The following is a 56202-nucleotide window of genomic DNA, read 5'->3' as shown; positions in this document are numbered from 1 at the left end:
CGTGGTGCGCAAGGGTGTGCGCTGGATCTCCCCGTACCCAAAAGATGATCTTTATCGCCCCGGCGTGCCCGGCGCTCTCGACCTGCCGGCGATCGTCGCCGCGGCGGCGAGCCTGCGAGCCGTGCTCGGCGAGGCGAAAGCCGAGGCCGGGCGGCAGTCGGCGCTGGTCGACCGGATCCGGGAGCGGGTCGCGGCGACCGTGCCCGACGTCGAGGTGGTGGGCGATCCGGTCGGCCGGCTGCCCCACCTGGTGACCTTCTCCTGCCTGTACGTCGACGGCGAAGCCCTGCTCCACGCGCTCGACCGGCACGGTTTCGCGGTCTCGTCCGGTTCCTCGTGCACCGCGTCGACCCTGCGCCCGAGTCACGTGCTGGAGGCGATGGGCGTGCTCACCCACGGAAACGTGCGGGTGTCGCTGCACCGCGGCACGACCGACGATGACGTCGACCGTTTCCTGGCCGTGCTGCCGGGCCTGGTCGCCGGCATCCGGAAGGAAGCGGGAATGTGATCGAGATCAACTGCCTCGGCCAGCGCTGCCCACTGCCGGTGATCGCGCTGGCCAAGCGGATCCGCACCGCCGACAACGGCGAGGTGCTGCGGGTGCTCGCCGACGACCCGGCGGCGGCCAACGACATCCCGGCCTGGTGCCGCATGAAATCGCAGGAGTTCCTCGGCTCGCCGGCCCCGAACGCGTTCGAGGTCCGCAAGCTCAGCTGAGGTAACGAACCACGGGCTCGACCGGCTCCTTGGCCAGGAACGTGTCGACCACCAGGCGGGGCCCGAGGTAGGGCTCGTATTCGGCCTGGCGCTCGAGCACCCGCACCCAGTCGGGGATGCCGTCGTGGTCGCGGGCCCCTGGGCCACTTTGATCGCGAGACGCGTATCGCGCCTCGACCCGCCGCCGGTGCTCGTTGTCGTCACCGCAGACCACCTCGACCACCCGCAGCGGCACGTCCATCCGCTCGGCCAGGTCGACCCAGAGCTGGCGGGCCGCCTTCACCGGGTTGACCGCGTCGATGATCACGTGGTGGCCGATCTGGAGCTGGATCTCGGCCAGGGCGGCCACCACGCCGTACGCCGCGTAGCCGGGACGGGCCTCGCTGACCTCGTAACGCCGCAGCGTGAAGTCGACCGTGTCGACGGCGAGCACCGCCGCGGGCAGCTCGGCGGCCACCCGTGCGGCGAGCGTGCTCTTGCCGACCCCGGGCAACCCGGCGAAGACAGCGAGGACCATATGTATCCCTTGGTCAGGCCGGCAGGTAGGTCTTGATCTCGGCGGCCGCGTCCTCGCCGTACGAGTCGGCGAAGCGCTTGCCGAACTCGTCGCCGCGAACGTCGTACTCCTGCGGGCCGGTCGTCTCGAGCACCAGCGCGGCCACCAGCGAGCCGACCTGGGCCGCCCGCTCGAGGCCGAGGCCCCAGCTGATGGCGGCGAAGAAGCCGGCCCGGAAACCGTCGCCGACACCGGTCGGGTCCTCCGGTACGACGTCCTTGGCGACCGGCACGTGGATGCGCTCGATGCCCCGGCCGGTGATCTCGACGCCGTCCTTGCCGAGCGTGGTCACCCGGATCTTGACCTGCTCGAGGACCTCGTCGCTGGTCAGACCGGCCTTGGTCTCGAGCAGGGACCGTTCGTACTCGTTGGTCAGCAGGTAGTCCGCGCCGCTGATCAGGCTCAGCACATCGCTGCCGGGCATGAACGCGAGCTGCTGAGACGGGTCGGCGGCGAACCGGTAACTCCTCGCCCGGCACTCCTCGGAATGGCGGATCATCGCCTGCGGATCGTTCGCGCCGATCAGCACCAGATCGAGGCCGCCCACCCGCTCGGCGACCGGCGCCAGCTCGATGTTGCGAGCCTCGGACATCGCGCCGGCATAGAACGAGGCGATCTGGTTGAGGTCGTCGTCGGTGGTGCAGACGAAGCGGGCGGTGTGGGCCACCTCACTGACGTGCACCGAGCCGCAGTCGACGCCGTGCCGCTCGAGCCAGGAGCGGTAGTCCGCGAAGTCCGCTCCGACCGCACCGACCAGCACCGGATGCAGGCCGAGCTTGCTGAGACCGAACGAGATGTTGGGCGCCACCCCGCCCCGCCGCACGACGAGGTCGTCGACGAGGAAGGAAAGCGAGACCTTGTGCAACTGGTCGGCGATGAGCTGCTCCGAGAAGCGGCCCGGGAAGTGCATCAGGTGGTCGGACGCGATCGAGCCGGTGACGGCGATCTTCATTTCGGCCCTCGAGGTCGGGAACGGGGGGGCTGTTACCCCAGCAGCGTACCGGCACGTTACGCGGAACAGGCCGCCCCGTGAACGGGACGGCCTGCTCTGAGCTGTTTTTGCCGGTGACTCAGTGGAAAGAGTCACCACAGGCGCAGGAGTTCTGCGCGTTCGGGTTGTCGATCGTGAAGCCCTGAGCGTCGATCCGGTCGGCGAAGTCGATCGTGGCGCCGGCCAGGTAGGGACCGCTCATGCGGTCAACGACGACCTCGACCCCGCCGAAGTCGTTGACGATGTCGCCGTCGAGCGAACGCTCGTCGAAGAAGAGCTGGTAGCGCAGGCCGGAGCAGCCACCGGGCTGAACGGCGATGCGCAGGCGCAGGTCGTCGCGCCCTTCCTGCTCGATCAGGGCCTTGACCTTCACCGCGGCGACGTCGGTCAGAACTACGCCGGTCGGGGCGGTCGCCTCGGTCGACTCGGTGTGCGTCTCAGTGGTCACTGCGTATCTCCCTGCCAGGTGCGGACATCTGCCGTACTGGCCAACGCTAGCCCCATTTCGCGTGATTCCCAATCGGGGTGGTCCAGTTCACCGCCCGGCTACCGCCCCGGCCACCCACCCCTGAGCGGACTAAAGGCTGCCCCACTGCTTGGCCAGACGCGCCGCCAGCTCCCGCAGACCCTCGGCCGGCCGTGCCATCGCCTCCTCCTCGGAGCCGAAGAGCTCGGTCAGGGAGTGAGTCTCGGTGACGCCGGCGGCGGCCGCCTCGCGGTAGCCGGTCTCGTTGCGGCCGCACAGCACGACGCACGGGAGTCCCCGGTCGCGGGCTCCGTTGGCGATGCCGGCCACGACCTTGCCGCGCAGCGACTGGTGGTCGAACGAGCCCTCCCCGGTGATCACCAGGCTCGCCTGGTCGAGCTCGTGCTCCAGCCCGATGGAGGAGGTCACCAGGCCGATCCCCGAGGTGACCCGGCCGCCGAGGGCGATCAGCGCGGCCCCGATCCCGCCGGCCGCTCCCCCGCCGGGCTGATTTTGCAGGTCGGAGACGCCGAAGGCACGCTCGAGCACCCCGGCGAAGACCTCCAGCGCGGCGTCGAGGCGGTAGACGTCCTCGCGGCTCGCGCCCTTCTGCGGGCCGAAGACGTTGCTGGCTCCGTGAAGCCCCGTCATCGGGCTGTCGACGTCGGTCGCGGCCACCAGGCGTACGTCTCGAAGCCGAGGCTCGCCGCCGAGCCCGGCCGCCGCATTGAGATAAGCGCCACCGTAAGGCAGGGCGTAACCGGCCGCGTCGACCGGCGGGGCACCCAGCGCGGCCAGCATGCCGGCGCCCGCGTCATTGGTCGCCGAGCCACCGAGCCCGATCACGACCTCGGTGGCACCCGCCTCGACCGCCGCGGTGATCAGCAGCCCCAGGCCGTAGGAGGAGGTGGTGTTGGGATCACGCTCCGCCTTGGTGAGAAGGTGCAGGCCACAGGCCTGCGCGCTTTCCACGTACGCCACGGGACCGGCCAGCAGGATCTCGCCGTCGACCGGCCGCCCGAGCGGGTCGACCGTCGGCACCGGCACCAGGCGGCCGTCCACCGACCCGGCCAGCACCTCGACGAACCCGGGGCCGCCGTCCGAGAGCGGCCGCTTGACCAGTGTCGTGTTGACCAGCGTCGTGTCCCCGCCCCACCCCTCGGCGATCGCGTCGGCGACGGCGGTGGCGGAGAGGGTCCCGGCGAACTTGTCCGGACAGATCAGTACGCGCACGCGCTGAGTGTGGCAGACCACTGTCAGCACAAGGTTTGGGCGTCCTTTCTCTATGCGACGATGGCCGCGTGACGTCGACCTGGACCGAACCCTCCAACAGCCCCACCGCGCTTCTCCTGCTCGGCCGCGGCAGCGACCCGGCCTCCGAGCGCGGCGTCGACTGCCCCGGCGACCTGCCCGCGCCGAGCGACCCCGACCTGGTGGCGCGCGCGACGGCGGCCAAGGCGGCGCTGGGCGACCGGGTGTTCGTGCTCGGCCACCACTACCAGCGCGACGAGGTCATCCAGTTCGCCGACGTCACGGGCGACTCGTTCAAGCTCGCCCAGCAGGCCGCGGCCCGGCCGGACGCCGAGTTCATCGTCTTCTGCGGCGTGCACTTCATGGCCGAGAGCGCCGACATCCTGACCACCCCGGCGCAGAAGGTCGTGCTGCCCGACCTCGCGGCCGGCTGCTCGATGGCCGACATGGCGGTGCTCGGTCAGGTGCAGGCGGCATGGGAGCACTTCGAGGACCTGGGCATCGCGGGCGACATCGTCCCGGTGACGTACATGAACTCGTCGGCCGACATCAAGGGCTTCGTCGGCGGAAACAAGGGCGTGGTCTGCACCTCGTCCAACGCCAAGCGCGCCCTCACCTGGTCGTTCGAGCAGGGCTCCAAGGTCTTCTTCCTGCCCGACCAGCACCTCGGCCGCAACACGGCCGTACTGGAAATGGGTTTTGACCTTGAGGACTGCGTCCTCTACGACCCGCACAAGCCGAACGGCGGCCTGACCGACCAGCAGCTGCGGGATGCCCGCATGATCCTCTGGCGCGGGCACTGCTCGGTGCACGGGCGTTTCACGGTCGACAGCGTGCGCGAGGTGCGCGAGCGCGTCCCCGGCGTCAACGTGCTGGTCCACCCGGAGTGCCGGCACGACGTGGTCAGGGCCGCCGACTATGTCGGCTCGACCGAATACATCATCAAGGCACTCGACGCCGCCCCGGCCGGGTCGGCCTGGGCGGTCGGCACCGAGCTCAATCTCGTACGCCGCCTGGGGCTCGCCCACCCCGACAAGCAGATCATGTTCCTCGACCGGACGGTCTGCTACTGCTCGACGATGAACCGCATCGATCTCCCCCACCTCGTGTGGGCGCTCGAGGAACTGGTGGCGGGCCGCGTGCCCAACCAGATCACCGTCGATGAGGACACCGCGCACCACGCGCGGGTGGCTCTCGACCAGATGCTGGCCCTGCCTTAGAGGCCCCTCGAAGCAGTGACCCAGCGTAGCGGACAGGATCACTATCCGCAGGCCGGATTCTTTCCGGTGGGTTAATCATCAGCATTTTCCGCCCGGTTGAGCGGTGTGCTGGCTTTCGCGCTTGTCACTCAGCGCTATGCTCTGCCGGTTGCAGAACGGGTACCCCCGCCCGTTGCTGGCCCCTCGTTCATCTCCGGGTGCGCATGCTCGCGCCCGCCGGCTGGAGGTTACGTTGACCGACGATGTCCTGGTCGTGCACGGCGGTACGCCGTTGCAGGGTCAGATCCGGGTCCGTGGCGCCAAGAATCTCGTCTCCAAGGCCATGGTGGCCGCCGTACTCGGCGAGTCGCCCAGCGTCCTCTACGACGTACCCCGCATCCGCGACGTCGAGGTGGTGCGCGGCCTGCTGGAGCTGCACGGTGTCAAGGTCTCCGACGGCGCGAGTGACGGCGAGATCGTCATGGACCCCACCAATGTGGAGAGCGCCAGCACCGAAGAGATCAACGTCCACGCGGGTTCGAGCCGGATCCCGATCCTGTTCTGCGGCCCGCTGCTGCACCGCCTCGGTCGCGCGTTCATCCCCGACCTCGGCGGCTGCTACATCGGCCCCCGCCCGATCGACTTCCACATCCAGGCGCTGCGCGAGTTCGGCGCGGTCGTCGACAAGGCGCCCGAGGGCATGCACCTCAGCGCGCCCAACGGACTGCACGGCGCCAAACTCGAACTGCCGTACCCGAGCGTCGGGGCGACCGAGCAGGTGCTGCTCACCGCCGTACGCGCCGAGGGCGTCACCGAACTGCGCAACGCGGCCATCGAGCCGGAGATCATCGACCTGATCTGCGTCCTGCAGAAGATGGGCGCGATCATCACCGTGCACACCGACCGGGTCATCGAGATCCAGGGCGTGCCGCGCCTCCACGGCTACCAGCACAAGCCGATCCCCGACCGGATCGAGGCGGCCTCCTGGGCGGCGGCGGCGCTGGCCACCAAGGGCGAGATCGAGGTGCTCGGCGCCCAGCAGGCCGACATGATGACGTTCCTCAACGTCTTCCGCTCGATCGGCGGCGAGTTCCAGGTCACCGACGACCGGGTCGCCCGGCCGGGCGTGGTCGGCGCCGAGGGCGGCATCAAATTCTGGCACCCGGGCGGCGACCTGCAGCCGGTCGCCCTCGAGACCGACGTGCACCCCGGCTTCATGACCGACTGGCAGCAGCCGCTGGTGGTCGCCCTGACCCAGGCCCGCGGCCTCTCGATCATGCACGAGACGGTGTACGAGCAGCGGCTCGGCTACACCGACGCCCTCAACCAGATGGGCGCCACGATCCAGGTCTACCGCGACTGCCTGGGCGGCACCCCGTGCCGGTTCGGCCGCCGCAACTTCAAGCACTCGGCGGTCATCGCCGGGCCGTCCAAGCTGCACGCGACCGACCTGATCATCCCCGACCTGCGGGCCGGCTTCGCCCACCTGATCGCCGCGCTGGCGGCCGAGGGCACCTCCCGGGTGTACGGCGTCGACCTGATCAACCGCGGCTACGAGGACTTCGAGGGCAAGCTGTCCGCCCTGGGCGCGCACGCCGAACGGCTCTGAATAGCCTCTGAATTGTCACGATGAGCGGCGCGGTGTGAATCACACCGCGCCGTTTGGCTACTCTCCTACCGTGTCCTCGCTCTTTCGCCGCAAGTCCTCCGACGTCACCACCCCCGACCCGGTCGAGGAGGAGGTGTCTTCACCCGTGAGCCGGTCCAAGAGCTACACGCCCAGCAAGAAGGAACTCGGCCAGGTCACGCCCAAGCGGGCGAGCACGGCCCGCCGGCCCGGAGGCGGGGCCCCACTGAGCGGCCGCGAGCTGCGCGAGGACCGGCGCCGCGAGCGCACCGAGGCCATGCAGGGCATGCGCCAGGGCGACGAGCGCTACCTGATGGCCCGCGACCGCGGCCCCGAGCGCCGGCTGGTCCGCGACATCGTCGACTCCCGCCGCAACATCGGCTCCTACTTCATCGTCGGCGCCCTGATCGTCCTGATCGGCTCCATCACCAAGATCAGCATCGTGGTCCTGGTCAGCAACATCCTCTGGTTCGCGCTCGCCCTCCTCATGGTCCTCGACAGCGTGCTGATCGCCCGGCGGGTCAAGAGGCTGATGCGGGAACGCTTCCCCAAGACCGAACAGCGCATCGGCAGCCTCCAGCTGTACGGCATCATGCGGGCGCTGCAGTTCCGACGCTTCCGCACCCCCAACCCCCAGGTCAAGACCGGCGACAAGGTCTGACACCCGGCGCCGGCGGGCGCCGTTGGTGGCTGCAGCGGGCTTGCGGCGCGGTGTGTGGCTGCGGCGGCCTCGCGCTGACGCGGTTTGTGGCTGCGGCGGCCTCGCGCTGACGCGGTTTGCAGCGGGCTCGCGCTGACGCGGTTTGTGGCTGCGGCGGGCTCGCGGCCGGCCAGCCCCGGGGGCGCATCGTCGCCCTGATGCCGACTCGCCCCCGGCCTGCCGGTCAGGGAACTCCGGCCAGGCGCAGTAGGGCGGCGACCGCCGCCGCGGCCACGACGACGACCACGAACGGGGCGCGGCGCCAGGCCAGCAGGGCGCCGACGGCCACCCCCGCCGGACGGGCGATGCCGGCGAAGTGGCTGCTCTCCATCAGCGCCGCGGTGCCGGCGAGAGCGGCCAGCAGGGCCGCGGCGGCGATCGGGAGCAGACGCTGGAGCGAGTCGGAGAGCTCCAGGCGATCCCGCAGCAGCACTCCCGACAGCCGCATCGCATAGGTGCCGACCCCGAGGGCCACAATCGCCGCGATCAGCATGGCTCCGCCGTCCTCTCCACTACCTCGGCCCGCTCGGCGGTCCCGGCCGCGCCAGCGGTCCCGGCCGGTCCAGCCCGCCCAGTCACCCCCACGTCACTCCGACCGGCAGGCTCGGCCGGCGCGGCACTCCGACCGGCAGGCTCGGCCGGCGCGGCACTCCGACCGGCGGCCTCGGGCCGCCAGTCAATCCGGCCGACCGGCTCGGCCTGCTCGCTCACCTCGGTCCGCTGTGCCCCAGAGGCCCGGCCGACCCGCTCGCTGATCTCGATCCGCGCCACCAAACCGGCCCGGCCCGCCTGCTTGCTCACCTCAGTCCGCACCGCCCCATCGCCCCGGCCCACCTGCTCGCTCACCTCAGTTCGCACCGCCTCACCGCCCGGGCCCGCCTGCTCGCTCACCTCGGGCCGCACCGCCCCACCGCCCCGGCCCACCTGCTCGCTGATCTCGATCCGCGCCGCCTCGGCGGCCAACCCCGTCTTCGCGGGCCTGACCAGCGTCAACAGACCCACCAAGGCGCACAACACCGGCAGGCCGGCGGGCAGAACCGGGGTCAGCAGCACGGCCACGGCGGCCCCCGACAGGGCGGCCACCCGGGTCCGCCGGTCCCGCAGCGACGGCATGATCAGGGCGATCAGGCCGGCCGGGAAGGCGGCGTCCAGGCCCAGCGTGTCGGTGTTGCCGACGGCGCCGCCGAGCAGCACGCCGAGGGCGCTGCCCAGGTTCCACGACGTGAACAGGGTGACGCCGATCAGCCAGTAGACGCGCCGGCGCCGGGCCGGGTCGGGTTCGGCCAGGGTGAACGCGACGACCTCGTCGGTCATCAGGTGGCTGCCGACCAGGCGGGTGGACAGCCGGGAGCCGATCGTGTCGCCGATCGCCAGGCCGAACGGCAGGTGCCGGGCGTTCAGCAGCAGGCCGGCGAAGACCGCGGCCAGCGGGTTGCCGGCCGCGATGAGCCCGACCGCCAGGAACTGGGCGCCGCCCGCGAAGACGACGGTCGACAGGAGGAACGGGGCCCAGGTCGGTAGGCCGTACGAAATGGCGATGGCGCCGAACGAGGCGCCCACCGCGATCATCGCCGCGGCGATGGCCGCGGCATCCCGAAGGAGCGTTCGCTCTATCGTCCGCATGGTTTGAAATAATGAACGCGACCCGAAGCGTTCGTCAAACCGAACAACCCGACCGATGGAGCGAACATGCAGCAACCCGCGCCCCCGCTCGCCGACATCGCCGCCGCGATACGGCGCGAGCGCGAACGCGCCGGCATCTCGATCACCGAGCTGGCCCGGCGGGCCGGGCTGGCCAAGTCGACGCTGTCGCAGTTGGAGAGCGGCACCGGCAACCCGAGCATCGAGACGCTGTGGTCGCTCGGGGTGGCGCTCGGGGTGCCGTTCAGCCGCCTGGTCGAGCCGCCGCCCACCCGGGTGCAGGTCATCCGGGCCGGCGAGGGCCCGCGACTGCAGGCCGAAGAGGCCGCCGTGCTGGTCAAGCTGTTGAGCGCGGGCTCCGCCCGCACGCGCCGCGACCTGTACGTGATGGAGCTCGAACCCGGGCAGCCCCGCGAGGCGGCCGCGCACATCCCGGGCAGCATCGAGCACATGGTGATCGGTGCCGGCCGCGTGAAGGCGGGCCCGGTCGGCGACGAGGTCGAGCTCGGACCGGGCGACTACGTCACTTTCCCGGGCGACGTGGCCCACCACTACGAGGCCCTCGAAGCGTCCTGGCTCATCCTGATCATGGAACATATCTAGGAAGCGCCATTGCAGCCAGGCGTCAGCCGGCGGTATAGAGGCGGGCCACCACGTCCTCGATGTCCGGCTCGACCACCGACAGGTCGCGCACCGAGGCCGCCGCGACCAGCCCGGCCACCGCGGCCCCGGCCGACGCCGAGTCCAGGGCGAACGTGACCCGATGCCCCTCGGCCTCGACCGCCGTGAGCGAGGCCCCGGGCAGCGCGAACCCCTCCGGGAGCGGCGCGTCCAGGTCGACGACCAGGCTGCGCCGCGAGCCGTAGCGGGCGTGCAGCGCATCGATCGTGCCGTCGTGGACGACCCGGCCGTGGTCGATCACGACCAGGCACAGGCGTTCGATGTCGGCCAGGTCGTGGGTGGTCAGCACCAGCGTGACGTCGCCCGTGCACCCGAGCTCGGCCAGGAACGACCGGACCGCCTGCTTGCTGACCACGTCGAGCCCGATCGTCGGCTCGTCGAGGAACAGCACCCGCGGCCCGTGCAGCAACGCCGCCGTCAGCTCGCCGCGCATCCGCTGGCCGAGCGACAGCTGCCGGACCGGGGTGTCCAGGAAGTCGTCCAGGTCGAGCAGCTCCCGGCAGCGGCGGAGGCGGGCCGCGTGGGCCGAAGGCGGCACCCGGTAGATGTGCCGGAGCAGCTGGAACGACTCGTGCAGGGGCAGGTCCCACCAGAGCTGGGAGCGCTGCCCGAAGACCACGCCGATCTGCAGCGCGAGCTTGGTGCGCTGCGGCACCGGGGTCAGGCCGAACACCGACACCTCACCCGCGGTCGGCATGAGCACGCCGGTCAGCATCTTGAGCGTGGTCGACTTGCCGGCACCGTTCGGGCCGATGTAGCCGACCATCTCGCCGGGTTCGATGGTCAGGCTCACCCCGTCCACGGCCGCGACCGTGCGTTTCTCCCGGCGGAAACGGCCGCTCTTGACCCGTACGGAAAAGGTTTTCTCCAATTCGCGCATGCGAATCATGACCCCGTGCTCCGATAGTGACGAACGCCGGAACGCCACACCAGGGTGGCGATCAGCGTGGCGGGCAGGCAGACGAGTGGCGACGCGTAGCCGGCCCAGGCCGGCAGTCCGAGCTGGTCCCGGCGGTCGAGAAGGACCAGCGCCGGCTGATAGGCGACGAAGCCGAAACCCAGGGCGTACGCGAACAGGTCGCGGAACCAGCCCTGATAGACCGAGGTCGGGTACGAGGTGAAGTCGCGCCCGCCGTACGTGAAGCCGTTGCCGATCTCGCCCGAGTCGACCCACCAGAAGGCGAGGCTGGCACTCAGCACGAAGATCGACGCGAAGAAGACCGCGCCGCCGACCGGGGCCGTGATCGCCAGTGCCACCTTGCCCGGGGTCCAGCGCACGTGGTTGAGGTGCAGGGCGACCGTGTAGAGCGTCACGCCGAAGGCCACCCGCAGCAGCTTGCGGATCGGCAGATCCATGAAGATCAGCTGGGGCAGGACCCCGAGCGGGCGCAGCAGGATCGTGTCGAGGGTGCCGGAGCGCACCAGCTTCTTCAGGTCGTCGATGTTGCCGACGACCGCGTCGCAGAGCACGAACCCCGACATGGCCAGCCCGGTCATCAGCACGGCCTCGGTGAGCGTGAACCCGCCGACGTACGTGGCCGCCCGGAACAGCACGAACACGGTGAGCACGTCGAGGACCGTGCTGGCCAGGTTGCTGAGCACCTCGAACGCGAACGAGGCGCGGTAGGACGCCACCGACCGCACCTTGCCGGCGATCATCGCGGCGTAGGCCCGCAGTTCACCCACCCTGCACCACCAGCTTGCGCTCGGCCCTCCGCTGCACTGTCCGCGCCAGGAACAGCAGAACGACCGCCCAGATGGCCTGTAGAGCGACAAGTCCGACTTGTCGCCCGGCTGGGTCGCGCTCGACCAGCACATCGATCGGCGTCTGCAGCAGGCCCGGGAGCGGCGTGCCGATCCAGAGCGTGACCGTCGCCCACTCCGGCAGCAGGCGCAACGGAAAGTAGAGCCCGCAGAGCACGGCCGAGCCGAGCGTCCACAGCATCAGCGGGCCCCGGGCGTCCTGCAGCCAGTAGGCGGTGGCGTTGACCAGGAACCGGCAGGCGAAACAGCCGACCAAGGCCAGGACGGTGGAGATCAGGAACAGCGGAACGGTCGGCCAGCGATGAGGGATCGAAACCGGGAAGACCAGCGCCCCGACGACCACCGGCGGCACCAACCGGGTGAGCGTCGCGTGCGCGCCGCGACCCAGGTCAGCGGCCAGATAAGCGGTCACCGGCGGCACCGGACGTAACAGGTCGGACGCGACGTCGCCGGTCCGGATACGGTCGGACAGCTCGGTCCAACCCCAAATTCCGGTCACACTCAGTAATCCCTGGCCCACCTAGACGAACGCGGCGAGCTGCTGCCGGTCGTAGCCGCCCGGATGCCCGCCGCTCGCTCCCGCAGCCACCGCGAGCAGCACGTAGCAGCGAAGGAAGCCGAAGACTATGTTGGTGAACGTTCCGGCTATGGTGGCTTGCCGATAGGTCGCGTAACGCCGGAAACCCGACCACCCCAGTGCACCGAAAGTAGCGACGGAGGCCCGGATCGGACGGCCCGGAGAGATCGTCAGCACGCTGGCGCCAATCCGGTCCACGCCGTTAATCTCCTCTCGAATCCCCGCAGTGGAGCCGGGCGACTCTACCCGGGTCTCCGGACGGCCACCGCGCATTTCTGAAGAAGTGGAATTGCCGTGACGGAGCGTTGCCAGCCACCGGGCCTCACCTTGGGTGCCCGATGAACGGCTGGAGCTCTTCGCCGGGCGACGACCGGTGGGGCGACGAGCCCGCCTGGGTCTACGAGATCACCTGGGAGTGGGAACCGCTCCCGGGCCAGCGCTACCCGGGCGACCCGGGCCGGCGCAAGGCCGTACACACCCCGGTCTACGAGGCCTCCCGCGGCGACGACCGCGGAGTCGGCCGCGCATCGGTGGGCGCGGCTTCCGGCCCGCCCGCGCCTTCGACGCGGCCCACCCCCGAGACGTACGCCGGCAAGCCGTCCCCCGACGCGTACGCCCCCCGGGCGGCGGCCGTCCCACCCCAGCGCGACGAGCCGTCCTGGAACCGCCCGGTCGCCATGCCCAACCACCTCGCGGACGACCACCCCCGCCCGCCCACCCGCGACGGCCGCCAAGGCCCCGGCCCTGAGGGTCGCCAAGGTCCCGGCCCCGCTGGTCGGGCGCCTGCCCCCGATCAGCGCCGGGCGCAGGCGCCCTACGGCCGCGAGGGCAGCCCGGCCGAGAGTCGCCGAGAACCGCGTCGGCCGGAGGAACAGGTCCGCGAAGGCCGGAGCCCCTATCGCGAGGGTCAGCCGAACTCCCGCGAGACCGGCGGTCGCGACGGCCAGCCGGGCCGCGAGCGCTCGGAGCGGGAGGGACCGTTCCGGGACGGACCGGGCCGAGACGGCGCTTTCCGCGACAGTCCGGCCCGCGACGCGCGCGGGCGGGACGCCGCTCCCCACGGCGGCGCTGGTCAGGGTGGTCCCGGTCAGGGTGGTCCCGGTCAGGGTGGTCCCGGCCAGGGCGGTCCCAGCCAGGGTGGTCCCGGCCAGGGTGGTCCCAGCCAGGGTCGGCAATTCCGCGACGGGCCCGGCCGCGACGGTCAGCCGCGCGACGCAACCGCGCGCTCTGAGCGAGACGGCCAGTTCCACGGCGGCCCCGGACGAGACGCGCGCGGCCGCGACGCCGCATTCCATGACGGGTCGGCTCAGGGCGGCCAGTTCCGCGAGGGTCCCGGCCGCGACGCGGCCCCAGGCGGCCCCGGCCAGCCACGCGATCCGCAGGGACGCCAACATCCAGATCGAGGCGGCCAATTCCGCGAGGGAGGCCCGCGCCCAGACGACCGGTTCCGGGAGGGCCGCCCGCATGGCCCCTTCCCGCCGCAGCCGCGCTCAGGCCCGGCAGTGCCCGTCAACCCGGGCAATCCGCAGGCCGCGCCGGTCTCGGGCCTCAACCCAGCGGCGACCGGCCCGAGTCACCACCAGGCCCCGGCCGGCCCGAGTCACCACCAGGCCCCGGCCGGCCCGGGCCACCACCAGGCCCCGGCCGGTCCGGGCCCTCACCAGGCGTCCGCGCCGATTTCGCCGAGCGGCCGTCCGCAGAGCGCCGGCGGCCGGGCCTCCGTATCACCAGCCTCCGGTCCCGCCGGACGTTCCGCCTCGTCGCCGACCTCCGGAACCGCGGCCGCCTCCGCACCGGCCAATCGCGCGTCTTCAGCACCCGCGTCGGGCCCGGCCGGACACGCCGCCCCGCCTCCCGGCCCGATCGGACACCCAACCTCCCCCTCCGGACCGGCCGAACGCTCCGCCACGCCGTCTGGGCCGGCCGGCCGTTCGGTGCCGCCGACCGTCTCCGGTCCCGCGGTTGGCTCGACCTCGGCGCCCGTTTCGGCGCCGGGCGACCCGCACAACCCCGAGGCCACCCAACGGGTCAGCTCCGGCCCGACCGGCCGGGCCACCATCCCGACCGCGCCGAGCCAGCGTGGACCGGTATCCCCACCTTCCGGACCACCGGCACACAGCGACGAGTTCCCTGCCACGCCCACCTCGGGTCCCAGCGGCCGCCCGTCCGCTCATGGCGCGGGCCCGGTGGCGCCACCGGCCGCCGCGTACGGCAATGCCCGTCCGGCACCCGCCGGCGCGTTCCCGGCCTATCCGGACGGCCGTCCCGCCGCCGGCCCACGCCCGGCGGACGGCCCCTTCAACCTCAGGCCGGCCCCCGAGGTAGGCACTCCCGCACCGGCCCGCCAGGCGCCGCAACCGACGCGCGTCACGCCCAGCGGCCCGGCGTCGCCGCCGGCCCCGATCTACCCGAGCGTGCCCGGCCAGGCCGGCCCCGGCGGTCGCCCGCCTGCTCCCCCGCAGCCGGGCAGCCCGGTCGCGCCCGCGGCCCGAGCGGCAAGCCCACTCCAGCCGCCGACGACCGGCACCCCACGCGACCCCGGCGCCTTCGGCGGCCGTCCCGCCACCCCGGCGGCCACGCCCCGCGACCCCTACGCGTACGGCCCCCGGCCCAGCACCCCGGGTCCGGCACCCGCCGGCCCGAACAGCCCACGCCCGGTCTCAGCACCGAACGACCCCAACGCGTTCGGCCCGCGAATCGGCGGTCCGGGATCCGATTCCCGAGGCCCGCAGCCGGTCTCGGGCCCGAACGCCTACGAGCCCCAGCCCAGCGCCCCAGACGCCCGCGGCCCTCGGCCGATGTCGGCACCAACCGGTCCGGCCGACGACCCGTACGCCCGCACCGACCGCCAAGGGCCGCGCCCCGTTTCAGCGCCCGCCGGCCCCGACCCCTACGCGCCGGGGCCCAGCAGCCAGGGCCCGCGCCCCACATCGGCACCGGCCGGCCCGGGAGCCGATCCGAACGCCTACGCATCCCGGCCCGACGGAGCGGATCCCCGCGGCCCGCGGCCGGTTTCCGCGCCGGGCGACCCCAACGCGTACGGGCTGCGGCCCGGCACCCCCGCTCCGGGGCCGGTGTCGGCACCGGCGGATCCCAACCCGTACGCACCGCGGTCGGTCTCTGGATCTGCCGCCGAGCCGAATCCTCACGTCCGGCCGCCGGACGCCGAGGCCACGCAGACGCGGCTCGGGGAAACGGCGCCCGGCGGGTACGGTGCGGCAGCGGTTCCTGAGCAATGGTCGCCGGCGCAGCCGAGCAGCGGGTTGCCGCACGTCGGCCGGGCCGAAGAGAGTGCGCGGTACCAGCCGGAGCCGTTCGGGAGCGGCCGGGAGCCGGCCGACGAGTTCCGGGCCGAGCGCGGGACGGCGGAGCCGTTCGACGTGGCGCCGGTGTCGCCGGCCGGGACAGATCCGGTTGAGCCGGTGACGGCACCGCCGTACTCGGCCGGGATCGAACCGGTCACCGCACCTCCGGCGGAGCCGGCAACGAGCTGGGCCGATTCGGTCTGGGAGCGAAGCGCGGCGCCCGAGCCGGAACCGGAGCCGGAGCCGGAGCCGGTGGTCGAAGAGCAGCGGCACGGGCTGGGTTGGCTGCTCTCCCAGAGTGGGCTCGGGCAGGCCTCGCCGGAGCCCGAGTACGCGACACCGCCGGCGGCGCGGTCCGGCTTCGAGCTGTCGGAGGACGCGCGCCCGGTCAGCGCCGAGCCCGTCGACACGCGGCCGGTCAGCAGCGCGCCAGCCGACACACGGCCGGTCAGCAGCGCTCCAGAAGACAGGCAGGCATTCAGCGCCGCGCCAGCCAGCGCCGTGCCAATTAGCGCGCAGCCCGTCAGCGCGCAGCCGAGCACCGCCGCCCCGAGCAGCCCGCTGACAACCGACAGCGAGACGAGCAACATCGGGCCGGTCAGCGCACAGCCGGTCAGCTCGCCGCCAAGCAGTCCATGGCCAGTCACCGGCGGGCCGAGCAGCGGCGGCACACAGCCGGTCAGCGGGCAGCCGACCAGCCCGCTGACAGCCGACAGCGAGCCGACCAGCTTCGCGCCGGTCAGCCCACAGTCCGATAGCTCGCGCCCAGACAGCGATACATGGCCGGTCAGCGGCGAGCCGGGCACCGGGCGCCCGGTCAGTGGCGCGCCGAGTAACGCACAACCGACCAGTGCGCAGCCGGGCGGCGGGCAGGGCAGCACATGGCCAGTCAGTGGTGTGCCGACCAGTGCGGCGCCGGTGAGTTCTGCGCCGGCCGCGGAGGACTGGTTTACGCCCAGCGGCGCGCATCCGATCATCGTGCCGAGGGTCCGTGACGAGCCGGATTCGTTTGCGGACGCGGCCGCGCCGGCTGAGGCTGAGACGATCGCACCTCGGTTTGTCGAGGCCGAGATCGTTGAGGCGGAGGTCGTCGACGAACCGGAGACGGTCGAGGCTGAGATCGTCGACGAGCCGGTCTCCGGGATGTCCGACGGCGGAGGACGGTTCGAGGCGGAAGCGGTCGGCCGGCCGAGCGAGGTCGAGATCGTCGACGCCGTCATCGTCGAGGCCGAGCCGGTCTCCTCGGCTCCGGTGTCGGCCGAGCCCGCTTCGGCCGAGCCCGCTTCGGCCGAGCCGGTTTCGGCTCAGCCAAGTTGGGCTGAGCCGGTCCGGGCCGAGCCGGTTTCGGCACAGCCTGCGGCCACCGAGCCGACCCCACTCCAGCCGATCTCAGCCCAACCAGTCTCAGCCCAACCAGTCTCAGCCCAACCAGTCTCAGCCCAACCAGTCTCAGCCCAACCGGTGTCCGCCCAGCCGGTGTCCGCCCAACCGGTATCAGCCCAACCGATGTCGGCCCAGCCGGCATCGGCTCAACCCGCGCCGGCCGAGTCGACGGCGGCTTCCGAGTCGCCCGCAGGCCCCGCACCGATCTCGGCTCAGCCCGCCTCCGCGCCTTCGACGGCTACCGAAGCAAGGCCGGTGTCCGCGCAGCCCGAGCCCGAATCGACCTGGACCGAGTCCGCGCCGTCACCGGACGACGCCGAGGCGAAGTCGGTCGCGCCGGTCTCCGCGTCGCCCGCGGCCACCGAACCCGCGTCGGAAGATGACGAGGACGAGTCGGTCTCCGCGCCGTCGACAGCCGCCCCAGCCGACGAACCTGCCACCCAAGCAGACGAAACTCAGCTGACAGCCTCCCAGGCCGACGACCAGCCGGCCGACGAGCAGCCGACGTCCACCGGACCGACCTCGAGCCAACCCGTCTCCGCGCCCCCCACCGCGACCGGGACCGATAGCCAGCCGGTCTCCGGACCTCCCGCCACCATCGAGCCAGACCCGGTCCCGGTAGAGCCCGCCCTCGCCCAACCCGACCCGGTCGAGCCGGCGGCACCCGAGCCCGACCCAGCCGCGCCAACTGCCAACGAGGCCGGGCCCGAGCAGACGGAAACCACGCCGACGGTGCGCGGGCCGATTCGGCAGCGGCGGGCTGAGGCGCCCACCGGGGATCGGCGGCGGCAGGATCTGGAGCAGGTGCTCGCCGCGTACCCCCTGGTTTTCTATCCGGAGACGCTGCGTGAGCAGATCGAGGAGAGCGACCCCATGTGGGTCGTCGTCGACCGGCTCACCGACAAGCTGGAGTATGCCGAGCGCGACGCCGTCCGGGCCCGTCTGCTGAGCCTGCGGGCGGTGGCCGGTCGGCTGCTCGACGACTTCGGCCCGGCCGAGAGTGACGGGCGGCAGGCGCTCGAGCATGCCCAGCGGGCCGGGGATCTGCGGCTGATCGCGACCACGCGGGCCCGGCTGGCGCAGATTTTGCAGTGGAAGGGCGAGTTCGCCGAGGCGGACCGACTTTATGCCGAGGCCTCGAGCCCGGAGGTTCCGGCGCGGCTGCGGGCCGAGGTGCACGAGCTGGCGGGGCGGTCGGCGTTCGAGCAGGGACGCTATATGGAGGCCGTGAACCACTTCGAGACCGCGCTCGACCTGCGTAAGGGTGCCGATCCGGAGATGGTGGAGCGGATCGAGCTGGCGCTCGATGAGATTACGCGGCACACGTCCGGTGGGTGGGGGCCTTACCCGCGCACCCGGGAAGAGATCATGGGAGAGGCGGCGGCCCCACGGCCGCTGCGGGATGAGCGTTCCGGTCTTTTCGGGTACGCCGGTGCGGTGTCCCCACGGTTTGCCCAGGCCCAGCCGTTTTCCGACGGGGTCGCGTGGGTGCGGCGTCCCGAGGCGCCGGCCTGGGAGCTGATCGACGAGTCGGGCCGGGTGCTGATCGACGCCTCGGCGGGCTATCTGGCCGCCGAGCGGTTCGCCGAGGGGCTGGCCTGGGTGTCGCGTGATCAGCGGGGCGGCTGGATCGCCATCGACCGGCACAACCGGGTGGTCGTGCCGGCCGGGTTCGACGACGCGAAGCCGTTCCGGCGCGGGCTGGCGCTGGTGCAGCGGGGCGGCTGGGGTGCGATCGACCGGGAGGGCCGGGTCGTGGTGCAGCCGCGCTACCGCGGGTTCGCGACGGCGCTGGTGCACGGCGGGCTGATCGACGGGTTCACCGAGGAGGGGCTGGCCGTCGTGGACGCCGGCGACCGCTACGGGGTCGTCGACCGCAGCGGGCAGCTCCGGGTGGCGCCGGTGCACGCCGCCCTACGCATCCACCCGAACGCGTTCCTGATCGCCGACAAGTTCGGTCTGTGGGGTGCGCTCGACCGGGACGGCGAGCCGATGGTCGAGTTGAAGTTCAAGGACCGGTCCGACGTTCTGGACGAGATCGACCGCCTCTCCCCTGAGCCGCGGCCCGTCCTGTAGAACAAACCTCATGGAGTTCCGTCATCTGGGCCGTTCGGGCCTGCTCATCAGCGAGATCGCCTACGGCAACTGGATCACCCACGGTTTGCAGGTCGAGGAGGAGGCCGCCGCCGCGTGCGTGCGGGCCGCCCTCGACGAGGGGATCACCACCTTCGACACCGCCGACGCCTACGCGACCGGTGCGGCCGAGGCGGTGCTGGGCCGGGCGCTGCACGGCGAGCGCCGCGCCGGTCTGGAGATCTTCACCAAGGTCTACTGGCCGACCGGGCCGGGTCCGAACGACCGCAGCCTGTCCCGTAAACACATCATGGAGTCGATCAACGCGTCGCTGTCGCGGCTGCAGACCGACTACGTCGACCTCTACCAGGCCCACCGCTACGACTACTCGACGCCGCTCGAGGAGACCATGCAGGCGTTCGCCGACGTGGTCCGGCAGGGCAAGGCGCTCTACATCGGCGTGTCGGAGTGGACCGCGACGCAGATCCGGGCCGGCTGGGAGATGGCGCAGGATCTGAAGATCCCGTTCGTCTCCAACCAGCCGCAATATTCGGCGCTGTGGCGGGTCATCGAGGCCGAGGTGGTGCCGACCTCGATCGAGCTGGGCGTCGGCCAGGTGGTGTTCTCGCCGATCGCGCAGGGCATCCTGACCGGAAAATACCGGCCCGGCGCGCAACTGCCGGAGGGGTCGCGGGCGACCAGCGACGCCGGGTCCCGGTTCATCAAGCGCTTCCTCACCGACGACGTGCTGACCGCGGTGGCGAAGCTGCAGCCGCTGGCCGAGCAGGCCGGGCTGTCGATGGCGCAGTTGGCGGTGGCCTGGGTGCTGCAGAACGACAACGTCTCGGCGGCGATCATCGGGGCGACCCGGCCCGAGCAGGTGCGTGACAACGTGAAGGCCTCGGGCGTACGCCTGGAGGCCGACCTGATGAAGGCGATCGACGACGCTCTCGACCCGGTGGCCGAGCGCGATCCGTCGAAGACGGAGAGCCCGGCCCGCCGGCCGTAGTACGGGGTGGTGCTGGTCCAGCCGGCCGAAGCGCTAGCTGGACCAGAACCGCATCAGCTGCAGGCCGTCGTAGATGAGGTTGCCGTCGAGGCCGAGCCGATCGGTGAAGAAGAACACGAAGTTGAAGAACAGCTCGTTGGCCCGCGACTGCCAGAGCAGCGCGAAGAGCAGAATCATGCCGTACGGCGCGAACAGGTTCCACGCCCGCTGATATTCGCGGCTGAGCCACGGATAGACGATGCCGCCGCCGTCGACGCCCGGGATCGGCAGCAGGTTGAGGATCGCGGCCGTGACCTGGAAGAAGGCCAGCAGCGCGAGCCCCGCCCAGAACCCGTAGTGCGGGTCGGTCACGTTGGCCAGGCTGAAGTCGTGAATCAGGAACGGCACCGAGGCGATCAGCGCCAGCACGATGTTGGCCAGCGGCCCGGTCGCGCTGATCAGCGAGTCCTTGACCCGGCTGTTGATGTGCCGGTGGTCGATCCAGACGGCGCCGCCGGGCAGGCCGATGCCCCCGAGGACGATGAAGACCACCGGGATGACGATCGAGAACAGGACGTTCGTGTATTTCAGCGGGTTGAGCTGCAGGTAGCCCTTGTCGGCGACGCTGCGGTCGCCGGAGAAGTAGGCGACGACGGCGTGACCGTATTCGTGCAGGCACAGCGACAGCAGCCAGCCCGAGACCACGAACAGGAACACGTCGACGCCGACCTTGCCGACCTGGTTCCACGCCATGAACCCGCTGCCGGCGAACACGACGAGGATGCCCAGGAAGATCGGGCTCGGCACGAAGTCGCGGTTCGAGCGCCGGGTGTAGACCGGTTCGTAAGTCACGTCACTCCGCCGGTAGGAGACTCATCTGATAGTCGACCCGATCATCCTCGACCAGCGCCACCTGGGCGACCCCGGCCTCGGCCAGCGCCCGCCACTCCTGGCCGATCCACGACTCGGCATCGGCCTGGCTGCTGAAGGTCTCCGCGGGGCCGGTGACCGGCTGTCCGTCGACGTTCTCGTAGCGCCAGCTCCACGGCATATCCGTGTCCCCTCCAGGTCCTCGGTCGGTGCGCCTCCACCCTACGGCGTCGGGCTGTGACGCCCGGCCTTAAGGTACGGGGCATGTCCGATGATCGGTGGAACACGGTCCTGGTGCTCGGCGGGATCCGGTCCGGCAAATCCGCGTTCGCCGAGGCACTGGTGTCCGGCGCGCCGTCGGTCCGTTACGTGGCGACCGCGGTCGGCGGCGAGAACGACCCGGAGTGGCTGGCCCGCATCGAGGAACACCAGCGCCGGCGGCCCCAGTCGTGGTCGACCGAGGAGACCGCCGCCGACCCGTCCCGGCTGGCCGACCTGTTGACCGAGGCCAAGCCCGACGAGACGCTGCTCATCGACGACCTGGGCGGCTGGGTGGCGGCCGTGCTCGACCCGGCCCGGCAGCCCAACGACGACCAGGCCGACGTGGCCGCGCTGGCCGAGGCCGTGCGCGCGTGCGCGGCCCGGGTCGTGTTCGTCAGCCCCGAGGTCGGCCTGTCGCTGGTGCCCTCGACGCCGATCGGGCGGGCGTTCGCCGACGCGCTCGGCACGACCAACCAGGCCCTCGCCGACGCCTGCGACGCGGTCGCGCTGGTCGTCGCCGGCCGTACGATCTGGCTCAAGGGCCGGGCCTCGGCGGCGGCCGACCGGAAAATCAAGTTCGAGGCGCCGACGATGGTCGCGCCGCAGCCGGCCGCCGAGCCGGTCGCCGCGGCCGCGATCGTCGAGACCGAACCGCAGGCCCTCGACACGCTGATCATCCAGGTCGGCATGGACCTGCCGCTGCCCGACGACGACGCCGGTGTGGACGCCCGCGAGCGTCTGGACACTCTCGACTTCGCCGGGGCCGGCCTGGGCGTGCTGGTGGTGGCGGTCGAGTTCGCGGCCTCCGCCCAGGGCACCCCCACACCGAGCCCGTGGACCGCGCCCCGCGTGCTGCTGATCACCGGCGGCCACTCCGGCGGCGCCGCGGCGGGCGACGACGCGGCCGACGTGGAGCGCCGGATCACCCAGGTGACCGAGGGCGTGGGCGTGCTCAACCGGCTGGCCGGCCAGGCCGGCGCCGACATCGCGCTGGTCCGCACGTCGACGGTGGCCGAGATGGAGGACGGCCCGGTCCTCGACGAGGCGGGCGTCGACGCGGCGCTGCACCGGGGCTGGCAGCTGGCCGACGCCGCCGCCGAGGATGGTCGCGACGTGCTGGTGCTGGCTTCGATCGGCGTCGGCACCGACGCGGTGGCGACCGCGGTCATGGCCGCCACGACCGGTGCCGAGCCGGTCTCGATGCTGCCGCGGGTGCTGCTTCCGGGCGGCCGGTTCGACGACGACTCCTGGATGGTCCGCTGCGCGGCGGTCCGCGACACGATGCACCGCATCCGGCAGGAGCCGCGCGGCGCGATCGACATCCTGCGCCAGATCGGCGGCCCCGACCTGGCGGTGGCGACCGGCGCGGTGCTCGGCGCGGCCAGCCGCCGCATGCCGGTCGTGCTCGACGGGCCGGTCGGGGTGGCGGCGGCGCTGATCAGCCGCGACATCGCGACCCAGGCCCGGCACTGGTGCCTGCTGCCCGACACCGGCGATCTGGCGCTGGTGCGGCAGGGGGCCGACGTGCTCGGGCTGGCGCCGGTGGTCGACCTCGGGCTGGGGCTGGGCGAGGGCGCGAACGCGCTGGCCGCGCTCCCGTTGCTGCGCACCGCGATCGGGCTGGCCGCGGCGGCCGGCGAGCACCCGGCACTGACCGCCGAGGCGGCCGGCGCCGGCGAGACGGCGGGCGCCAGCGAGACGGCGGGCGCCAGCGAGACGGCCGAAGCCGCCGAATCGGCCGGCACGGGCGAGACGGTCGACGACGCGAGGGCCGAGGCCGAGAGGGCCAACACCGAGAGGGCCGACGAGGCCGGCGCGACGGAGCTGATCGTGCCGAACGACGCCGACGTCGACCTCGCCGAGCCGGAGCCGGCCGGCCCGGGCCCGGCCACCAGCGAAACCGACCCGAGCGACTCGACAGCCCCGGACAGCCGGACCGACCCGAGCGATCCGGCCGACCCGGCCGACCCGAGCGACCCGGCCGACCCGAGCGACCCGGCCGACCCGAGCGACCCGGCCGATCCCGCGAACCCAAGCGACCCGGCCGATTCCGCCGACCCGGCTGACCCGAGCGATCCCAGCGACCCTGCGGCCGCTGACAACCAGACCGGCCCGAGCAACTCGGCGCGCGCTGACGGCCAGACCGGTCCGGCCGCCCCCGGGGACGCGCCGAAGCGTCCGGGCACGACCGCGGGGTGATCGACGGGCTGCGGCTGGCGTTCACCACGCTGACCGTTCTGCCGATCCGGGGCGGCCGGGTCGACCGGGCGACCGCACGGGTCGCGATGAGCGTGGCCCCGGCGGTCGGCGCGGTGCTCGGGCTGGTGCTCGGCGGCCTGCTCTGGCTGCTGCGCGAGGCACAGGCGCCCACCCTGGTCGCGGCCGGCGTGACCGTCGCGGCGGCCGGCCTGCTCACTCGGGGCATGCATCTCGACGGGCTGGCCGACACGGTCGACGCGCTCGGCTCCTACCGCCGCGGCGACGAGGCTCTGGCCGTCATGAAGAAGGCCGACATCGGCCCGTTCGGCGTCGCCGCGATCGCGGTCACGATGCTGATCCAGGCCGGCGCCCTGACCGGGGTCTCGGCGGGCGCGGTCGTTGTCGCCTGGGCGGCGGGCCGGCTCGCGATTCCGGTCGCCTGCCGCCGCGGGGTGCCGGCGGCCCGGCCCGACGGCCTGGGCGCGCTGGTGGCGGGCACGGTTCCGGTGCCGGTCGCGGTCATCGGCGCGATCCTGGTGGCGGGTGCGGCGATTGCCGCCACCCCGGACCGTCCGTGGCAGGGGCCGGCCGCCGTCGTCGCCGCGGGCGCCGTCGTGGTCCTTCTGGTGCGACATTCCGTACGCCGGTTCCACGGCATCACCGGCGACGTGCTGGGTGCGGCCGTCGAGGTGGCGACCACGGTGGCCCTAGTCGGGCTGTCGCTGGGCTGAGTCGTACGCCTGGACGACCCGCTTGGGTGCGGTGCGCCGCCACGCGTCCTCGACGACCCGCCGCAGTTCCGGCGGATCGGCGTGGCCGAGGTCGACCCGCACCCAGCCGAAGCGCCCCACATAGGCCGACTTCGCGTAGACCGACGGCGCACCGGCGATCAGCTCGGCCTGCTCCTCCGGCGAGGCTTTGACCGAGACGAACGGGGAGTCGGGGTCGCCCATCACGAAGATCTTCTCGCCGTAGCGCAGGGTGTGCTCGTTCCAGCGCTCGACGAAGACCTCCCGGGTGCCGGGCAAGGCCAGCACCCAGGACCGGATCTCCGCGTAGGTGAGAGTCACCGCACCGAGGTCCGCACGAACGGTGGCCGGGTCACCCGCGCCTCGACCTTGCGACCGCGGATGTCGATCTCGACCAGGTCGCCGTCGGCCACGCCGGCCGCGGTGTCGATCAGCGCGAGCGCGATCCCGACCTTCTTGGTCGGCGAGAAGGTGCCGCTGGTCGTCTCGCCGATCGCCTGGTCGCCGGCGTAGACCGCCATGTGCCCGCGCGGGATGCCCCGCCCGGTGAGCTCGAGGCCGCGCAGCGTGCGGCGCGCCCCGGCCGCCTTCTCGGCGACCAGCGCCTCGCGGCCCCAGAACGCCGGCTTGTCCCAGCCGACCGCCCAGCCCGACCGGGCCTGCACCGGGGTGATCTCGCGGGACAGGTCCTGGCCGTGCAGCGGGTAGCCCATCTCGGTGCGCAGCGTGTCGCGGGCGCCCAGGCCGCACGGCTGCACGCCCTCGGCGACCAGCGAGTCCCACACCGTGACCGCGTCGTCCCACGCCACGACCAGCTCGTAGCCGTGCTCGCCGGTGTAGCCGGTGCGGCACACGATGACGCCGGCCTCGCCGAGCCGGGTCTGCACGAACGACATGTAGTCGTGGTCGGTCGGCAGTCCCAGGTGGGTCAGCGCCTCGATCGAGCGGGGGCCCTGGACGGCGAGGATCGCGTACATCCGGTGTTCGTCGTTGATCGTGATGCCCTCGGGGGCCGCCGCCGCCAGGCGGCGCACCACCTCGGCCGTGTTGGCCGCGTTGGGGATCAGGAAGACCTCGTCGTCGGAGATCAGGTAGGCGATGAGGTCGTCGATCACGCCGCCGTCCTCGGCGCAGGCGAGCGTGTACTGCGCCTGGCCGGGCTTGATGCGGCTGAGGTCGTTGGTGAGGCAGGAGTTGACGAAGTCGGCCGCCCCGGCCCCGCGGACCCGGGCCTTGCCCAGATGCGAGACGTCGAAGGCGCCGACGGCCTCGCGAACCGAGGCATGCTCGCGCAGCACGCCGCCCCCCGCGTATTCCAACGGCATCTCCCAGCCGCCGAAGGCGGCGAATTTCGCACCGAGGGCGACATGCCGCTCATGCAGGGGCGAACGGAACAGGGCATCGGTGACCTCGCCAGACATGAGAGTCAACTTACCCGTGACCTCGCCCTTGGTTAGAGTCGCGGGGGACACCCCACCGAAACGACCGGCGCGCCCACCAGGCGCCCGGCATCCAGATGCGCGGAGAGCCCGAGTGAGCCTGCCCAGCCTTCGCCTGGTCGACACCGACCCGGCCGAACTGACCGTCGACGCCATCGTCATCGGCCTGCACAGCCAGCCTGACGAGGCCGGCACCCTGCTGCCCGCCGCCGGCGCGGAGAGCATCGCCGCGGCCTTCGACGGCCGGCTCACCGCGACCCTCGCGCTGCTCGGCGCGACCGGGGCGGCGGGCGAGGTGACCAAGCTGGCCACCCTGGGCACGATCGCCGCGCCGCTGGTCGTCGCGGTCGGCCTGGGCGACGAGCCGTCCGGCTCGGCGCCGGCGCCGGAGACGCTGCGCCGGGGCACGGGTGCCGCGGTGCGGGCGCTGGCCGGCAGTGGGACGGCCGCGCTGGCCCTGCCGGTTCCCGACGACGCGGACGGTCCGGGGGTGCTGCGGGCGATCCTCGAGGGGGCGCTGCTCGGGTCGTACAGGTTCGCCGGCTACAAGACCAAGCCGTCGAAGACCCGGCGCGACCCGGTCGCGGCGCTGCAGATCCACGTGGCCGACGCGAGCGACGCGGCGGTGGCCGCCGAGCTGACCCGGGCCGAGGTCGTCGGCCGGGTCGTGCGACTGACCCGCGACTGGGTCAACGAGCCGGGTAACGTGCTGCGGCCGCCGCAGTTCGCCGACGCGGTGGTGGCGGCGGTCGAGGGCACCGGCCTCGAGGTCGAGGTGCTCGACCTCGACGCGCTCAAGGCCGGCGGGTACGGCGGCATCGTGGCGGTCGGGCAGGGTTCGGAGGCGCCGCCGCGGCTGGTCAAGCTCACCTACACCCCCGAGGGCGTCGACAACCCCAAGAAGGTGGCGCTGGTCGGCAAGGGCATCACGTTCGACACCGGCGGCATCAGCATCAAGCCGAACGCCGGCATGTGGGAGATGAAGTCGGACATGGCCGGCGCGGCCGCGGTCGGCGCCGCCATGCTCGCGGTGGCCGCGCTCAAGCCGGGCGTCTCGGTCACCGGTTACCTGGCGATGGCCGAGAACATGCTGTCCGGCTCGGCCTACCGGCCGGGCGACGTGATCACGATGTTCAACGGCAAGCGGGTCGAGGTGCTCAACACCGACGCCGAGGGCCGCATGGTGCTCGGCGACGCGATCGCGCGGGCCTGCGCCGACGGTGCCGAATATGTCTTCGAGGCCTCCACCCTGACCGGCGGCCAGGTGATCGCGCTGGGCACCCGGGTGGCCGGCCTGATGGGCTCGGACGCGGCGACCGCACTGGTCAAGGCGGCCGGCGACGCGGTCGGCGAGCCGGCCTGGCCGATGCCGATGCCCGACGAGGTGCGCAAGGGCATGGAGTCCGAGATCGCCGACATCTGCCAGGTCAACGCGAACCTCGACCGGGCCGGGCACATGCTGCAGGGCGGTGTCTTCCTGCGGGAGTTCGTGGCCGAGGGCGTCGAGTGGGCGCACATCGACATCGCGGGCCCCAGCTTCCACACCGGGGAACCGACCGGCTATCTCACCAAGGGCGGCACGGGCGTCCCCGTGCGTACGTTCCTCAAGCTGATCGACGACCTGGCCTGAAGCGCGGCAGTTACCAGCAACCCGAAAGCGGCAAGAGGGAAGCGCCACCCGCTCATTGCGGGCGGCGCTTTTGCCGGGAGTTGTAATCGCGCATGCGCTGCGGATAACCCAGCAGGCGGACGTCATAGACCGGCATTGAGAGCTGATGGGCGAAACGGCGGGCGACCTCGGGTGACTCAATGCGCCGGCGGGTCCACTCGCCGTCGTGTGCCACGAGCAACAGCGTGGTCTCGGTCACGGTGGTGCGGGGCTCGATGAATGCCTCGACCCCGCGGCGCGTGCGGACAAACTCGGCGAGGTAGTCCAAGTCGGCCCGGTCAACCGGCGTAACACGAACCCCACGCGGCTCCCTGCCACGCCGAAACCAGGCCACTTCCCGCTCCTCACGCTCAATTGCCGCAAGGGTACGTCCCGGCCGCATGTCGCGGGGCACCTGAGTGCATTGACCGGTTCTCCAAGTGACAAGATGGCGTGGACGCACTGTCACGTTTCCATTGTGTGACCCACATGGCGACGACCCGACCTCTGGAGTCAACGTGAGCCAGCCGAACGGCGGAACCTTCGACCTCGTCATTCTCGGCGCCGGCAGCGGTGGTTATGCGGCCGCCCTGCGCGCGGCCGAGCTCAACCTTTCGGTCGCGCTGATCGACAAGGCCGAGTGGGGCGGCACCTGCCTGCACCGCGGCTGCATCCCGACCAAGGCGCTGCTGCACGCCGCCGAGCTCGCGGACCAGACGCGTGAGAGCGAGCAGTTCGGCGTCAAGGCCGATCTGATCGGCATCGACATGGCGGGCGTCAATTCGTACAAGGACGGGGTCGTCGGCCGGCTCTACAAGGGCCTGCAGGGCCTACTCAAGCAGGACAAGATCACCCAGTTCGCGGGTCACGGCAAGCTCGTCGCGAAGGACGCGGTCGAGGTCGACGGCCAGCGCGTCACCGGGCGCAACATCATTCTGGCGACCGGGTCTTACTCGCGCTCGATCCCCGGCCTCGAGGTCGACGGCAAGCGGGTCATCACCAGCGAGCACGCGCTCAAGCTCGACCGGGTGCCGTCCTCGGCGATCGTGCTCGGCGGCGGCGTGATCGGCGTCGAGTTCGCCAGCGTGTGGAAGTCGTTCGGCGCCGACGTGACGATCCTCGAGGCTCTTCCCCGCCTGGTCGCGGGCGAGGACGAGGAGATCTCGAAGCAGGTTGAGCGGGCGTTCCGCAAGCGCAAGATCAACTTCAAGGTCGGCAAGCCGTTCGAGAAGGTCGAGCACACCGAGAACGGTGTGCGCGCGACGATCGCCGGCGGCGAGACCGTCGAGGCCGAGGTGCTGCTGGTCGCGGTCGGCCGCGGCCCGACGACCGCCGACCTGGGCTACGAGCAGCAGGGCGTCACGCTCGACCGCGGCTTCGTGATCACCAACGAGCGGCTGCACACCGGCGTCGGCAACATCTACGCGGTCGGCGACATCGTGCCCGGCCTGCAGCTGGCGCACCGCGGCTTCGCGCAGGGCATCTTCGTCGCCGAGGAGATCGCCGGGCTCAAGCCGGCCGTGATCGACGAGATCGGCATCCCCCGCGTCACCTACTGCGACCCCGAGGTCGCCTCGGTCGGCTACACCGAGGCCAAGGCCAAGGAGAAGTTCGGCGCCGATCAGGTCACGACGTACAACTACAACCTCGGCGGCAACGGCAAGAGCCAGATCCTCAAGACCCAGGGCTTCGTCAAGGTGGTCCGGCAGGTCGACGGCCCGGTGCTCGGTGTTCACATGGTGGGCGCGCGCATGGGCGAGCTCGTCGGCGAGGCGCAGCTGATCTACAACTGGGAAGCGTTCCCCGAGGATGTCGCCCAGCTGATCCACGCCCACCCGACGCAGAGCGAGGCGGTGGGCGAGGCGTTCCTGGCCCTGGCCGGCAAGCCCCTGCACGCCCACAGCTGATCTCGTTGGTCTACGAAGCGGTTAAGGAGTTCTGAGACATGCCGGTATCGGTCACCATGCCGCGGCTGGGTGAGAGCGTCACCGAGGGCACCGTCACGCGCTGGCTGAAGCAGGAGGGCGAGCGCGTCGAGGTCGACGAGCCCCTTCTCGAGGTGTCGACCGACAAGGTCGACACCGAGATCCCGTCGCCGGCCGCGGGTGTGCTGACCCGCATCGTGGTCGGCGAGGACGAGACCGCCGACGTCGGCAGCGAGCTCGCCGTCATCGCCGGCGAGGACGAGGACGCCGGGTCGGCCGAGCCGGCGCCCGCGCAGCAGCAGCAGGCGGCGGAGTCCGAGCCGGAGCCGGAGCCCGCCGCTCCGAGCACCCCGTCGACCGAGAAGCCGGTCGAGGAGGAGGCACCCGCCCCGCAGACCCCCGCGCCGGCCGCCTCCGCGAGTTCGGCGGCCGAGGGCACCGCGGTCAAGATGCCCGCGCTCGGCGAGAGCGTCACCGAGGGCACCGTGACCCGCTGGCTCAAGCAGGTCGGCGAGACGGTCGAGGTCGACGAGCCGCTGCTCGAGGTCTCCACCGACAAGGTCGACACCGAGATCCCGTCGCCGGTCGCCGGCACGGTTCTCGAGATCAAGGTCCCGGAGGACGAGACCGCCGACGTCGGCGCCGACCTCGCCATCATCGGCACCCCGGGCAGCGCGCCGGCGGCCGCGCCCGCTCCCCAGCAGGCCCCGGCCCCGCAGCAGGCTCCGGCCCCCCAGCAGGAGTCCGCGCCGCAGCAGGAGTCCGCTCCGGCCGCCGAGTCCCCCGCCGAGGCCCCGCGCATCGAGTCGGCGCCCGCGCCGAGCTTCTCGCCCGCCGGCGAGTCGTACGCCGACCCGGCTCCGGCGGCCGAGACCTCCAGCGACCCGGCCAAGGCCGAGGCGGAGTCCGAGCCGAACGCGCCGACCACCGGCTTCGCGCCCGACCCCAACCAGGTCAAGGCCAACGGTGCCGGCGACGCCGGCTATGTCACCCCGCTCGTACGCAAGCTGGCCGCCGACAAGGGCGTCGACCTGTCGGCGCTGGCCGGCACCGGCGTCGGCGGGCGCATCCGCAAGCAGGACGTGCTCGACGCGGCCGAAAAGGCGGCCGAGAAGGCGGCAGCGGCCAAGGCGGCTCCCGCCCCGGCGGCTGCCCCGGCCCGGTCCGGTTCGGCTCCGGCCGCCCCGGCGGTCAGGCCGGCGCCGAGCCCGCTGCGCGGCCGCACCGAGAAGCTGACCCGCACCCGGGCCACCATCGCCCGGCGGATGGTCGAGTCGCTGCAGGTCTCGGCCCAGCTGACCACGGTCGTCGAGGTCGACCTCACCCGGGTCGCCCAGCTGCGGGCCCGGGCCAAGGAGGCGTTCCAGGCCAAGCACGGCGTCAAGCTGACCTACATGCCGTTCCTGGCGCTGGCCACGATCGAGGCGCTCCAGCAGCACCCGGTGGTCAACTCCTCGATCGACGTCGAGGCCGGCACGGTGACCTACCACGACGGCGAGCACCTGGGCATCGCGGTCGACACGCCCAAGGGCCTGATCGTCCCGGTGATCCGTGACGCCGGCGACCTCAACCTGGCCGGCCTGGCCAAGCGGATCGCCGACGTGGCCGACCGCACCCGCAACAACAAGATCAGCCCGGACGAGATCTCGGGCGGCACGTTCACGCTGACCAACACGGGCAGCCGGGGCGCGCTCTTCGACACCCCGATCATCAACCAGCCGCAGGTCGGCATCCTCGGCACCGGCGCCCTGGTCAAGCGCGCCGTGGTCATCGACGACCCGGAGCTGGGCGAGATCATCGTGCCGCGCTCGATGATGTACCTGGCCCTCAGCTACGACCACCGGATCGTCGACGGCGCCGACGCCGCCCGCTTCCTGGTCACGCTGAAGGAGCGGCTCGAGGGCGGCCACTTCGAGCCCGAGCTCGGGTTGTAACTCGTCGCCCCGTACGGGAAACAAGCGCGCCGGATCTTCCGGCGCGCTTGTTCGTTTTGAACCTGTTCGAGTTCGGGAATGATGGGTGGCATGCGGATCCTGATGGCCGGCGCGTCCGGTTTCCTCGGCACGCGGCTGGTCGATCGGCTGCGGGCGAGCGGGCACGACGTGACCCGGTTGGTGCGGCGGCCGGCCTCCGAGCCCGACGAGATCAGTTGGGAGCCCGCGCAGGGACGTCTCGACCCGGCGGCCGTCGCGGCGGCCGACACGGTGATCAACCTGGCCGGTGCCGGGGTGGGCGACCACCGGTGGACGCCGCGCTACAAGAGCCTGCTGCGCTCCAGCCGGGTCGACAGCAGCGGCACGATCGCCCGGGCCATCCGGCAACTGGCCGAGGCCGACCGGCCGGGCACGCTGCTGCAGGCGTCGGCCGTCGGCTGGTACGGCGACACCGGCGACCGCGAGGTGACCGAGGACGAGCCAGCCGGGCGCACCTTCCTGGCCGACCTGTGCCGGGTCTGGGAGGCCGCCGCCCGCCCGGCCGAGGACGCCGGCACCCGGGTCGTGGTGATGCGCACCGGCCTGGTCCTCGACCCCGGCGCGGGGCTGCTCAAGCCGCTGCTGCCGCTGTTCAAGCTGGGCGCCGGTGCCCGCATCGACGCCGGGCGGCAGTGGATGCCGTGGATCGCGCTGTCCGACTGGATGGACGCGGCCGAGTTCCTGCTCACCCACGACGAGGTGGCCGGCCCGGTCAACCTGGTCGGGCCGCGGCCGGTGACCAACGCCGAGTTCACCAAGGCGTTCGGCCGGGCGCTGCACCGGCCGGCCCTGCTGGTCGTGCCCAGCGTGGTCGTCCGGGCGGCGCTGGGTGAGTTCGGCGGCGAGGTGCGTAACAGCCAGCGGGTGCTTCCGGCGGCGCTCGAGCGGGCCGGATTCCGGTTCGCCCACGCCGACATCGAGAGTGCGTTGCGGAACGCGCTTGATCGTGAACCGGCGGCGTGAGCTTGCTAACCTGCGGCTGATGTCCGTCGCCGCCAAATCCCCCCCGTCATCGTCCGAGGACCGGCCTGCTCCCCCGCCACGGTCGACCGCCCGGGCGTGGCGCGCCCACGTCATCGTGGCGGTCATCGCGCTCGCCATGGCCTTCTACGTCACCTACGGGCTGTGGGTCGACCCGCACGGGCACACCATCGCCGGCAACGTGGGCGACCAGTCGTTCTTCGAGTGGACCCTGGCCTACGGGGTCTATCTGCTCCAGCACGGCGGCAACCCGTTCTTCACCACGCTGATGAACGCCCCGCTCGGGGTCAACCTGGCCGCCAACACGTCGATCACGGTCTACGCGATCCTGCTCGCGCCGCTCACCAAGCTGGCCGGGCCGCAGATCAGCTTCGTCACCGTGCTCACGCTCAACCTGGCCGTCTCGGCGTACGCGTGGTTCCTGTTCCTGAGCCGCTGGGTGGTGCGGCACCGGCTGGCCGCCGCGGTCGCCGGGCTGTTCTGCGGGTTCGCGCCCGGCTTCGTCTCGCACGCCAACGGCCACCTCAACTGGACCGCCGGCTGGATCGCCCCGCTGGTGCTGTGGCGGCTGTTCAAGCTCCGGGCCGACGGCCGGCTCGGATGGCTGCGCAACGGCGCCGCGCTCGGGGTCGGGCTGGCGGTCGGATTCTCGATCGCCGCCGAGGGGCTGTTCTTCGTCGCGTTGGCCGGCGGGGTGTTCGTGGTCGCCTGGGCGCTGCAGAAGTCCACCCGGGCCGAGGTCCGGGCGGTGCTGCCCCGCGTGCTGGCCGGCCTGGGCGTGACCGCGGTGGTAACCGGCGGGCTGCTCGCATACCCGCTCTACATGCACTTCGCGGGGCCGCAGACGTTCGGCAAGACCGGGTTCAGCCAGCGTGACTACTCCGAGGACTTCGCGTCGTACCTGGCCTACGCCGACCGCTCGCTGGGCGCGCTGGCCGGGCTGCGTAACAGCCTGGCCGCCAATCCGACCGAGGAGACGTCGTTCTTCGGGCTGCCGCTGATCGTCCTGGTAATCGCCGGGCTGGTCCTGCTCTGGAAGCGGGCCGATCCGGGCCGGCGGACCACCCTGCGCGCCCTGATGATCGTCGGCGGGGTCTTCATCGTCATCTCGTGGGGGCCGCGGCTCCAGTTCTTCGGGAACAACACGCCGATCCCCCTGCCGTACGCGTTCCTCGCCCGCCTGCCCCTCTTCGACGCCGCCCTGCCGGCCCGGTTCTCGCTGGTGCTGGTCGGGGTGTTCGGGGTCGTGCTGGCCCTGCTGGCCGAGGCGCTGCTCGACGCCGGGGTGAGCCAGCGGGCGAGCGCGGGGTTCGCGGCCGGGTTCGCGCTCGCCCTGGTGCCGATCTTCCCGCTGCCGGTGCTCGTCACCGGCCGGGCGCCCGAGCCGCGCTTCATCGCCGACGGCGCCTGGGAGCGGTACGTGCCCGACAACGGGGTGATGAGCGCGCTGCCGTTCGGGCTCAACGTGTCGGCCGACGCTCAGCGCTGGCAGGCGTACACGATGGCCCGGGGCGGCAAGCAGTTCCGCATCCCCGACGGATATTTCCTCGGCCCGGAGGCCGTGCCGGACGAGAACGGCGAGATCAAGGGCCGCATCAGCGCGCCGCCCCGGCACACCGACTGGCTGTTCCTGCGGGCCGCGTTCTACGGCTACCAGGCCAACATCACCAACCGCGACCGGCAGTGGGCGCGGGACGACTTCGCGTACTGGAACATCGACGCGGTGTTCCTGCCCGCGACGGTGACCGGGCCGGCCGGGATGCTCGACCACGCCGCGCTCGAGGCGACGACGACCGAACTGCTGGGGCCGCCCGAGCAGGTCGAGGACGTGCTGGTGTGGCGCATCCGTCCGGGCCTGGATCCGATCGACCGGTAATCCCGGCGCTAGGGTTGGACCCGTGACAACACCCACGCTCACCGTGCTGCGTCCCGGCCTGGTCGACTACCGCGAGGCCTGGGCCGAGCAGCAGCGTCTGCACGAGGCGGTGGTGTCCGGCGACCAGCCCGACACCATCCTCCTGCTGGAGCACCCCAGCGTCTTCACCGCGGGCAAGCGCACCGAGCCCGCCGACCGCCCGTTCGACGGCACCCCGGTGGTCGACGTCGACCGCGGCGGCAAGATCACCTGGCACGGGCCGGGTCAGCTGGTGGGCTACCCGATCCTCAAGCTGGCCGACCCGATCGACGTGGTGGCCTACGTGCGCCGGGTCGAGCAGATGCTGATCGACGTGTGCGCCTCCTTCGGCGTCGCCGCGACACGGGTCGAGGGGCGCAGCGGGGCCTGGGTCGCCGGCGACGGCACCCGGCCCGACCGCAAGATCGCGGCGATCGGCATCCGGGTCGCGCGCGGGGTGACGCTGCACGGGTTCGCGCTCAACGCCGACTGCGACCTCGGCAACTTCGACCGGTTTGTGCCGTGCGGCATCCGCGACGCCGGCGTGACCTCGCTCAGCGCCGAACTGGGCCGGGACGTGACCGTGGCCGAGGCGCTGCCGGTGGTCGAGCGACACTTGTCTACCCTGTTCTGATGCTGTTCTACCGGGACCCGACCGACGGACGTGTGTTCGTGCCCAAACAGGGCGGTGGGGTCTCGCTCAACTTCGCCCACGGCGTCTCCTGGGCGATCCTGATCTCCATGACGGTCGTCCCGCTGATCATCGTGATCGTGGTGACGATCGCGGTTCTCGTCTGAACGGTTGTGGGCAAATCCGCCGCCGGCCCCGGGAAGCGGGACCGGCGGCGGCTTTTCGGGCGTGGCGTGCAGCTTCAGCGGGGCGGGACCGGGCCGGGCGTACCTCTGAAGGCCGCGCCCCCGCGGCCGTGAGTGATCGTCAGGGTTTGATGCGGTGCAGGTCGCGCGGGAAGGCCGTCACCTCGCGCACGTTGGCGACGCCGAGCAGCCGGGCGACCAGCCTTTCCAGGCCGATGGCCCATCCGCCGTGCGGCGGCATTCCGTATCGGAACGCGTCGAGATAGCCCTCGTACGCCTCGAGCGGTTCGCCCATCGCCTGAATAGCTTTGACGTAGTCGTCATAAAGATGCAGGCGCTGTCCGCCGGTGACGATTTCGAGTCCGCGGAAAAGTAGGTCGAATCCGTTCGAATATGTGGGATCGACCGGGTCGGGATGGGTATAGAACGGCCGTTTCCGCATCGGATAGCCGGTGACGTAAACGAATTCCGAACCATGCTCCTTGAGCGCCCATTCGCCGATCGCCCGTTCGTCGGCCGGCGCCAGATCGGGCTCGCCCGGGTCGGCGCCGGCGATGCGCAGGGCCTCGGCGAAGTGGACCGCCGGGATTTCGGACGGCACCTTCGGCGTCGGCGCGCCGGCGCGGGCAGTGATGGTCGCCATCATCACGCTGAGCGTGCGGGTCAGCGCGGCCATCACGTCGCGGTGATCGGCGACGAAGCCCATCTCGGCGTCGAGCGACGTGTACTGCGCGAGGTGGCGGGCCGTGTCGCTGGGCTCGGCCCGGAACACCGGGCCGACCTCGAAGACCCGTTCGAACACCCCGACCATGATCTGCTTGTAGAACTGGGACGACTGCGCCAGGTAGCCGGGGCGGCCGAAGTAGTCGAGCTGGAACACGTTGGCGCCGGACTCGGTGGCACTGGCGACGATCTTCGGGGTCTGGATCTCGACGAAGCGCTGCTCGCTGAGGGCCGTCCGGAAGCCGGCGGTCGCGGCGGCGGCGACCTTCAACGCGGCCCGGCGCACCGGGTGCCGCAGAGCCAGCGCCGCGTGGTCGAGCTGGGTCGGCAGCGTCGCGGTCAGAACGGGCCGGTGCAGCTCAAACGGTATTTCGGCCGCTTTCGCCAGCAGCCTCACCGCCGGGTCGACCAGCTCGATGCCGCCGGGAGCCTGCTCGTTGGCGGTCACGGTGGCCGTGACCTCGACCACGCTCTCCTCGGTGAGTTGCTCGAGCTCGGCCCGCGCCTGGGGGTCGTCGACGACGATCTGGGCCAGGCCCTCGGCGTCCCGCAAGATCAGGAAGGCGACCGATTTGAGCAACCGGCGGCGATGGATCCAGCCCGCGACCGTGACGGTCTGGCCGGTGTGCGCCTTGAGCCGGCTGGAGAGAATGCGTTGCATGGCGGGTGACCTCCTCTGGTGACTGCAACGCGGCCCCAGGGAGGTGTGGGCGAGCGGGAACCTCGCGGTGCCACCACACCTTCGCGCCCGCTGAGTCGAGGGCGCCTCTTGGTCGTGCAACGGCTCCGGAGTGTCTTCACGCCCCGGCGCACGGGCCACCTTCACAGCTTGTGGTGGCTCTCTCGGCCGGCGTATCGAGGCGTTACTTGGCTCCGTCACTGCCGTCGATGAACCTTAACGTTCGGAGACCTGCAGGAGAAAGGCAATTTACGGTGTACAGGTGAGGGCAGTCACATCAACCTCCACGTGAGCCTCGTCGCCCATGTCTCGGCACCGCCCTATTCAGGCGTAACCTCGGGGCTGTGACTATTGCTCCCGAGGGCCGCCGCATGCTGCGCATCGAAGCGCGCAACGCCGAAACTCCCATCGAGCGGAAGCCTCCGTGGATCAAGGTCAAAGCCAAGATGGGTCCCGAATACACGCAGATGCGCGGGCTGGTGCAGAAGGAAGGCCTGCACACCGTCTGCCAGGAGGCGGGCTGCCCCAACATCTACGAGTGCTGGGAAGACCGCGAGGCGACCTTCCTCATCGGCGGTGACCAGTGCACCCGCCGCTGCGACTTCTGCCAGATCGACACCGGCAAGCCGGCCGAGTTCGACGCCGACGAGCCCCGTCGCGTCGGTGAGTCGGTGGCCACGATGGGCCTGCGCTACGCGACGGTCACCGGTGTGGCCCGCGACGACCTGCCCGACGGCGGCGCCTGGCTCTATGCGGAAACGGTCCGCCAGATCCACAAGCTTCAGCCGGGGTGCGGCGTCGAGCTGCTGATCCCCGACTTCAACGCCGACCCCGACCAGCTGGCCGAGGTCTTCGGTTCGGCGCCCGAGGTGCTCGCCCACAACGTCGAGACCGTGCCGCGCATCTTCAAGCGCATCCGCCCCGGCTTCCGCTACGAGCGCTCGCTCGACGTGATCACCCAGGCCCGGGCGGCCGGGCTGGTCACCAAGAGCAACCTGATCCTCGGCATGGGCGAGGAGCGGTCGGAGATCTCGGTGGCCCTGCGCGACCTGCACAACGCCGGCTGCGAGCTGGTGACGATCACGCAATACCTGCGTCCGACGCCGCGCCACCACCCGGTCGAGCGGTGGGTGAAGCCGGAGGAGTTCGTCGAGCTGAGCGCGGAGGCCACCGAGATCGGCTTCGCCGGCGTGATGAGCGGGCCGCTGGTCCGGTCGTCCTACCGGGCCGGCCGGCTCTACAAGCAGGCACTCGAGGCGCGCGGCTGAGCGGCCGCTCTCTTTCGAAGCCCCGGCGGTTCGCCGGGGTTCCCCGTAGCCTGGGGCAATAGGGACAAAACGCTTCTTCTCGGCGCTCGCCGTCGCACTTTGCCTGGTCGCCGCCGGCTCGGCCGCCCGGCCCGCGGCGGCCGCCGCCGCCTGCGTTTCCTCGGACAACGCGACCTACCGGCACTCCTTCGACGGCGGCGCGGGCACCGCCCGGGTCACTGCCGTACGCCCGTTGTGCTCGGGACAGAAGCAGACGTTCTCGCTGGTCTCGTACACGACATCGAGCGCGGGCTTCGCCTACCCGCAGTTCATCTACGACTCCGACCAGGCCACGGTCGACCCCGCCCACCCAACGGTGCATCTGGCCGTCACGGTGCCGGCCTGCTACTTCCAGGTCGACCTGATCTTCGGCTCGTCACTGTTCAACGAGGTGGTCAACGCCGACTCGAACTACGCGAACCTCAAACTGGGCGCGCCCTACGGAACCGGCAGCCGATCCGACGGGCCCTACGGGGGCGATGCCGACGGCCGCACCCCGTGCCTGCCGAAGCCGCTGGTCACCTACGAGAACGCGTGCGACGGCACCTTCACCGCGACCCTGGCCAACGAGCCGGCGGCCAACATCGACGCGGTCTTCATCGTGGCCGGCCAGCGCGTACACGTGAAGCCGGGCCGAACCGCCGGCGCCCGGCGGCGCACCGGCAGCCTGAGCATCCGCGACAACACGTTCACCACGCACATCGCGTCGTGGGAGAAGCCGGCGTCATGCTCGTCCGGCTCCCCATCAGTGACCTCGAAGCCGGCCGGTCCGACTCCCCCGCCGTCCTCCGGCGTGGGGAGCGGTCCGACCACGCCGCCGACCTTCACCGACTCGATCGCGCCGCTCGACCCGACCGACGACGGCGGGATCCCGGTCAACCCGGGCGCGCCGACATCGGCCGCGGCCGCGCCGGTGAGCGACTCGGGCAGCTCGAGCGCGCTGATCATCGCCCTGGGCGTCGTCCTGATGCTCGCCGGCCTGGTGATCCTGGTCCGCGTCCTGAAAACCTTCCGGCGGCCCTAGGTCGCGTGCGCGGCGATGGTTATCCGGGTTTGGTTCAGCGGCCAAGCAGACCCCGTGGCAGTCTCTCAATACGCGGACTCCACTGGCGGTCGAACCACTCAGGCGGGTCGAGACATTCGCAACGGGATGCCGGCCGGATATGTCGTGCTGTGCCTGCTGATCGTCGCCGCCGCGGCTGTCGCAGTGCTGCTGGTCGCGGTCAATCTCGCGCCAACCCCGCCGTTGGGCCTCCGTCCAGCATGAACGCCAGCCCGGTGAACGGCGCGGCACCCTCAACAGCAGAAGATCTGAGCTATCAGCTCAGCGCGTCGCCTGGCAATTCACGCTCGGTCAAGGTTTCGGCCAAGGCGTCCGGCCAACCAGAGCCGCGACTGACGTACTGGTTCATGCTCGAGGTGGATTACGGCAAGGGATACGTCGAGTACTATCCTCGCTGGACGATGACCGGGAGGAGCAAGTATTTCGACGTCAAACTCCCGAATGAGGCGGATACAGAATACAGTCGGATTGGCCAAGTCTACGGCCTGAACAGCACTCAGAATACTCAGGCCGAGGCTAAACTCGGGCGGCAAAACGAGAGCAGCGCGGAAGACTTTTTCACCAAGGCAATCGGCCGACCAGTATCAAACGCTGTTAAGTTGCCATACTGAGTCGGTCGACTCGGCAGCACTACGCTTATTCAGAGAATGGGTATCCAACATGCAACCGTCTGCCGCCGACCGGCGGCCCAACCCCGCCCCGACCGCGTCCACCAGATCCACATACACCCGAGCGGCCAACAATCGATCGCTTGACGCCAACTGACCGTCGCCTCACCTCGTTACAAGGTCCTCTCAAGAGCGCCGGACACAACTATCCTTCCGACATGGCGGAAAGACCTGCAGCAAACCCGGACTTGCGAGAGCTATTGGACCTGTTAGCGCTGCTACCCCCAACTCGGCAGGAAGAAGCCCTCGAGTTCCAAGACGTGGAAGGCTTCTGGCTGAGCTACGCAGACGCTCATCCCCGCCGCTTCGGGCAGTGGCTGCCCGACAAGCTCCGCGCGAACCTCGCGGCGGCCCGTCGCGCCGACCCCAGCTGGCAAACTGTCAAGGACCTGTGCGGCTACTGCCTGACGTTCTTCGACCAGCTTGACAACTACGAGTGCATGAAGCTTCTCGACGTGGTCGGCTTCAACGCGATCGTGCCCAACACGGAGGGCGACATCGGACGGCGGTGGGCGCAGTCGGTGTGCAGGTTGGCTTGGCAGCTGTTTGTGACTGCTCAAGCGACGATTCTCTCGGCGCAGCGACGGCCGTAAGCTAAGCCGGCGAGTTGAACTGTTCAGCTGCACATCAAAGCTAGCGCGAGCGCCGACGATCCGATGAAGGAGCGATCAGCGACAGAGTCTATTCTCCGTGGCGGAGCCTGGCAGCCGTCGGCATCCGGACATACCGAGATAAGTACGTGTGACCGAGTTCAAGCAGCGGCGCCTCAACCGCTGGCTGAGCTAGCCGCGCTGTTTCGCGATTAAGGATTTCGTATATTGCGTTGCGACCTCGAAGCTTGAGTCGAGGAGTGCGTCTCCTACTTTTCCTAAGCGCTGGAGCGAGTCGACGTCTCGTCGATCGAAATCAAAGCCGGAACGAGTCTTGACCCGCCCGTCGAGACGGCTTCGTTTGGAAATGCGGCGGTAGATCAGGAGTTGACACATAAGCATGCGCCAGTAGACAGGACGATCCGCTGGCGTGAAGTTGTAGAGTGGATTGCAGAATAACCCGAGTGATTTATTCCTGGCATCGTCCGGGTTGTTGAAAATTTCCAAGTAGCGCTGCTCAAATTCGTTGACGGTAGTCAGCCGGCCGGCATCCCGGTGTATGCAAACCTCGATCGCCGGGTCAAGGCGCCCACGAGTGAGACCTTGCCACCAGTATGTACTGGGCTCCTTGGCTCGCTTTTCTCGCCAGCCGGGTACAACTGGATCGTATCGAAGGGTGGGCTCCATCGCGGCTATTTGGTAGTCGTCAAGATGAACTTTATACGCGCAACGCGCAAGCTCGTATATTTCGTTAACGCGAGCATCGAACCGAAGGTCGACCAAGTTGACCTTGTCGCTGAGAAGCGTGTAGCAAGCGAGCGGCTCAAGCAAGGCTCGAGCAAAAGCAATTACCTCCGATGATTTGCTCAACATCCAGTACGCGCTAATATCACGCGTGGCTCGCAACTCCTCCCACCGTCGACTGTCGGCCAGTTCAATAATACGATCAGCGGCAAACTGGCAGCTATCGGCCAGCCTCATGATCAGCGGCTCGGCTTCGTCATATATCTTTTTCCGCGCGGCATACTCATATTGACGTTCACTTTGAGCGTCGGCCGACTCCGCGGCGAGCTTTGACTTTAGGACCTCGAGATCTTTGTTTGTGTTGTGAGTTGCTCGTGCGACATAAATAGCCGAGGCCAGCGACAGCCCTGCGGCAAACGTAGCCGCACCCGCAGACACTAATTGCTCCGGCAGCGACACCTTAGCCTTCTCTCATTGGCCCAGGAGGACCGAAGAGTTCCGATTAAAACTCTCGCATCCAAATAGAACGAGGTGCGGCAATTATTCCCAGCGGTTCGAGCAAGCGCAAGCCGGGGCGCATCGGCCGGCTATTCGTAACGTCGATCATGTCGATCTTGTGCTCGGCGTCAGGAAGTGCCCACCGACGTAGGCTTAGCATAGCGATCAACGTTCGCTGACGTCAGCGTCGATCCCTGGGAATTAGCGTGGACAAACTGCACATGACGGCACTGTCATGCCGCGAACAGCGGACAGCGCTACTCCACATTCGAAGCCGCCCACAGCGTGAAGACATCGAGCTACGGTCGCGTAGCGCAATGACTTGACCCGTCACGTCGGCGCACACGGGCAATGCGGCGGCCCTTCCCGCCTACTGGATTGCCACCCGCTCGGCCAGGCGAGCACCATCCGCCGGCCACGAATGTTCCCACACTCGAAAGTATGGACCGGCTATACCCAAAGCCCGCACTCATCTCCGGCTGACTGCGCGCTTCTCCACCGTGTGGGTCACAGGGGGACACGCTCGGGACGAGTAGCAGTGGAGCTGCGTCGGCTGAGCAAGGTTCGGAAGGATGCCCATGTCGAGGCTGACTTTCACGCCGGTTGCCGGGGATAATCATTATCCGGATGGAGGTCGTCCGGAATGGGCTCTACAGTGCCGGGCATGACGGAGGCCGGAACGGATTGGCCGGTGGTCGATGGTGTTGCGACGGCGTGGTTTGACGCGCCTTCGCTGATCGAGGGGGCTGCGCTGGCCGGCCGCATCGTGGAGCTGTCGGCCGAGATGGTGGTCGATCTGCGCGCGACAGGCGCGCGGGTGCGCCTCGACTCCGACGAGCACGCCGAGGCGGTGGCGGCGGCCGCGCGGGATCTCGGGCTGGCCGCGAACCCTGCCGTGCTGCAGCAGCTGAGCGTCGTGTTCGAATCCGCGAATCCGTCTGTGGTGAGGCGGTTCTGGCAGCGCGTGTTCGACTACGCGCCTGGCGAGGACGGCGGTTTGGTGGATCCGTTGCGGCGCGACCCCGCGATCCGGATCCGGCAGTCGACCGAGTCGCGGCCGTTGCGGAACCGCATCCACCTCGACGTGGTGCGGCCGGCCGCGGCGGTCGAGCAGGCGAGTCTTGGTGAGGCGTCGGGACCGTTCGGGGTCTGTCACACCGACCCGGACGGCAACGAGGTCGACCTGGTGCCGGGCGCGGCGCTCGGCGAGAGGCTCGGGACAGCGGACTGGCAGGCGGTGTTCAGCGCGATGGCGTGCTACCGCATCACCTCGCCGAGGCAGCAGCGCGACCTGGCCGCCGCGGCAGCGGCGCTGGCCGACGACGCGGGTTTCCCGCTGCTGGTCGACCTGCGCCCCGGGCTCGTGATCATCGACAGCGGTAAGGACCAGTGGGAGCATGACGCCCACGGCCTCCAGCTCGACTTCACCGACCTCGCCGGAAACCTCCAGGCCGCAGCCCGCGAACTCGGGGCCGCTGCGGATCTGGGGCTGCCGCGCTTCGCTCAGCTCTTCCTCGACGCCGCCGACGTCGCCGCGGTCCGGTCGTTCTGGGTCGCGGCACTCGGATACACCCACGACCGGCGAGCCGGGGTCAGCGACGTCCACGATCCGCGGCGGCTGAACCCGGTGCTGGTGTTCCAAGAGCTCGACGCTTCGGAGACGGAGCGGCGCCGACAGCGCAACCGCCTCCACTTCGAGCTCGCTGTGCCGTCGGACCTCGCGCGGACGCGCCTCGCCTCGGCCGTCGCGGCCGGGGGCCGGCTCCTTGACGAGTTGGAGGGTCGCTGGCGGCTCGCCGACCCCGAAGGCAACGAAATAGTGATCGCAACTACTCACATTCACGGGTGATCGCCGCGCGCGGCCCCGCCAGCCGAATTCGATCTCGGCTGCGGGCAATGTTCGGCGCGGCGGAAGATGTCCGGGTCAGTGGTGTGCACCGGTTCGGCCGAGGGTGGTCTCCGGCGTTGCTCCTGGACGAGTCCACTGGGGCACCGGGCGGCTCGTCGGACCCCACGTGGCTGTGCCGTCCGCGTCGGCCCGCCAATACCAGCACGGCTCCCCGCCCTTGGGCCATCCCTGAGGGCTGGCCTGCCAGGCCTCGCCTCGCCCGTACGGCGTCATGTCGAGCAGGGCGAACGACCCGCTGGCCGGCTCGGTGCCCCGGCCGGTCGTGCGGTAGGTGAGGAACACGCGCTCGCCGTCGCGCAGGAAGCAACTGAAATAGCCCATGTCGCCGCCGATCGGCTCCGGCAGGTCGCGCACCGAATACCACGGCTGGCGGTAGCCCATGAACTCGACGAACGGAGCCACCTCATCCCACCGACCAGGGGTGAGCACGGCGAATGAAACCCCGCGCGCCTTGAGGTAGGTGGTGTCGCGCAGGTGCCAGGCCGACACCGTGCAGCCCTCGCACTGCCCCTGGTGCGGCGCGCCGTCGTGCCACATGTGCTGGTAGACGAGGAGTTCATCGCGGCCCTCGAACAGGTCCCGGAACGGCACCGGGCCGTCCGGTCCGACGACCTCGACGCCACCGTCGATCTCGACCATGGGCAGCCGGCGCCGCGCCGCGGCGATCGCATCGCCCTCGTGGGTGTGCGCTTTCTCCCGGATCAGCAGTTCGTCCCGGGCTGCCTGCCAGGTGTCCAGGTCGACGACCGGCGGCCGCCCGGAAAGTTCGTTCGTGGTCATGGCTGACTCCCTTCTCTGCCCGAGACGTCGAAGCTGCCGTCCCGGCTTCGACAGTAGATGTGGCTGGTTGTCGCGGAACCCCAAGAATGGCCGTGTCGGTCGATAACCGAGGCAACCTATGCCCGCATGGTGAGCGATGGTTCGTTGCCCTACGGACGACGGATCAACGCCCTGGCGGGCTGTGTCGAGCGCTATCGACCGCTGGGCTATCTGGCGACATTCGGTTATCTGAACGAGGTTGCCGGACCCTTCCGCAGCGAGGAGGCGGCGTTGCTCCGGGCGTTGGCCGCGCTGACGGCCAGCCGCACCCTATGGCTGACGGAACTTGGCTCGTACGCCTCCCGCCGGAAGGAGGCCAAGCAGCTCGGCCGGCGCACCCCTCGGTCGTCGGACAGCGATCCGAGCCAGCTCACGTGTTGGTACGGCGATTCGCGACGGGCGGCGACGTTCACCCTCGGCTTTCTGTTGAGGAAGCGGGACCGGATTGCCTGCGCGGACGCCGATGTCATCCGTCTCGCGTCGGCTGTGCTCGAGGCCGGAGGGGACGTCGACCGGGTATGGCTTGACCAGCTGAGTGTTCTCCGGAAACGGCTGAAGCTTCTTCGTGAAGTATCAGGCCGGCCGAACGTCGACTGGCCGAATTGGCACAAGGCCAACCAGTCTCTCCCTGATCTGTCGCGAAGAAACTTTCCGCGGTCATCCACGGGCCGACGCCGCGATCAGTCGGCGAGCAGCCCCAGCCGATGCGCCACCGCCGCCGCCTCCACCCGGTTGGCGACCTCGAGCTTGGCGATGATCCGCGAAACGTGGACGCTGGCCGTCTTGGGCGAGATGTAGAGGTTCTGTGCGATCCGGCTGTTGCTCTGCCCCTGGGCGACCAGCCGCAGCACCTCCCGCTCCCGGGCGGTCAAAATCTCCGGCCCGTCAGCCGTCGTCGCCTTCACGCCCAGGCGCCGGCCCAGAACGTCGGCCTCCTCGAGCAGCGGGCGGGCTCCGAGCGCACCGGCGATCGCCACCGACTCGCTGAGCGCGGAAGCGGCCGCCGCCCGGTCGGAGGCGCGAGCCTCGGCCAGCGCCAGCAGCGCGCGAGCCAGCTCATAACGCTGGCCGTCCCGCCGCCACGCCTCGACCGCGGCCTCCCAGCACACCTGGCCGCCGGTGAGCAGGGCCTCCAGCGTCGCCGCCTGGGCCCGGTCGGCCGGATAGCGCTGGGGAATCCGGGCCGCGACGGCGCGCAGAGTTTGCCGGAGGTCGTCGACGCCGGCGGCGGCCCGGGCCGCCGTGGTGAGCATCGGCCAGGAATAGCGCGGGCGCTCGGCCAGCGCCGGTTCGGCTGCCGCGGCCCGGGCGGCGGTCACCGCCGCGCCGGCGTCACCGGCCGCCATCGCCTGCAGGATGCGCAGCTCGAGCAGGCCGAACCGCTCGTCGTTTTCCAGGAACGGCCGCCCCAGCAGCCCGACCACGCGAGTCAGAAGGGCCGGGGCGCCCTCGTGCCCGCGGGCCAGCCGCAGCATCGCGCGCAGCCGCAGCCAGGGCAGCGCCAGCTTGCCGGGTGGGTCGAGCCGGGCCGCCTCGGCGAGCCGGGCGTCGGCCTCCTCCCACCGGCCGAGCGCGATCAGGGCCTCGGCGTGATTGGCCAGCAGGAACACGCCGGTGGTGCGGCCGACACCGACCCGGTCGGCGTGCGGGACGCCCTCGCCCGCCGCCTCGGCCGACTCGGCGTAGTGGCCCAGCTCGAACTCGGCGTCGGAGATGTTGACCAGGGCACGGGTCAGCGCGGACAGGTCGCCGGCCGCGCGGGCCCGGTCGGCCGCCGCATACATCGTCGGGAGGCCCTCGGTGGGTGGCATCTGGCCGGCGCACACCCGGGCGAAGGTGATCTCGACGTTGACCAGCGTGGAAAGGTCACCGAGAAGGGTCGCCTGGGCCATCGCCTCCTGGGCCACCGCTCCGGCGCGCACGGCGTCGATGCCGGCCATCACGTACGCCACGTCGGCCAGCAGCCGCACCCGGTCGGCGCCCGGCTCGGCCAGGGAGAGCAGGTTGTAGGCTTCGAGGGTCTCCGCCCGCCCGTCGCTCTTGCCGGCGTTGCGCAGGAGCTTGGCCCGGCGCACGAGAAGACGCGCCGCCCGCAGCGGCTCGGCCTCGCCGTCGAGATCGCGGAGCGCGGCCCGGGTGAGGCTGAGCGCGCGCATGTGATCGCCCGAGTCGATCGCCACCAGCGCGGTCTCCTCGAGAAGGTCGAGATGGTCGATGCCGAGCAGTTCGGCCGCCTGCGGAACCTCCTCCCACAGCTCGATCACGCGGTCGAGCAGGCGCGCCTGTTCGGCATAGGCATAGCGGCGGGCGGCCTCGTCGGCGGCCCGTTTCGCGGCGACCAGGGCCCTCGGCCGATCGTGCGCGGCGTGCCAGTGGTGCGCGATCTCGGCCGGCGCCCGGCCCATCGCGACCAGGTGCGGCTCGCTCTCGACCGCCTGGGCGTAGCGCGCGTGCAGGCGGGCGTGCTCCCCCGGCAGCAGGTCGTCGTGCACCGCCTCGCGGACCAGCGCGTGGCGGAACTCGTAGCCCCCGTCGGGGTCGAAGACGATCAGCTGGGCGGCGACGATCGTGCGCAGCGCCGACTCGAGTGATGCCTCGTCGACCCCGGCGACCCGCGACAACAGCTCGTGGCCGAACGCCGTGCCCCCGACCGCGGCCACCCGCAGCACCCGCTGGGCCGGCTCGGGCAGCAGGTCGACGCGCGAGAGCAGCAGGTCGCGCAGGCTGGTCGGGATGTCGCCGCAGCGCGGGTCGCCGGACGACGCGAACTGCTCGATGAAGAACGGAATGCCCTGGGCCCGCTCGTTGACCGCGTCGACGGTCGACGGCTCGGGCTCGGCGCCGAGCAGGTGGGCCAGCATCTCGGCGGTGCCGTCACGGTCGAGACGATCGAGTTCGTGGCGCTGCACACCGCGTACGCGGTCGAGCTCGGCCAGAAATGGCCGCAGGGGATGCCCGCGGTGTAGTTCGTCGGTGCGATAGGTGGCGATCAGCAGCAGGCGGGGCAACCGGGCCGACCGGACCAGGAAGCCGATCAGGTCGCGGGTGGAACGGTCGGCCCAGTGCAGGTCTTCCAGCACGAGCACGACCGGCTGGGCCGCGCTGAGCCGGGCGAACAGCTCGCCGACCGACTCGAGCAGCAGGCCCCGGCGGGCGTCGGTGACGTCGGGCGGTGGCCCCAGCTCGGGCAGCAGCCGCGCGAACTCACGCTCCCGCCCGGCGAAGACCTCGGGCCCCTCGGCCCGCAGCACGTCACGCAGCGCCCCGGCGAAGGGGGCGAACGGCAACCCCTCCTCCCCGAGCTCGAGGCACTGGCCGGTCAGCACTCGCACCTGGTCGCCGGGCAGCCCCCGCAGGAACTCCTCGACCAGCCGGGTCTTGCCGACCCCGGCCTCACCGCCGACCAGAACGGTCGACGGCTCGGCGCTGCGGGTGCGTTTCAGCGCGTCACGCAGCACGGCCAGGTCGGGCTCCCGCCCGACCAGGACCTCGCTGTGCGCATGCGCCGTCATGAGTTCGAGCATGCCATGGGGGTACGACATGAATCGCCCCTCAATCGTGCCGCCGGGGCCACCGCCCGAACCGGCGGTGACGGCCTCGCCCGCTGCGCGCCAGCCGGTATTCGGACGCCTGGCGGATCAGCTCGCCGGACCGCTGGTGGTAGAGGTCGAGCTGGGCCTGGGGGTCGGTGTGCAGGAACATCGCGTTCTCCTTCGCTGTCTGCATCGACTCTTCGCGCGAAGGTCCCCCTCGGGCATGGGGCAGCTGCCTCATTTACGGCCCCCTCAGCCTCCTTACTTGACGGCGGCGGCCTCCCGGCCCGCGTAAGGAGGGTGAGTCCCTCTACACTTCCGGGTTATGGCAACAAAGCCCCAGGAGAAGGTGTCGTTCTTCGAGCGCCTGAAACAAATCGGTCAGGTCATCAAGTTCACGGCACAGCAGGACAAACTGTTCGTGCCGCTGCTGGCCGGCGCGATCCTGATCCCGCTCGCGCTCACCGTGCTCGCGATCGTCCTGGGCCTCAGCCTGGTCTACATCCCGGTCGGCATTCTGGTCGCCCTGCTCGCCGCCGTCATCGTGCTCAATCTGCGCTCCAACACCGCGATGATGAACGCGGCCGAGGGCCAGCCGGGCGCCGCCCCGCAGCTGATCGAAAACATGCGCGGCGACTGGCGCGTCCGCCCGGCGGCCAGCTCGACCACCCAGTTCGACATGGTCCACGTGGTCATCGGCCGCCCCGGCGTCATCCTGATCGGCGAAGGCCAGCCCCAGCGCGTCCGAGGCCTCCTCGGCCAGGAGAAGAAGCGCCTCTCCAAGGTCATCGGCAACGCCCCGATGTTCGACTACGTCCTCGGCAACGAGGAGGGCCAGCTCCCGATCCGCAAGATGCGGACCACGCTGATGCGCCTCCCCCGCAACCTGAGCGGCAAGGACGTCAACGCTCTCGACACCCGGCTGGGCGCGCTGATGGCCCGCCCGCAGATGCCGAAGGGCGCGATCCCGAAGAACATGCGCCCCACCAAGGGCATGCGCCAGCAGCGCCCCCGCTGACTTTCGGGGCGGCAGGAAGTCAGGCCCTCCGGACCATGATGGAGCGGGCCGCCCGGTCGTGGAGGCCGCGGCCGTCGCCGTCGGAGATGACCGCCGGGATGACCAGGGCCAGCAGCACGGCCCGGATGATCGCCCGGGGAAGGCCGATCGCGCCGCCGTCGACGACCGAGATGCAGCGGATGCGGGCCGGCCACATGCCGGGGGTCTGTCCGAACAGGCCGACGAAGAACGCGTTGACCAGGATGAATACGCCCAGCTGAGGCCACGGGTTGGCGCGCAGGTCGTCGACCAGCAGGCTGGCCACGAGCGTGCAGAGGACCCAGTCGATCAGCAGCGCACCGAGGCGGCGGCCGAAGCCGGCGGTCTCCGTGGGGGCCAGGTCGGCGGCGCCGGGGGTGGGGCCGGGGGTGGATGCTGCCATGTCGGCCAGCGTAGCCGGGCCGGTTCGGGTGACTGGGAGCGCGGGCGGGCCGATCGCGATAGCCTCGGGAACGCCCCAACGGGGCCGTAACACGACGGAAACAGTAGGGACACGCCTGGGCAACTCGGTGACCATAACGTCGCGACCAGCCTAGCCGCGTCCGCGCGCCGCGGAATCAACAGGAGGACGTGTGTTCGCCAATCCCGAGGAGCTCCTGCGATACCTCACCGACGAGGACGTCAAGTTCGTGGACGTCCGGTTCTGTGACCTTCCGGGCGTGATGCAGCACTTCAACATGCCGGTCGAGTCGTTCGACGACAGCGTCGTCACCGACGGTCTCGCCTTCGACGGGTCCTCGATCCGCGGGTTCCAGGCCATCCACGAGTCCGACATGATGCTGCTGCCCGACGTCACCACCGCGTTCATCGACCCCTTCCGGACGCAGAAGACGCTGGCGCTCAACTTCTTCATCCACGACCCGTTCACCCGCGAGGCCTACTCGCGTGACCCGCGCAACGTGGCGAAGAAGGCCGAGACCTACCTGGCCTCCAGCGGCATCGCCGACACGGCCTACTTCGGCGCCGAGGCCGAGTTCTACATCTTCGACTCGATCCGCCACTCGACCGCCGCCAACCAGGCCTTCTACTACATCGACTCGATCGAGGGCGCCTGGAACTCGGGTCGTGAGGAGGAGGGCGGCAACCGCGGCTACAAGACGTCCTACAAGGGCGGCTACTTCCCGGTCGCGCCCCTCGACCACTACTCCGACCTGCGCGACCACATGGTGCGCCGGCTGATCGACGGCGGCTTCACCGTCGAGCGCTCGCACCACGAGGTCGGCACCGCGGGCCAGGCCGAGATCAACTACAAGTTCTCGACGCTGCTGCACGCCGGCGACCAGATGCAGATGTTCAAGTACATCATCAAGAACACCGCCTGGGAGCACGGCAAGACGGCGACGTTCATGCCGAAGCCGCTGTTCGGCGACAACGGCTCGGGCATGCACACCCACCAGAGCCTGTGGCTGAACGGCGAGCCGCTGTTCTACGACGAGACCGGCTATGCGGGCCTGTCCGACACCGCCCGGTGGTACATCGGCGGCCTGCTCCAGCACGCGCCGTCGCTGCTCGCGTTCACCAACCCGACGGTCAACTCCTACCGTCGCCTGGTCCCCGGCTACGAGGCGCCGGTCAACCTGGTCTACTCGCAGCGCAACCGGTCGGCCTGTACCCGCATCCCGGTGACCGGCAGCAACCCGAAGGCCAAGCGCGTCGAGTTCCGCGTCCCCGATCCGTCCTCGAACCCTTACCTCGCGTTCTCGGCGATGATGATGGCCGGCCTCGACGGCATCAAGAACAAGATCGAGCCGCCGGCTCCGATCGACAAGGACCTGTACGACCTGCCCCCCGAGGAGTGGGGCAACGTCAAGCAGGTCCCGGCTTCGCTCGACGCGGTGCTCAACTCGCTCGAGACCGACCACGAGTTCCTGACCGCGGGCGGCGTCTTCACCGACGACCTCATCGAGACCTGGATCGACTGGAAGCGCACCAACGAGATCGACCCGGTGCGCCTGCGGCCGACCCCGCACGAGTTCGAGATGTACTACAACGTGTAGCTCGGTAGTGTTCTAGCAGGTCAAGCGCCCTGTGCGGGCTTCTCGGTCCGCACAGGGTCCGCAAACGTCTCGTCCATGAGCGAGTCCGCGGCCGTACGCATACGGTCCTCGGCCGTCGGCCAGAGGTGGGCGTAAATGTTGAGCGTCGTCGTGGCCTTCGCGTGGCCGAGGGCCTTCTGAACCGTCACCACGTCGCAGCCCTTCGCGATCAGGCCGCTCGCGTAGAAGTGCCTCAGATCGTGGAAGTCGTACTCCTCAAGGTCGACCGCCCGGCGCGTCTTGCGCCACCAATAGCCGACGCTGTTCTGGTGCGGCGGGTCGCCGTCGGGCCCGACGAACAGCCACCCCTCGGGGGTCTTCGGCATGTCGCGCACGTGCAGCGAGAGCAGCCGCAACAGCCCGTCGGCGAGGAACACCGGGCGCTCGCTCCCGGCCTTCGGCGGCGAGATGAGCACGGTCCCCTTCGGCCCGCGCTGGACCTGCCGGGTGACGTGCAGCGTCCGGCGCAGGAAGTCGATGTCGGCCAGCTGGACGCCGGCCGCCTCGCCCAGGCGCAGCCCCGCGAACGCGGCCAGCGCCATGAACGTCCGCATCCACGGCACCGCGGCGTTGTCGAGCAGGGCGCGTACCTGCGGCGGCGCCGGAATCACCATCGCGGCCGCGGCCCGCCGCTGGCGCGGCAGCTTCACGCCGTCGCTCGGGTCGACCACGATGATCCGGTCGCGGACTGCCGCGCGCAGGACCGCCCGGACGTTCTGCAGCCGGGTCTTGATGGTGCCCGGCGCGAGCCCGGGCGGCTTGCCGGCGCCCCGGTTCTTGCTCTGCATCGCCTTGACCCACTGCTCGACGTGGGACCGCCGGATCAGCTTCATCGGGACGTCGGCGAACGTCACCGACCCGGCCGCCAGGCGTATCGCCCGCTCGCTGTTCGGCGCCCACACCTGCCGGGCGGCCCAGTCCGCGAAGAACCGGCGGAACGTGATCTCGCCCGCTTTGGGGTCGACGAACTGCCCGGTGACGATCGCCGCGGTCTGTTCGTCCAGCCAGCGCTGGCCGTCGACCTTCCGGTCGAAGTGGCGCGCGTGCTCCTTGCCGGCCTCGTCGCGGTAGCGGGCCCGCCATTTGCCGTCGGCGCGGCGCTTAACGCTGGCCATCGGATTGTCCCGCCACCGTCTCGCGCCATCGGCGTGCTTCCTCGATGTGGCGCGCCAGCAGGTCCGCGTTGCGGTTCGTCGCCTGATTCGACTCGATCGCCCGCTGAAGTTGCTGCCGCAGTTCGACGACCCGCTTGTTTTCCTCGAAACTCCTACGCAGCAACGCTTCCAGCTGCTCTTCCAAGTTGCGCAGCTCCTCGTCGGTGAGCTGGCTCTGGGGCGAGAACGACGCTGTAGAGAGACTGAGACCCAGCAGCACCGACAGCGCCACCACCTCGTTGAAGCGGGTCGGTCGCTTGCCGCTCTCCAGGCGGATCATGGCCGTCTTCTCCAACCGGATTCCGTGCCCCTCTTCGAGCCGCGCCCGGAGTTCCTCCTGCGTCCAGCCCCGGGCCTCACGCTGTTGCCGAACGATCTGGCCGAAGGCCTGCTCCGGCGTGGATTCGCTCTCCCTCGATTTCGCTAGGTGCTTCACAGGCACCAACTTAGCGGTTGCCAACGCTTGCCACAAGCACCTAGATGTGATCAACTGAGGTTCAGATGGAGCACCTGGGAAACCCGTTCAGGGGTGCTCAGCAAGAACCCAAGGAGATGTCGGCCTCGTGGAACGGTTCCTAACGACCGAGGAAGTTGCCGAGCTGGCCCGCACCGGCCCGAGCACAGTCCGCTACTGGCGCATGATGGGCACCGGCCCGCGCGGCGTGAAGCGCGGCCGGCGCGTGCTCTACCCGCTCTCGACCGTTGAAGCTTGGCTCCGCGGCGAGGACCAGGCCGAAGCCACGGCCTGAGCCCGTGCCGAACCCCATCGACCCGAAGTCGCCGACGCGCGCTCAGCGGTTCCGTGATGCCGTCTGGGAATCGGGGCCAGATGACCTGTCTCCGACCGAGGCGCTCGTGTTGCTGGCCTACGCCGACCATGCCCGGGGCGGCGACTCGGCTTGGGTGGCGCAGTCCCGGCTCATGCAGCGATGCAAGATCAGGTCGTCGAGTACGCCCTCACGGATCGTTGCCGGCCTTGTAGAGAAGGGCTGGCTTGAGCTCCTCGCCAGGGCTCAGTGGCGCAACAGGCAGTCGCCCACGTATCGACTTGTCATCCCCAAGACCACCTCGCTCATCGAGGTGGTTGGCGCCGACCAACCACCTCGATCGGTGAGCAAACCACCTCGATCGAGAGTCGAACCACCTCGATCAGCGGCCGAAAGCTCCTCGATGAGCGAGGCGAACCACCTCGATGATCGGACCCCACTCTCTTCCGAGAGACCCTCTGGACTCTCGGGAGGAGAAGCGCCGCGCCCGGCTCCGCCGCGCGCCGCTCTCCCCGGAGAAGACGACCCTCCGGCCCCTGCGGGGCCGCCAGGCGCGGCGCGCGCCGCCGCGTTCGCCGCCGCTCTCAACGCGAAGCGCCGGGACGTACGCATCAGCCACTGGCGCGAACCGCCGCCAGCAGACCCGAATCCTCAGTACGACCCAGGCAAGGCCGCCAAGGCTGCCGCCGAGTTGCCGGTATTTGAGTTCGTCGCTCCTACCCGCGAGGAAGGTGCCGAGTGATCGAGCCCTACACCGACGAGGAGTGGCAGCAGCGCTTGACCGAAGCCGTCAAGCAGACCCTCGCCGCGCGGCAGGCCCGGCGCGACGAGCGAGCGGAGTTCAAGCGCCGGCGCGACTACGGGCTCGCGCAGAGACACGCACGCAAAGCCGCCCGCAACCGAGAGAAGGAAGCCATGACCGAGCACGACCCCTACATCGTCATCGACACCAGCGCACTGACCGGACCGCAACGCCAGCAACTGGCCGTCATCCTGCAACGCGCCGCCATCGCACCCAGCCTCGACCAGCCCGTCGCCGACCTGCTCCACCGCGCCGAGTGCTGCGCCCGGCTGCTGGTGCCCGAGGAGCTGCGCCTAGCCGACATGCGACGCCGCCTCGACGCCGCCCTCACGCCAGACGGACGAGTCCGCGAAACATGGAACGGCTGACAACCACACAGAAGGGCTACGGCTGGGCACACCAGCGAGCCCGCCAGCGAGCCCTGGCCGCCGTGGAGGACGGCACGGCGTGCAGCCGCTGCGGCGGCCCCATGTGGCGGGCACAGGCCCGGCTGCTCGACCTCGACCACACCGACGACCGCCGGGGCTACCGAGGCCTCGCGCACCGGGCATGCAACCGGCGAGCAGGCCAGGCCAAGGGCATGCTCGGCCGCACCCGAGCCACCTCGGTGCCGAGCGTGACGCCGCAGCCAACGCCGCGCTCGCGCAACTGGTGACGCAGGGCAGGGGGGCCGTGCCGAGACGCAGCGTGACCCTCTAGCTGACCCCGAGCTCTCCATCAGGACTTCCGTCCGTGACCCTCACGAAGTTTGTGTTACGCGTCGTTACGAAAGGTTGGCCCATGAACGTCACCGACGAATCGCTGGTCGTACAGGCGCTGCGTGCACTTCCCGCCGATCACGCGTCCGTCACGCTCCAGGAGATGCGTGACTTCGCCCGTGAGCATGGCGGCGACGAGCTGGCCCGGGTGGCCGGCCTGCCGGTGCTGCCCGGCATCGACTATCGGCCGCTCGCCGCCGCGGTCGAGGGCGAGGCAGACGTACGCCGCGCCATGTCGGATCCGGCGTGGCGCGTGTGGACGGCGTGGGCCGTTGCCCTGGGGTTGTCGGTGGCTACCCAGGAGCTGGACGGCGAGCTATCATGATCATCACCTTCGTTCGGGGTGCCAGGTCTTGGTCCTGGGTGCCCGGCGGAGGGATCGGCGCTGGTCGGCGCCTCACCCGTTCGTGGACGCGGACGACTGTTTCCTAACCCGTTGCTGGGCGCTGCGCGCCTGCGGCTGATGCCGTCCACGAACGAAGGGATATCCCCGTGGACACCGATTTCAATTTTCCGGCGCTCAAGGCGGCTCGCGACAAGCTGGAGACGGCCTTCAAGCAGGCTGGCACCGACATGGACCTGTCGAAGGTCACCGTCCTGAAGGGCGTGACGACGGCCGACAAGGTCGCCGAGATCAAGGCGCTGAACGAGGAGATCGACCAGCTGGAGCAGGTGGCCAAGGCCGCCCGCCGCGGCGGTCACGAGTTCGGGTCGGAGCCCGGTGCCGGTGACCGGCCCGCCGGCGGCCTGAAGGACGCCGCGCGGCGCACCCTCGACGTGCTGGTCAAGACCAAGGCGCTGTCCGACCGCGGCGCGACGCTGGCCGAGACGGTGCTCAACGACCCGAAGCAGCAGGGCCTGTCGGCGCGCTGGGTGGTCGCCGCGGGTAACCCGGACTACGAGTCCGCGGTGATGAAGATGTTCGCCGACCCGCAGCGCGGTCACATGATGTGGTCGCCGAAGGAGCAGGCCGCCTACCAGCAGGCGGAGACGCTGCACCGTGAGCTGAAGGCGATGTCGACGACCGACAGCGCCGGCGGGTACATGATTCCGCTGACCCTCGACCCGGCGATCATGCTGACCAGCGACGGCTCGACGAACCCGCTGCGGCAGCTGGCCCGCGTGGTGCACACCCTGACGAACGGGTGGCAGGGCGTCACGTCGGCCGGGGCGACCGCCGAGTGGAAGGCGGAGGCCGCGGAGGCGTCCGACGGCTCGCCGGTCCTCGACGAGGCGCCGATCCCGGTGCACGCCGGCGACGTCGACGTGCCGTACTCGTACGAGGTCGAGATGGACGCGGTGAACTTCCGCTCCGAGCTCGCCTCGGTGATGCAGGACGCCGCGAACCAGCTGCAGGCGGCCGCGTACACGACCGGGTCGGGCAGCGGGCAGCCGACGGGCATCATCACCGCCCTGGCCGGCACCGCCAGCGAGATCAACAGCGGCGGCAGCGAGGCCCTGGCCGCCGCGGACGTGTTCACCCTGCAGAACGCCCTCCCGGCGCGGTTCTCGCCGCGCGCCCAGTGGATGGCGAACCTGGCCACCATCAACACGCTGCGGCAGATGGAGACGACCAACGGGGCGCTGAAGTTCCCCGAGCTGGCTGACGGCCGGCTGCTGGGCCGGGCGATGAACGAGAACAGCAACATGGACGGCTCGGTCAACGCGGCGGCGACCGCCAGCAACTATCTGCTGGTGTACGGCGACTTCAGCAACTTCGTCATCGTCGACCGGCTCGGCTCGACCATCGAGATCCTGCCCGGGTACGGCGCGAACCGGCGGCCGACGGCGCAGCGGCACGCGTTCCTGTTCTTCCGCACCGGCAGCGACGTCACGGTGGCCAACGGCTTCCGGATGCTCGACGTGCCGACCACGGCCTGATCGGGAGGCGACGATGGCCAGCAGGACGACAGCGCGTACCGGCCGAGGCCGCTCGGGCAAGGTCAGCGCACCGCAGGCGGCGGTCGGCAACATCGACGGCTCGACGCCCGCGGCGGCCGCCGAAGCGGAGCCTGCCGCGCCGGCGGCGGCCCGGCCTGGCCGGTTCGAGGTTCTCACCGAGGACCGGTTGGGCCGTCACCAGGTGCATCGGCTCGGCGCCGTCGACGAGGCTGCGGCGCATGCCTCCGTTACGGCCGGTCTGCCGCACGGCTCGACCGTCCTCGAGGCCGCCCGCGCCGGCGCCGGAATCGGCGTGCAGCACTGAGCCAGGGCGTCAACGTCACCCGGTGCCCCCCTCACCCGTGGGAGGGGCTCCGGACCGAAGGCGGCGAGGCGTTTGATACCTCCGCCGTAGACCCGCCTGCGCCCCCGCTGTGGGGGCCGGGCCCCGCCAGCCACGGGCGGGGGCGGGGCCCCCCCCCCAACAAACCGGGATTGGGGTGCAGCGTGGGGGAGAAGTGGAATACGATGTGAAAAAAA

At 70.7% G+C, this 56202-nt stretch carries 56 protein-coding genes (1 of these 56 only partly in view); 32 read left to right on the top strand and 24 right to left on the bottom strand.

Features of this window, described 5'->3' with window-relative positions:
• Positions 1–508: the 3' end of an aminotransferase class V-fold PLP-dependent enzyme gene (locus tag AB0M88_RS30085; RefSeq protein WP_364108166.1), read on the top strand. Its footprint begins 617 nt before the window's first position; 508 of the gene's 1125 nt are visible here — the last part of the coding sequence; the start codon falls outside the window, past its left edge; its stop codon occupies positions 506–508.
• Complete coding sequence (locus AB0M88_RS30080) at positions 505–717, top strand: sulfurtransferase TusA family protein (RefSeq protein WP_364108142.1); 213 nt, start codon at positions 505–507, stop codon at positions 715–717. The genes AB0M88_RS30085 and AB0M88_RS30080 overlap by 4 nt, the downstream gene beginning before the upstream one ends.
• On the opposite strand, the gene AB0M88_RS30075 is transcribed toward AB0M88_RS30080, so the two are convergent.
• The 4 genes from AB0M88_RS30075 to AB0M88_RS30060 form a co-directional block, all read right to left on the bottom strand.
• Positions 710–1234 carry an ATP-binding protein gene (locus tag AB0M88_RS30075; RefSeq protein ID WP_364108140.1) on the bottom strand — a complete coding sequence of 175 codons (525 nt, stop codon included), beginning with the start codon at positions 1232–1234 and terminating at the stop codon, positions 710–712. The genes AB0M88_RS30080 and AB0M88_RS30075 overlap by 8 nt on opposite strands.
• A gap of 13 nt (positions 1235–1247) precedes the next feature.
• A complete protein-coding gene (locus AB0M88_RS30070) occupies positions 1248–2225 on the bottom strand; it encodes a carbohydrate kinase family protein (protein ID WP_364108138.1) in 978 nt (325 codons plus the stop codon).
• Positions 2226–2343: 118 nt separating this feature from the next.
• On the bottom strand, positions 2344–2712 hold the full coding sequence (gene erpA, locus AB0M88_RS30065) for an iron-sulfur cluster insertion protein ErpA (protein ID WP_364108136.1): 369 nt from the start codon (positions 2710–2712) through the stop codon (positions 2344–2346).
• 129 nt (positions 2713–2841) lie between these two features.
• Positions 2842–3963, bottom strand: coding sequence for a glycerate kinase (locus tag AB0M88_RS30060; RefSeq protein WP_364108134.1), 1122 nt, complete (start codon positions 3961–3963; stop codon positions 2842–2844).
• Between the two features lie 68 nt (positions 3964–4031).
• Here AB0M88_RS30060 and nadA point away from each other — a divergent pair, with 68 nt between their 5' ends.
• The 3 genes from nadA to AB0M88_RS30045 all read left to right on the top strand — a co-directional run bounded on the left by nadA (position 4032) and on the right by AB0M88_RS30045 (position 7468).
• Positions 4032–5201, top strand: a complete 1170-nt coding sequence (gene nadA, locus AB0M88_RS30055; RefSeq protein WP_364108132.1) for a quinolinate synthase NadA — start codon at positions 4032–4034, stop codon at positions 5199–5201.
• A 232-nt stretch (positions 5202–5433) separates the two neighbouring features.
• A complete protein-coding gene (murA, locus tag AB0M88_RS30050) occupies positions 5434–6789 on the top strand; it encodes a UDP-N-acetylglucosamine 1-carboxyvinyltransferase (protein ID WP_364108130.1) in 1356 nt (451 codons plus the stop codon).
• Between the two features lie 70 nt (positions 6790–6859).
• Positions 6860–7468, top strand: a complete 609-nt coding sequence (locus AB0M88_RS30045; protein WP_364108128.1) for a DUF3043 domain-containing protein — start codon at positions 6860–6862, stop codon at positions 7466–7468.
• 223 nt (positions 7469–7691) lie between these two features.
• Here AB0M88_RS30045 and AB0M88_RS30040 read toward each other — a convergent pair whose 3' ends face one another.
• Positions 7692–8000, bottom strand: a complete 309-nt coding sequence (locus AB0M88_RS30040; RefSeq protein WP_364108125.1) for an AzlD domain-containing protein — start codon at positions 7998–8000, stop codon at positions 7692–7694.
• Complete coding sequence (locus tag AB0M88_RS30035) at positions 7994–9130, bottom strand: AzlC family ABC transporter permease (RefSeq protein ID WP_364108123.1); 1137 nt, start codon at positions 9128–9130, stop codon at positions 7994–7996. Before AB0M88_RS30035 ends, AB0M88_RS30040 begins: the two co-directional genes overlap by 7 nt.
• 66 nt (positions 9131–9196) lie before the next feature.
• On the opposite strand from AB0M88_RS30035, the gene AB0M88_RS30030 reads away from it, so the two are divergent.
• On the top strand, positions 9197–9751 hold the full coding sequence (locus AB0M88_RS30030; RefSeq protein ID WP_364108121.1) for an XRE family transcriptional regulator: 555 nt from the start codon (positions 9197–9199) through the stop codon (positions 9749–9751).
• 22 nt (positions 9752–9773) lie between these two features.
• Here AB0M88_RS30030 and AB0M88_RS30025 read toward each other — a convergent pair whose 3' ends face one another.
• The 5 genes from AB0M88_RS30025 to AB0M88_RS30005 all read right to left on the bottom strand — a co-directional run bounded on the left by AB0M88_RS30025 (position 9774) and on the right by AB0M88_RS30005 (position 12849).
• The gene (locus tag AB0M88_RS30025) at positions 9774–10718 is read right to left on the bottom strand and encodes an ATP-binding cassette domain-containing protein (protein ID WP_364108119.1); all 945 of its coding nucleotides are present in this window, start codon (positions 10716–10718) and stop codon (positions 9774–9776) included.
• On the bottom strand, positions 10715–11515 hold the full coding sequence (locus AB0M88_RS30020) for an ABC-2 family transporter protein (RefSeq protein ID WP_364108117.1): 801 nt from the start codon (positions 11513–11515) through the stop codon (positions 10715–10717). The genes AB0M88_RS30025 and AB0M88_RS30020 overlap by 4 nt, the downstream gene beginning before the upstream one ends.
• A complete protein-coding gene (locus AB0M88_RS30015) occupies positions 11508–12092 on the bottom strand; it encodes an ABC-2 family transporter protein (RefSeq protein WP_364108115.1) in 585 nt (194 codons plus the stop codon). The genes AB0M88_RS30020 and AB0M88_RS30015 overlap by 8 nt, the downstream gene beginning before the upstream one ends.
• A gap of 21 nt (positions 12093–12113) precedes the next feature.
• The gene (locus AB0M88_RS30010; RefSeq protein ID WP_364108113.1) at positions 12114–12368 is read right to left on the bottom strand and encodes a hypothetical protein; all 255 of its coding nucleotides are present in this window, start codon (positions 12366–12368) and stop codon (positions 12114–12116) included.
• A gap of 286 nt (positions 12369–12654) precedes the next feature.
• A complete protein-coding gene (locus AB0M88_RS30005) occupies positions 12655–12849 on the bottom strand; it encodes a hypothetical protein (protein ID WP_364108111.1) in 195 nt (64 codons plus the stop codon).
• A gap of 2584 nt (positions 12850–15433) precedes the next feature.
• On the opposite strand from AB0M88_RS30005, the gene AB0M88_RS30000 reads away from it, so the two are divergent.
• A complete protein-coding gene (locus AB0M88_RS30000; RefSeq protein WP_364108109.1) occupies positions 15434–18934 on the top strand; it encodes a WG repeat-containing protein in 3501 nt (1166 codons plus the stop codon).
• A 10-nt stretch (positions 18935–18944) separates the two neighbouring features.
• Positions 18945–19940 carry an aldo/keto reductase family protein gene (locus AB0M88_RS29995; protein ID WP_364108107.1) on the top strand — a complete coding sequence of 332 codons (996 nt, stop codon included), beginning with the start codon at positions 18945–18947 and terminating at the stop codon, positions 19938–19940.
• Between the two features lie 33 nt (positions 19941–19973).
• Here AB0M88_RS29995 and AB0M88_RS29990 read toward each other — a convergent pair whose 3' ends face one another.
• Both AB0M88_RS29990 and AB0M88_RS29985 read right to left on the bottom strand, forming a co-directional pair.
• On the bottom strand, positions 19974–20771 hold the full coding sequence (locus AB0M88_RS29990; protein ID WP_364108106.1) for a site-2 protease family protein: 798 nt from the start codon (positions 20769–20771) through the stop codon (positions 19974–19976).
• 1 nt (position 20772) lies between these two features.
• The gene (locus tag AB0M88_RS29985) at positions 20773–20970 is read right to left on the bottom strand and encodes a hypothetical protein (protein WP_364108104.1); all 198 of its coding nucleotides are present in this window, start codon (positions 20968–20970) and stop codon (positions 20773–20775) included.
• An 83-nt stretch (positions 20971–21053) separates the two neighbouring features.
• On the opposite strand from AB0M88_RS29985, the gene AB0M88_RS29980 reads away from it, so the two are divergent.
• Positions 21054–23249, top strand: a complete 2196-nt coding sequence (locus AB0M88_RS29980; protein ID WP_364108102.1) for a bifunctional adenosylcobinamide kinase/adenosylcobinamide-phosphate guanylyltransferase — start codon at positions 21054–21056, stop codon at positions 23247–23249.
• On the top strand, positions 23246–23980 hold the full coding sequence (locus tag AB0M88_RS29975) for an adenosylcobinamide-GDP ribazoletransferase (protein ID WP_364108100.1): 735 nt from the start codon (positions 23246–23248) through the stop codon (positions 23978–23980). Before AB0M88_RS29980 ends, AB0M88_RS29975 begins: the two co-directional genes overlap by 4 nt.
• On the opposite strand, the gene AB0M88_RS29970 is transcribed toward AB0M88_RS29975, so the two are convergent.
• Both AB0M88_RS29970 and gcvT read right to left on the bottom strand, forming a co-directional pair.
• On the bottom strand, positions 23957–24319 hold the full coding sequence (locus tag AB0M88_RS29970) for an MmcQ/YjbR family DNA-binding protein (protein ID WP_364108098.1): 363 nt from the start codon (positions 24317–24319) through the stop codon (positions 23957–23959). The genes AB0M88_RS29975 and AB0M88_RS29970 overlap by 24 nt on opposite strands.
• Entirely contained in the window at positions 24316–25419 is a 1104-nt protein-coding gene (gene gcvT / locus AB0M88_RS29965; RefSeq protein WP_364108096.1) for a glycine cleavage system aminomethyltransferase GcvT, read from the bottom strand. Before gcvT ends, AB0M88_RS29970 begins: the two co-directional genes overlap by 4 nt.
• A 112-nt stretch (positions 25420–25531) precedes the next feature.
• Here gcvT and AB0M88_RS29960 point away from each other — a divergent pair, with 112 nt between their 5' ends.
• A complete protein-coding gene (locus AB0M88_RS29960; protein WP_364108094.1) occupies positions 25532–27067 on the top strand; it encodes a leucyl aminopeptidase in 1536 nt (511 codons plus the stop codon).
• Between the two features lie 52 nt (positions 27068–27119).
• On the opposite strand, the gene AB0M88_RS29955 is transcribed toward AB0M88_RS29960, so the two are convergent.
• Complete coding sequence (locus tag AB0M88_RS29955; protein WP_364108092.1) at positions 27120–27440, bottom strand: hypothetical protein; 321 nt, start codon at positions 27438–27440, stop codon at positions 27120–27122.
• Positions 27441–27603: 163 nt separating this feature from the next.
• On the opposite strand from AB0M88_RS29955, the gene lpdA reads away from it, so the two are divergent.
• From lpdA to AB0M88_RS29925, 6 genes are all read left to right on the top strand, one after another.
• Positions 27604–28992: a dihydrolipoyl dehydrogenase gene (gene lpdA, locus AB0M88_RS29950; protein WP_364108089.1), complete on the top strand. Its 1389-nt coding sequence runs from the start codon at positions 27604–27606 to the stop codon at positions 28990–28992.
• A gap of 38 nt (positions 28993–29030) precedes the next feature.
• Positions 29031–30944, top strand: coding sequence for a 2-oxoglutarate dehydrogenase, E2 component, dihydrolipoamide succinyltransferase (sucB, locus tag AB0M88_RS29945; RefSeq protein WP_364108087.1), 1914 nt, complete (start codon positions 29031–29033; stop codon positions 30942–30944).
• A 90-nt stretch (positions 30945–31034) separates the two neighbouring features.
• Positions 31035–31946: a TIGR01777 family oxidoreductase gene (locus AB0M88_RS29940; protein WP_364108085.1), complete on the top strand. Its 912-nt coding sequence runs from the start codon at positions 31035–31037 to the stop codon at positions 31944–31946.
• A gap of 19 nt (positions 31947–31965) precedes the next feature.
• On the top strand, positions 31966–33840 hold the full coding sequence (locus AB0M88_RS29935) for a DUF2079 domain-containing protein (protein WP_364108083.1): 1875 nt from the start codon (positions 31966–31968) through the stop codon (positions 33838–33840).
• A 22-nt stretch (positions 33841–33862) separates the two neighbouring features.
• Positions 33863–34492, top strand: a complete 630-nt coding sequence (gene lipB / locus AB0M88_RS29930; protein WP_364108081.1) for a lipoyl(octanoyl) transferase LipB — start codon at positions 33863–33865, stop codon at positions 34490–34492.
• Positions 34492–34656 carry a peptide ABC transporter substrate-binding protein gene (locus tag AB0M88_RS29925; RefSeq protein ID WP_364108079.1) on the top strand — a complete coding sequence of 55 codons (165 nt, stop codon included), beginning with the start codon at positions 34492–34494 and terminating at the stop codon, positions 34654–34656. The genes lipB and AB0M88_RS29925 overlap by 1 nt, the downstream gene beginning before the upstream one ends.
• A gap of 139 nt (positions 34657–34795) precedes the next feature.
• Here the strand turns inward: AB0M88_RS29925 and aspS are convergent, their stop codons facing one another.
• Positions 34796–36058 carry an aspartate--tRNA(Asn) ligase gene (gene aspS / locus AB0M88_RS29920; RefSeq protein WP_364108077.1) on the bottom strand — a complete coding sequence of 421 codons (1263 nt, stop codon included), beginning with the start codon at positions 36056–36058 and terminating at the stop codon, positions 34796–34798.
• 389 nt (positions 36059–36447) lie between these two features.
• On the opposite strand from aspS, the gene lipA reads away from it, so the two are divergent.
• From lipA to AB0M88_RS29900, 4 genes are all read left to right on the top strand, one after another.
• Positions 36448–37344, top strand: a complete 897-nt coding sequence (gene lipA / locus AB0M88_RS29915; RefSeq protein ID WP_364108163.1) for a lipoyl synthase — start codon at positions 36448–36450, stop codon at positions 37342–37344.
• Between the two features lie 232 nt (positions 37345–37576).
• On the top strand, positions 37577–38407 hold the full coding sequence (locus AB0M88_RS29910) for a hypothetical protein (RefSeq protein WP_364108074.1): 831 nt from the start codon (positions 37577–37579) through the stop codon (positions 38405–38407).
• Between the two features lie 239 nt (positions 38408–38646).
• Complete coding sequence (locus tag AB0M88_RS29905) at positions 38647–39057, top strand: hypothetical protein (RefSeq protein WP_364108072.1); 411 nt, start codon at positions 38647–38649, stop codon at positions 39055–39057.
• Between the two features lie 215 nt (positions 39058–39272).
• Positions 39273–39707 carry a hypothetical protein gene (locus AB0M88_RS29900; RefSeq protein ID WP_364108070.1) on the top strand — a complete coding sequence of 145 codons (435 nt, stop codon included), beginning with the start codon at positions 39273–39275 and terminating at the stop codon, positions 39705–39707.
• Positions 39708–39896: 189 nt separating this feature from the next.
• On the opposite strand, the gene AB0M88_RS29895 is transcribed toward AB0M88_RS29900, so the two are convergent.
• Positions 39897–40907 carry a hypothetical protein gene (locus AB0M88_RS29895; protein WP_364108067.1) on the bottom strand — a complete coding sequence of 337 codons (1011 nt, stop codon included), beginning with the start codon at positions 40905–40907 and terminating at the stop codon, positions 39897–39899.
• Between the two features lie 703 nt (positions 40908–41610).
• Here AB0M88_RS29895 and AB0M88_RS29890 point away from each other — a divergent pair.
• Positions 41611–42795: a VOC family protein gene (locus AB0M88_RS29890; RefSeq protein ID WP_364108065.1), complete on the top strand. Its 1185-nt coding sequence runs from the start codon at positions 41611–41613 to the stop codon at positions 42793–42795.
• Positions 42796–42870: 75 nt separating this feature from the next.
• On the opposite strand, the gene AB0M88_RS29885 is transcribed toward AB0M88_RS29890, so the two are convergent.
• Entirely contained in the window at positions 42871–43635 is a 765-nt protein-coding gene (locus AB0M88_RS29885; RefSeq protein WP_364108062.1) for a DUF899 family protein, read from the bottom strand.
• A gap of 126 nt (positions 43636–43761) precedes the next feature.
• On the opposite strand from AB0M88_RS29885, the gene AB0M88_RS29880 reads away from it, so the two are divergent.
• Entirely contained in the window at positions 43762–44472 is a 711-nt protein-coding gene (locus AB0M88_RS29880; protein ID WP_364108060.1) for a hypothetical protein, read from the top strand.
• Here the strand turns inward: AB0M88_RS29880 and AB0M88_RS29875 are convergent.
• Positions 44355–47216 carry an AAA family ATPase gene (locus AB0M88_RS29875; RefSeq protein WP_364108058.1) on the bottom strand — a complete coding sequence of 954 codons (2862 nt, stop codon included), beginning with the start codon at positions 47214–47216 and terminating at the stop codon, positions 44355–44357. The genes AB0M88_RS29880 and AB0M88_RS29875 overlap by 118 nt on opposite strands.
• A 10-nt stretch (positions 47217–47226) precedes the next feature.
• Positions 47227–47400, bottom strand: coding sequence for a hypothetical protein (locus tag AB0M88_RS29870; protein ID WP_364108056.1), 174 nt, complete (start codon positions 47398–47400; stop codon positions 47227–47229).
• Positions 47401–47532: 132 nt separating this feature from the next.
• Between AB0M88_RS29870 and AB0M88_RS29865 the strand changes: the two genes are divergently transcribed.
• A complete protein-coding gene (locus AB0M88_RS29865; RefSeq protein ID WP_364108053.1) occupies positions 47533–48225 on the top strand; it encodes a DUF4191 domain-containing protein in 693 nt (230 codons plus the stop codon).
• Positions 48226–48244: 19 nt separating this feature from the next.
• On the opposite strand, the gene AB0M88_RS29860 is transcribed toward AB0M88_RS29865, so the two are convergent.
• A complete protein-coding gene (locus AB0M88_RS29860) occupies positions 48245–48646 on the bottom strand; it encodes an RDD family protein (protein ID WP_364108051.1) in 402 nt (133 codons plus the stop codon).
• 190 nt (positions 48647–48836) lie between these two features.
• Between AB0M88_RS29860 and glnA the strand changes: the two genes are divergently transcribed.
• Positions 48837–50261: a type I glutamate--ammonia ligase gene (gene glnA / locus AB0M88_RS29855; protein ID WP_364108048.1), complete on the top strand. Its 1425-nt coding sequence runs from the start codon at positions 48837–48839 to the stop codon at positions 50259–50261.
• Between the two features lie 20 nt (positions 50262–50281).
• Here glnA and AB0M88_RS29850 read toward each other — a convergent pair whose 3' ends face one another.
• Both AB0M88_RS29850 and AB0M88_RS29845 read right to left on the bottom strand, forming a co-directional pair.
• On the bottom strand, positions 50282–51415 hold the full coding sequence (locus tag AB0M88_RS29850) for a tyrosine-type recombinase/integrase (RefSeq protein WP_364108046.1): 1134 nt from the start codon (positions 51413–51415) through the stop codon (positions 50282–50284).
• Positions 51402–51890 carry a helix-turn-helix domain-containing protein gene (locus AB0M88_RS29845; protein ID WP_364108044.1) on the bottom strand — a complete coding sequence of 163 codons (489 nt, stop codon included), beginning with the start codon at positions 51888–51890 and terminating at the stop codon, positions 51402–51404. Before AB0M88_RS29845 ends, AB0M88_RS29850 begins: the two co-directional genes overlap by 14 nt.
• 127 nt (positions 51891–52017) lie before the next feature.
• Here AB0M88_RS29845 and AB0M88_RS29840 point away from each other — a divergent pair, with 127 nt between their 5' ends.
• The 7 genes from AB0M88_RS29840 to AB0M88_RS29810 all read left to right on the top strand — a co-directional run bounded on the left by AB0M88_RS29840 (position 52018) and on the right by AB0M88_RS29810 (position 55987).
• Complete coding sequence (locus tag AB0M88_RS29840; RefSeq protein ID WP_364108042.1) at positions 52018–52203, top strand: helix-turn-helix domain-containing protein; 186 nt, start codon at positions 52018–52020, stop codon at positions 52201–52203.
• Positions 52204–52207: 4 nt separating this feature from the next.
• Positions 52208–52963 (top strand): helix-turn-helix domain-containing protein, encoded by a 756-nt coding sequence (locus AB0M88_RS29835; RefSeq protein WP_364108040.1) that lies wholly within the window; start codon positions 52208–52210, stop codon positions 52961–52963.
• Positions 52960–53391: a hypothetical protein gene (locus tag AB0M88_RS29830; protein WP_364108038.1), complete on the top strand. Its 432-nt coding sequence runs from the start codon at positions 52960–52962 to the stop codon at positions 53389–53391. The genes AB0M88_RS29835 and AB0M88_RS29830 overlap by 4 nt, the downstream gene beginning before the upstream one ends.
• Complete coding sequence (locus tag AB0M88_RS29825; RefSeq protein WP_364108036.1) at positions 53379–53678, top strand: endonuclease domain-containing protein; 300 nt, start codon at positions 53379–53381, stop codon at positions 53676–53678. Before AB0M88_RS29830 ends, AB0M88_RS29825 begins: the two co-directional genes overlap by 13 nt.
• 125 nt (positions 53679–53803) lie before the next feature.
• Complete coding sequence (locus tag AB0M88_RS29820) at positions 53804–54106, top strand: hypothetical protein (protein ID WP_364108033.1); 303 nt, start codon at positions 53804–53806, stop codon at positions 54104–54106.
• A 167-nt stretch (positions 54107–54273) separates the two neighbouring features.
• Positions 54274–55662: a phage major capsid protein gene (locus tag AB0M88_RS29815; RefSeq protein ID WP_364108032.1), complete on the top strand. Its 1389-nt coding sequence runs from the start codon at positions 54274–54276 to the stop codon at positions 55660–55662.
• A gap of 13 nt (positions 55663–55675) precedes the next feature.
• The gene (locus tag AB0M88_RS29810) at positions 55676–55987 is read left to right on the top strand and encodes a hypothetical protein (protein ID WP_364108030.1); all 312 of its coding nucleotides are present in this window, start codon (positions 55676–55678) and stop codon (positions 55985–55987) included.
• Positions 55988–56202 lie beyond the last annotated feature (215 nt).

Source organism: Actinoplanes sp. NPDC051411, from assembly GCF_040682075.1.
Taxonomy (GTDB): Bacteria; Actinomycetota; Actinomycetes; order Mycobacteriales; family Micromonosporaceae; genus Actinoplanes.
Note: the sequence above shows the minus strand (reverse complement) of the source record. Positions and strands in the feature narration are given on the sequence as shown.

Excerpts from the sequence above, each read along its gene's own strand:
- AB0M88_RS30075 (WP_364108140.1), bottom strand. The coding sequence starts at position 1,234 with ATGGTCCTCGCTGTCTTCGCCGGGTTGCCCGGGGTCGGCAAGAGCACG.
- AB0M88_RS30070 (WP_364108138.1), bottom strand. The coding sequence starts at position 2,225 with ATGAAGATCGCCGTCACCGGCTCGATCGCGTCCGACCACCTGATGCAC.
- AB0M88_RS30040 (WP_364108125.1), bottom strand. The coding sequence starts at position 8,000 with ATGCTGATCGCGGCGATTGTGGCCCTCGGGGTCGGCACCTATGCGATG.
- AB0M88_RS30035 (WP_364108123.1), bottom strand. The coding sequence starts at position 9,130 with ATGCGGACGATAGAGCGAACGCTCCTTCGGGATGCCGCGGCCATCGCC.
- AB0M88_RS30030 (WP_364108121.1), top strand. The coding sequence starts at position 9,197 with ATGCAGCAACCCGCGCCCCCGCTCGCCGACATCGCCGCCGCGATACGG.
- AB0M88_RS30025 (WP_364108119.1), bottom strand. The coding sequence starts at position 10,718 with ATGATTCGCATGCGCGAATTGGAGAAAACCTTTTCCGTACGGGTCAAG.
- AB0M88_RS30005 (WP_364108111.1), bottom strand. The coding sequence starts at position 12,849 with ATGGCGACCGGGCGGTTCCAGGACGGCTCGTCGCGCTGGGGTGGGACG.
- AB0M88_RS29995 (WP_364108107.1), top strand. The coding sequence starts at position 18,945 with ATGGAGTTCCGTCATCTGGGCCGTTCGGGCCTGCTCATCAGCGAGATC.
- AB0M88_RS29985 (WP_364108104.1), bottom strand. The coding sequence starts at position 20,970 with ATGCCGTGGAGCTGGCGCTACGAGAACGTCGACGGACAGCCGGTCACC.
- AB0M88_RS29980 (WP_364108102.1), top strand. The coding sequence starts at position 21,054 with ATGTCCGATGATCGGTGGAACACGGTCCTGGTGCTCGGCGGGATCCGG.
- gcvT (WP_364108096.1), bottom strand. The coding sequence starts at position 25,419 with ATGTCTGGCGAGGTCACCGATGCCCTGTTCCGTTCGCCCCTGCATGAG.
- sucB (WP_364108087.1), top strand. The coding sequence starts at position 29,031 with ATGCCGGTATCGGTCACCATGCCGCGGCTGGGTGAGAGCGTCACCGAG.
- AB0M88_RS29940 (WP_364108085.1), top strand. The coding sequence starts at position 31,035 with ATGCGGATCCTGATGGCCGGCGCGTCCGGTTTCCTCGGCACGCGGCTG.
- AB0M88_RS29935 (WP_364108083.1), top strand. The coding sequence starts at position 31,966 with ATGTCCGTCGCCGCCAAATCCCCCCCGTCATCGTCCGAGGACCGGCCT.
- AB0M88_RS29925 (WP_364108079.1), top strand. The coding sequence starts at position 34,492 with ATGCTGTTCTACCGGGACCCGACCGACGGACGTGTGTTCGTGCCCAAA.
- aspS (WP_364108077.1), bottom strand. The coding sequence starts at position 36,058 with ATGCAACGCATTCTCTCCAGCCGGCTCAAGGCGCACACCGGCCAGACC.
- lipA (WP_364108163.1), top strand. The coding sequence starts at position 36,448 with ATGCTGCGCATCGAAGCGCGCAACGCCGAAACTCCCATCGAGCGGAAG.
- AB0M88_RS29905 (WP_364108072.1), top strand. The coding sequence starts at position 38,647 with ATGAACGCCAGCCCGGTGAACGGCGCGGCACCCTCAACAGCAGAAGAT.
- AB0M88_RS29900 (WP_364108070.1), top strand. The coding sequence starts at position 39,273 with ATGGCGGAAAGACCTGCAGCAAACCCGGACTTGCGAGAGCTATTGGAC.
- AB0M88_RS29890 (WP_364108065.1), top strand. The coding sequence starts at position 41,611 with ATGACGGAGGCCGGAACGGATTGGCCGGTGGTCGATGGTGTTGCGACG.
- AB0M88_RS29885 (WP_364108062.1), bottom strand. The coding sequence starts at position 43,635 with ATGACCACGAACGAACTTTCCGGGCGGCCGCCGGTCGTCGACCTGGAC.
- AB0M88_RS29880 (WP_364108060.1), top strand. The coding sequence starts at position 43,762 with ATGGTGAGCGATGGTTCGTTGCCCTACGGACGACGGATCAACGCCCTG.
- AB0M88_RS29875 (WP_364108058.1), bottom strand. The coding sequence starts at position 47,216 with ATGTCGTACCCCCATGGCATGCTCGAACTCATGACGGCGCATGCGCAC.
- AB0M88_RS29870 (WP_364108056.1), bottom strand. The coding sequence starts at position 47,400 with ATGCAGACAGCGAAGGAGAACGCGATGTTCCTGCACACCGACCCCCAG.
- AB0M88_RS29865 (WP_364108053.1), top strand. The coding sequence starts at position 47,533 with ATGGCAACAAAGCCCCAGGAGAAGGTGTCGTTCTTCGAGCGCCTGAAA.
- AB0M88_RS29860 (WP_364108051.1), bottom strand. The coding sequence starts at position 48,646 with ATGGCAGCATCCACCCCCGGCCCCACCCCCGGCGCCGCCGACCTGGCC.
- AB0M88_RS29850 (WP_364108046.1), bottom strand. The coding sequence starts at position 51,415 with ATGGCCAGCGTTAAGCGCCGCGCCGACGGCAAATGGCGGGCCCGCTAC.
- AB0M88_RS29825 (WP_364108036.1), top strand. The coding sequence starts at position 53,379 with ATGGAACGGCTGACAACCACACAGAAGGGCTACGGCTGGGCACACCAG.
- AB0M88_RS29820 (WP_364108033.1), top strand. The coding sequence starts at position 53,804 with ATGAACGTCACCGACGAATCGCTGGTCGTACAGGCGCTGCGTGCACTT.
- AB0M88_RS29810 (WP_364108030.1), top strand. The coding sequence starts at position 55,676 with ATGGCCAGCAGGACGACAGCGCGTACCGGCCGAGGCCGCTCGGGCAAG.